The sequence below is a fragment of the Psychrobacter sp. UBA6291 genome, from assembly GCF_002439405.1.
GTDB lineage: Bacteria > Pseudomonadota > Gammaproteobacteria > Pseudomonadales > Moraxellaceae > Psychrobacter > Psychrobacter faecalis.
This window is the reverse complement of the sequence record NZ_DJUD01000025.1, coordinates 1-57,671: the sequence shown is the minus strand read 5'-3', so window position 1 is coordinate 57,671 and position 57,671 is coordinate 1. Positions and strand designations below refer to the sequence as shown.

The window sequence follows — 57,671 nt, the reverse complement described above, 5'->3', positions numbered from 1 at the left end:
GCGGATCATGCAGGAACGACATTACGTATGACTGCTGACCGCCGAATTCTCATTCGTAATACCTATAAGCATGTTCCGAAATATGGCAACAGTATTGGTGATGAAACGCGTCAATGGGTTCAGACTGACCATCGAAAAGCATTCCTAGCACGTTATCCTGAGCTAGCAGAAGTTCCTTTGACTCATACATGGGGAGGCGTTTATGCCATTTCACGTAACTTCACTAATTTTTTCGGCGAGCTAGAAAATGGAGTCTATGCAAGTGCTTGTGATAACGGCGTTGGCGCTGCATGGGGGACCATTTCCGGTACGTTGCTTGCTGATCTTGTAGTAGGTGCGGATTCTCAAAATTTAAACGATATTCAGTATGTTACTGGTATGCCAAGCTTGAATCCGCCAGAACCATTTTTAGGATTAGGCGTTAAGTTCCGTATTAACCTTGCGAAGTGGCAAAGTCGCAGCGAACTGTAGGAATTAGCAGGATTAAATTATGAGCGAAGTTAGACTAATAGATAGCAATAACCTTGATTTTAGTGTACGTGGTGACTCTCCAGGTATGGCTTACGTAGCTAGAGCTTTGACACCTGATGTATCACCAAATATAGGCATAGGCTTTGCTCGTTGGGAAGGCGCTGAAGTTTCATGGCAAGTACTTTATGATGAAGTGATTTTTGTTATAGAGGGGTGTTTTGAATTAACCGCTAATGGTCAAAAATACGAGGTTCGTCCTGGGCAGATGTTATGGATCCCTGAAGATACAAAACTTATTTATGGTGGTCATGCTTTGTTTGGCTATGTCGTACATCCTGGCAACTGGAAAGAGGTACATGGGATAGTCTAAAACATAAAAAGAACTTTCAAACCCTTTGAGTAGAAATGCCAAAGGGTTTTTTAATAATGAAAATAATTGGTAAGTAGAACAACAGATATCTTAATTCATTTGTGACTTTAATACTCTATATGCGAGAGTTTTCTAATTTACCTCTTTGGTCTTAGAAATGGTAAGCTAGATTATATAAAACTATAATTGTGCGTAACCTTTCTAAATAACCTAATGGATAAGGTTAGACAAAATAGTATCAGCTATTTTGAAGATGACAAATTAGGAATGTCGATGAAAATCAAGCCATTGCCTCCGATGAACAGCCTTATTGTTTTTGAGGTAGCAGCTCGCTATCAAAGCTTCACACAGGCCGCAGAAGAATTAAACGTCACACAAGGCGCTGTGAGCCGTCAAATACGCCAGTTAGAAGAGTATTTAGGTAAAGAGCTGTTTTTTCGCGCAAATCGAAAAATCTCTTTGACACCTACTGGCTTGCAGTATTACCAAAGTGTTTATAGCGCTCTTATTGATATTGCACAAGCAACAGGAGATATAAAAAAATGGCGAGGTGATCACCAAGTGACGATTGCAACAACACAGGCTATGGCTGCACTATGGCTATTACCCAAAGTTGCATCATTTCAGCAAAATGAAGGTATAGACTTAAGAATACTAGCTACTGATAATATCGTTGACTTACACAGTATGGATTGTGACATTGCACTATTTTATTGTCATACGCCGCCTTCGGGAATGAAAGCGACTGTATTATTTCCAGAAGAGGTTTTTCCTGTCTGCAGCTCAAATTATTTGGAACAGTTTAATGATGATAAATCACCAGAGAAAATCTTTTCCAAGACATTATTGTATCTTGATGAATCAAGAAAGGATTGGATGACTTGGTCAGAATGGTTTAACGCTGTGCAGTACCCTATAGTTATACCAAAAAATAAAGTAAATATTAATAATTATACGATGCTTCTTCAAGCAGCCATTAATGGTCAAGGAATTGCTCTGGCTTGGGGATCGCTCGTAGATGATTATATAAAGAGTGGCGTGTTAATTCGTCCAGTAGAAAAGGTGCTTCGCACTTCAGAAAACTTTTATATGTTAGAGCCTTTGGGAAGAAATAATATTTCACCTAGTGTCAGTAAGTTTCGAGAATGGTTACTGCTTCAACTCCCAGATACAGTAGGGGTAGAGACTGCAAGTTAACCAAAATTTATGTCGAGCTTAAAAAAATAAGCCGCGTAGTGCGGCTTATTTTTATAGGGTTAATGAATTCGAGCTGCTATCTTACTTTCAATCCATTGAGCAACTTCACTTTCAACCCATGCTACACGTCCCTTCGATAGTTTTACCTGAATAGGGAAGGTGGGATCATAACGATTTGATCTTTTATCGAGCATGTCGTAAATCGTTGTACTACTAAGCCCCGTATAATGTATTACTTGTTTTAGCGGAAGCATGCGCGGTATTTGCATCATACTAGTGTTTGATACGTTTTTTTGTGTGTTCGCGTTTAAATTTTCCATGATTTGCTCCTTATAAGTTAATGAGAGCGTTTCCTCTCATACAGTTAGGGAGTCCCATATTTTTTTACGGCACCCTATACGGTCCGTCCTCTAGTCTTGTTTGAAGCAATAAAAAAAGGAGCTGATTATTCAGCTCCTTTTTACGTCACCTATCTGTCTTGATAGGTTTAACTCACCGCTGTCACGCTTTGCCGTAGCCCTTGCTCAATGCTAGTCACGTTATGAGCGGCTAACCCATTCTGATAGCTACCCTGCTGATCACTACTGATGTCATCTGTCTCAATTGGATAAAACTCTTCGACCACATCAAGTAGATTATCGCTATCAACCTCAAAGCACGAATTCACATAGCCAAGCTTTGCTGCTGCCTCTAACGCCGCTTGATCAAAGCCGTGTTCGCTAAGCTCCGCATCAATTGTCTGCGCATCTTGCACTGCCTGCTTTAGTGTCACCCCATCACGCAGCGTTAAATCAACAAAGTAAATCGGCGTACGATAGCTTTGCGTGGTGCTTTTACCTCTTAGCGTTAATTGCAGGGGCAAACACGACAGCTTATTGCCTGACACCGCAGCAAAGTAGCTCAGCCTCGCTGCTAGCGTGCGAATACTATTAAAACCTGTGGTGCGAAAGATAAACGTGCCTAACTCGTCGTCTTCACTTAGATTAACGTACAAGCGACCATATGGCTTACAAGCACCGCCTTGCGCTAATGGGCAACGATCAGGTGATGGGCAAGGCAATGTTTCCACACCATTGCTTGTGCGGCGCTGACACTGCTCACCGTCACCGACGCATAGCGGTCTGCCTGTTTGTCTATCGAACAAGGTATATTCTGCTCGCAAATTAAGCTCAGGGTCGTTAAACAGCATACGTACCGGTATTTGTCTGAGCTTGCCGTCATTATTTGCGCGTAGCTTTTCATCGAGTGGATGATTGATCCAACCGTCTTTATTCTGCACTTGGCTGGTGATGGTGAATTGATCGTCCTTAGCAGGTAAGCGTTTGCCGTCCTTTTGAATGACACGTCCAATGCTGATACGGCCAAGTACGGGCGGGGTTATGGTGAGACCTTTAATCATGGTGATATTCCTTATAGGTTTAATAAATTGTGTTTGCCCATAGAAAAGCCCACCGATTAGGGTGGGCTGTTATGTGCTTACTTTAATTGATTGGCTTTGAGTAGTTGATGAATTTGCTGATGGTCAAGTGATTGATAGCTTAATCGTTTAAGATGACAAAGCGGCGACTACCGTGCTTGGTTTTGCTAAATTTAGCTAACAGCTCAGGATGCGCTTTGATAACGGCTTTGCTATCAAGACCGACACTGTCTTTCGAGCGTTTCCATGAAATAGCCCCTTTTTCAAACATAGCCACTTCATTATCGGCAATCAGTGTTTGCAGCTGATGCTTAACTTGATTATGACGCTGCTCTAACTCTTGCATGTAATCACGATAACTCAGTAACTGCTCAAATAGTTTGTTGGCTCCGTCGTCATCTCGCAGGTCGACCTTGCTTGACGGCTGAGGCGCTGGATAAAGCTGCTTTAATGCTCGAGCTGCGGATTCAGAATGATCAGGGGTTGGTGGCGTGTCGGTTTCCACGTATTGCCAGAACAGACGCTCATGCTCCATGATGGACTCAATCAAGCGCTCATCACGCTCAACCTTATAGATCTTTGCTTCATGACCACAAAGCAGCACGCAGATATGCGCAGCCGTTTTACCCGTGACGGCTAGCTGATGCTGTACTTGGCAAGTCACATACAGGGGCACACCATGCTTCCAAAGCTTGGCACCATGCTCCCCAGCGGTCTTGCACTCTAAGATCTGTACCTCATTACTACCAGTGATTGCGTAGTCTAGATTAGCCAACATAAAGTGATTGTCCGGATCAGGATGCTGCAAGATCGCGTTGACGCGCCTTACCTTATTGCCTGTATGTTCTTGGTAGTATTTAGCCACCATGGGCTCCAAGGTATTGCCCCAATACAGTGGCGAATACCCTTCAATGCTTTCATCAATATCTGAGCTCATGCGTCCTGTCTTAATCATCCATAGCTCAAGCATGGATAAGTACGGATGGATACCACAGGCGGCAGCAGCATCAGAGCTGCCAATGCCTTGCTTGCGAAATTGTAGCCAGTCTTCACGACTTAGGTTTTTGGTATTGACCAAACGTTTAGCAGAGATTACCTGACTAGCAGACGGCTTAATGGGTTTGTTTTCCACTTTAGACTTTGGCAACGCTTCGCTATTTTGCCGAGCATTTAATGAAGATTTACTCTTAACGGTGGCACGCTTAAGTCTTGGATGAGTGATTGTTGTATTGTTTAATGCGATCATGTTCATGATGAATTCCTTCATTAAATTTATTATTGGTTAAATAAACGGCATAAAAAAACCACGCTCAAAGGCGTGGTTGATTCATTGAGTAACTACAGTAATTAAGAGATTAAGCAATTAAGCGCAGCGCTTCATCTAAGCTTTTATCTTTGAGCTTCGCCCCTGCACCAAACCAAGCTGAGTCTAGACGATGATCCTGCGACATAGCACGGCGTTCATGATCTACAAACTCCGTCATCGCTGACAGTAAGCCATAGGCGGTGTCTTTAGCCGACGCTAAGTCCGCGCCGCGACCTTGACCATTAAACATATTCATCACTTGATTCATAGCGCGAGCATTCGGAACTGCTTCTTTCTCCTTCTTAGTCGTATTAAATAAAATGAGGCCATCGTCTTTGACATCGTTAAACACCCGGTTTAAGTAATTAGCGGCTTCTGCTTGCGTCACTCGTCTATTGGTTAACTGCTTCATCTCATAGTTAAAGTCATCCCACTGGCTAACGGATACGCCTAATTGCTGTTTGACTTTGTCGGCATCAAAGGTGGTGCTGTGCGGAACCTTGACTACGCCGCCGCTGCCATCAGCAAGACTGATGGCTAAGGTGTTATTACATACCACGCGAATATTGGTGAATTGTGCTGTGGTGGCAAGCGTGCCATCACAAGCGGTTGCAAGGAGCAGATAGCCATGACTGACATCACCGCCGCGTAGCGTTGCCGATTGACCGGTACGAGCAAGAGCCCAGAACTTACGACCGCCTTTTAAGACGCCTGCGGTTTCAAGCTCAAAATCTGCTTGTTCAGTCAGATCACGATAGAACTCTAAGATCTCATTCGGCTGTACTTCTTGATAGCGCTGACTGACCACTGATAATGGCTCTAAGTTATCACTGCGATAAAGCACCTTATTGGTATCAAAAGGCATGATGAGGTTTTGAGCTTTATCATTGGTTGCCATGTAGCTGACGTCTGAGGATTCAATGCGCCAATTCATACCCGCCTCACGTGCCCAGACTTCTATAGGCTGCTTGGGTGAAAGCTCGTTTCCAAGACCATGCCAAGGGGTTTCGCCAACGTATGCCATAGATTCGAGTAAATGTGCCATAAGAATATTCCCTTTTGTTGTTTAATAAAATAAGTGGTTTGACTGATTCAATGCTTTAAGGCATGAATCATTGAGTGATTAAATAAATGATTGCGTCAGAGACTAAAGCTATGCTGACAGGTACTGCATAAATAACGCGGCATGACAGCCGCTCTAATGAGTGGTGGCTGCATTAGCCTTTGTTGTGCCAGATTAATGACGGTGGCAATGGCGCTGCCTGCGACCATGCCAATCATAGGGTTGATCTTGTAGTACTTGCAGACGCTCACGCTAAGACTGACTAACAGCTTTGGTGACAGCACATGCTCTGAAATGCTTTGTATACTGGTATCTATATTTTCGATGACGTGAGAAGAGTGACAATTGGGACAGATAGGTTTCATAGGATCTCCTTGATAATGGCGCATAAAAAAGGCCTGCTATAAAGCAGACCTTGATGATACGTTTAGGGTTAGATTGATGAGGCAAAGATGACATCGATGCTCATCTCATGGGGATACTATATATCTGTGATTATTTTGATATGAGGTACGTTTTAGCTGTATTGACCATTAACCTGGCCTTTGGGCCTGCTTTGCCCAAAGGTATTCATATTCGGTAAAGATACTTTAAGACGTTGATAGCTGCCATCACGCTTATCAGGACGGGTTAAATACAAAGCGGCATTAACCGCATTCTCAACTTCTTGCAGGTTATTACGATGGATCATCCCGATACCAAGTATGCCGCGGCGTGCAAGACCTTCTTTATACTCTTTAGTATTTAAAATAAAGCAATAGCCAACGCCTTCAGTAATCGCTTGCCACTTTTGTCCAACTTGATCAGCCAAATAGTTGTCCTTGTAATGTTTTTCGCCATCAAAGATCAGCAGCAGATGACAGTGAAAGCCACCATTGTCTTCACCCTGTTCTAATGACAAAGCGTAACGCAATAAATGCGTAAAACAAGTATCGCCATTATGAATGGCGTCTCTTAATTTTTTCATATGAAAGTTAAAATCACGAATGGTAATGTGATTACTGATCTCTTGTATGTATTTTAAATCCACTCTCACAAACAACAATCTTGAATGATTTGAGATGAGGGTTCTGATATTAGGTTCTAAGTTTCTGCAGTTTTTATTACTCTGATAACGCCACGCGCTGTAGTCTTTTTTTATCGCCTTCTCATAACCTGACAGTAACCGAATAAACTGTACTGTCTTTTCATCATCCCAAAATACGTTGTAAGGATAATCGTTACCAATAATTTTATTGGTGCACTCTATAAATGCTTGGATTGGTTTTGAGTATCTGAATTCAAAATCAAGGCTGATTATGAACGAGTAATAAAACTCGTTCAATTGGCTTTTGATCTGTTGAAAATTAATGGTACCAAACAGTACGTCTCTAACAAGAATGTCGACTTTAGAGATTAATTGCGAGTGATTCACCGTTGAATAGATCATGGCTTGTTTTCCTATGAATATAAAGTTGAATGGGTGCTACATATATTCATAGGGTTGTATATTTTTTTACTCTTCAGTGCGGATAGCATCCGCCTTGGTTAAGTAGTGCTTAATATAACTTATATTATATTACCGTCCTTTTGCTGGTGTCAAAATACCAGTTTTATATAGGCAGCCTTGGGTGTACGAAAAATAAAAACCCGTAAATTACTGCACCTTGGAGAAGAGGGTGAAGATTGAGTTAGCTGATAGGAGTTGATAGTAGATTGCTGTCTGGGTCGAGTATTTTATTAGGGTGAAGTTAGCAAAAATATTCAAAGATAAGAGATTGCTATTAATATAATAGGGTATTAAGCTATTACATCCAGTAATCATATAGGCTGATGTGCAAAATTATTATGAAAATAATATTTAAATGTTGTCTAAATAGTATTTAAATCATATAGTAATAACACTTATATTTAATGAAAATATCACGCGTGATATTATAATGAGGAATAGTATAATGCCAATTTATCGCGACACTCCTACACCAAATATTATCAGTGATAACAAAAAATATTTTGATGAAAATATAAGGTCGTTATCAGAGAGACAGGTATCTTGGCTGCAAGCCTATCTTGCTGATAAAACAAAGGATGTTTCTTTTATGAGTATGGGGTCAACTAACTTGCATGAAGAGCTTATAAATAAGCTAGTAAAAATTGATGGTTTTAAACAAGTCCTATATGATGCTCGTTTAAAGATGTCAAATAGTTTAGTACCAGATAAATATTTCCAGTTAATTGAAGAGAGTTTGAGGGCTCAGATATTTATCTTGCAGGTTCTTTCTGATGAATATAATTATAATGTAGGAAAAATACAAACTGACCATATACTTAAACTAATCTATAATTTTTTCGATAGGAAGGAAAATGAAAATACGGCAGAAAATAAAATAATATTTTTAACCAATATACTATCAAGGTTTGAAGAAGTTTTTTTGAATAGTAATTATAATAAATGGCTAAATGATAATGAAGAAAGACAGCTAGAGTGGGCTGCTAATTATTTAGTTGAAAAGGAACTGATCGTAAATGTAAGTAATTTAGAAAACTCAAAGGTCGAGTTAAAAGCCATAGTATTGTCTTCTTTAGATCTCATTGATTATCCTAGTCGTATTGAAGTCGGAAATAGAAACTACTCATATAAAATCAGTGCAAATAAAGAAATTATAATCGATAAAATGAAACGGGCTTGGAGTCAACAAAAATTTCGTGACGCAGGTAAGACAAAAAAGCCGTATCACCTACCACTTACAAAAAATACCAAAGCTAGATTAAAGAAGATGGCACAGGTGCAAGGACTGTCAGAGACAGCCATGCTTGATATATTGATTAATCGATTCTATGAGCTCGATTATGTTGATGTTGATGGCAAAGACTTATATTAACCATTATCGATATACCCTTGCAGCTCATCAGCTGTGATACCTTGTTCTAATAGCGCTTTGATCAGATCTTGTTTATCAGCGTTTTGTAATGTGTTTGGTTGCTTACTTGCCAGTGACTGCTCAATTTGCTGCCTTGCTGTCTGAAAGTCCACGACCTCGCCTTTATCCCTGAGCAGATCTAAAAAATCTGCCCAGACCTGCATGATTTTACGACGCTCCTCTAAATGCTGCGCGTGGTTATAAACCGCGCGAATGCTGCTTTTTTTATCATGCGCCATCTGCTTTTCAATCGCGTCGCCCATATAGCCAAGCTCGTTTAGATTGGTAGAGGCTATGTGACGAAAGCCGTGACCTGTTTGTTTGCCAGCATAACCTAAGATATCAAGCGCATTATTGATGAACTCTTCACTATATGGCTGATGCATGCCTGTATGATAAAACACATACTCATATTGCCCCGTGATCGCTTTCATTTCCTCTAGCACTTTGAGCATTTGATCTGACAGTGGTACGACATGCTTACGCGCAATTTTAAGGTTATCAATATCAACACGCCATAAGCGATTGGCAAAATCGATATGACTCCACTTCATCATACGCAGCTCGATGGTACGACAGAATGAATAGGCTAAGAATTTCATACCTAATCGGGTTTGGTCGTGACCATGATAGCCTTCGATAGCTTGGAGTAGGGCAGGCAGCTCATTGATATCTACATGCTTCATGTGCTGACTTTTGGCTTTAGGATAGAGTGCTTTTAGATCATCGATTGGGTTTTGGTCGATGATGCGTTCGCGTTTGGCACGTCTTAAAACATTAGCAACCAGATCAATAGTGCGTCTAGTCACCTCACGTGGCGGCTCACCTTTTGTGTTCACACGCGTTTCGATCTCATCTGCCATCGATCGACAATCCTCAAAGCTTACATCTTTTAGTGCAATACCTTCAAAGTGGGGCAACACGTCTTTGTGCATCCGGTTATAGTCTTGCTGATAGGTACGCGGCTTAACGTTACGCTGACGCTCAGCGAGCCAGTCTAAGGCGTAGTCATTAAATTTCTGCGCGTGGATGTTAGCAAGCTTGTCTTGACGCTTTTTATTTTTTGGGTCGATACCATCAGCGAGAAGTGCTTTAATCTCAGTATTGGCTTGTCTGGCTTCAGCAAGCGACATGATGGGGTAAGTACCAAGTGTGAGCCGTGTCTGCTTACCATCAAAGCGATAGGCGCTTATCCATGTCTTTGTGCCTGTATTACGTACCAAAAGCTGTAGCCCTTGCTGATCACTATATTTGTCAGGACGTGAAGGGGTGCATTTTTCACTGGGTTTGAGCTTGCGTATCTTACTATCGCTTAACATGTTGGTCTATTCCCTATGGCTACAAGCTATATGAATCAAGAGATACAACAAAAACGTTGGTCTAAAGCTGAATCATAAAGCTTAAATGTTGGTCTTTTTGAGGTCTAATGAAATCATAGACCAACAGATAGACCAACACAAGCCATGGGATAGGTGGGTTATGTTCGGACAGGTTAGGAAAACACTAGACATAAAAAAAACGCTAGAAGCGTTATTTATAAAGGGTTTCGAGAGTATGTGGGAGTGTTTAGGACAAGGTGGGAAAGCTAGCATTTAATAAGATTGGCGGTGAAGGAGGGATTCGAACCCTCGATACGCTATGAACGTATACACACTTTCCAGGCGTGCGGTTTCAGCCACTCACCCACTTCACCGTTTTTTGCAAGACCAATATTTTTGGCTGCCTCAGTATAGCGGATAGCATTTAAAATGTCACCACTTGCGCGGCATCTTTCTTTATTGGTAAGTGCCTGCTAGGATAGCGCATACGTAATGGCAGGCATAGATGGTTGAAAGTGGCATGATAAGTTTTTTTAAAGATAAAGCACAGGTTAAAAATAACATCATAATGGCAGTATTCACTGTCTTAATAGGGATGTCGTCTGCACAAGCGGATGACCTGAGCCAGTGTAGCCAGTCGTTTTATGGTGGCGTCTATCCTGAATTTACCAATGCTAAGCTCAGTAATAACACCCAAGCGCTATGTATGGACGGTTTTGCCGTTATGTACTCGGGCGTATCACGCACCCCGCTGTGGTCAGCAGAATATCTTGACCGCAAGCGCTTGCAGCAAGCCAAAGAGATTGACCGTGAAGACAGCTTTCATGAAGAAAGCCGCTTGCCAAAATCCATGCGCGCCAAACTGTCTGATTATTCAGGCTCCGGTTATGATCGCGGGCATTTAGCGCCCAATGGCAATATGGCCAATCGCAGCCAGCAGTATGATAGTTTTAGCCTTGCTAACATCGCGCCGCAATCACCGCGTAATAATCGCTATATTTGGCGTAATATTGAGTCTGCCACGCGCTATCTAACCCAGCAATATGGCGAGGTTTACACCATTACGGGAGTGGCTTTTACCAGTAAAAAAACCAAACAACTGGCGGATCGTGTGCTGGTACCCAGTCATTTCTTTAAAGCGGTTTACATACCTGCAAGCAACCAAGCAGGCGTCTATTATGCGCCCAATGATGAATCAGAGCGTATAGAAGTGATTAGTCTCGATGAATTAACCGCCAAGATTGGCATCGATGTGTTACCGGTATTGGATGCCCAAACCAAAGCGCAAGCGTTTGATTTGCCATTAAAGGCAGGTGATAACTCAGATTTACCCGAAACTCCCCAAGAAGAACCGGTTTGGATGCTATTTGTCCTAGCAATCATTGACTGGCTCGTGGCACAATTACAGGCATAAGTGGTTTAAATGTAACTAAATCCCCACAGCATTGAAAGATTGGGTAATGCGCTGTTAAGGTAAAGGAGGACGAGATGATTGATCCGTTTGCAAATAATCACCAGAGTATGCAGATTGGTGATTTGGTTATTGAAAATCAAGAAGATAAAATCATTATTTATGGCGACATTAATCTGGTCTTTAACGAGGCGGGATATGAGCAAGCACAGCAGCTACACGAGCTCACTAGCAAAATTATGCTAGCATTTGAAAACCGCAGTCAATATAGTAATTACGATGATAAGTCAAAAGAAAAAGATGACCAATCGGATAAAATTATAGACAATCCGTTCCTGTAACTGTTTGATATGCTTTTGATTTTATAGTAATAATAAACTATAAAAAAATTACTAGGCAAAATCTAAAAATTGCTTATAATGGGTCAAGACATCGCTTATGTCGATCAAATCTTTTTTGTAAAGCTAAGCATTAATAAGATATTAATATCAGCTTTTAACTGAAACTTAGGATAGAGCTGCAAGCTTGCAATAAAAGATTGTTGATAAAAGGATAAGCGTAGGACATCAGAAACACAACGTTTCTAGTAATCATTGAATGAAGGGAGTCAATTTATGAAATTATTCGCAAAAACCACTTTAGCAGTTGCTGGTATCAGTTTAGCAAGCATGGCATTCGCCGCTGACCCATTACACAACACTACTTGGCAGACTTTTGATGAAGGCCAGCCAAAAGGCGTGGTTAAAATCACTGAGTCTAACGGCGTCCTAACGGGTAAGCTTATCAGCACGACTTCAGAAAAAGGTAAGAAGCATGTTGGCATGACGATTATCTCTGGTCTGAAAGCTGACGGTGGTGGTAAATACAGTGGCGGTACGATTACTGACCCTGAAAAAAATAAAGACTATCGCATGACTGCTAATCTAAGTGGCAGCACTTTAAAACTAAAAGGTTATATCGGTCCATTCTCACGTAGCCAAACGTGGAAAAAGAAATAAACTGCTATAATTCTGCCTTATAAAGTTTGGTTGTTAACGTGAACTAGACTTGATAGAAAGATAAAGTGTTAAAGCATAAACAATCCCGCATGACCGAAAGGTTATGCGGGATTTTTAATGATGGCGCTTTTATCAATGATGTTTTTTTAATGTAAAATTTATTAATACCGATTTTATCAATGCCAATTTTATTAATGATGGTCTTATTGTGGATAAAATAGTCCTCAATAAAACCATCGTAGATAGTAGGCTTACCTTATAAACTCTGGATAGGCTTCCATACCACATTCAGCAATGTCTGCTCCTTGATATTCTTCTTCTTCAGAGATACGCAGACCTATGACAAATTTAATGATGCTCCATACCATCAGACTACTGATAAACACCCAAGTAAAGATGGTCGCAGCACCAGCAATTTGACCGAGCAATGTAGCGGCTGGATTGGTCAGAGGGACAATTAGTAGACCGAATAAGCCTGCCACGCCATGCACCGAGATAGCGCCAACTGGATCATCAATTTTTATTTTATCTAATATTAAGATGGATAGTACAACGATGACGCCTGCCACCATTCCAAATAGCGTTGCCTGAAGCGCCGATGGCGTAGAGGGTTCAGCAGTGATAGCGACAAGACCTGCTAATGCACCATTTAAGAGCATGGTCAAATCTGCCTTACCAAAGATGATGCGCGCGATGATAAGGGCGCCGATGGCTCCACCGGCAGCAGCGGCATTGGTATTCAAAAACACCACCGCAACCGCATTGGCGCTGGCGATATCGCCAAGCTTGAGCACTGAGCCGCCGTTAAAGCCAAACCAGCCCATCCATAAAATAAGTGTACCAAGTGCGGCCAAGGGTAAATTGGCCCCAGGGATAGCACGTATCTCACCATTGGGACCGTATTTACCTCTACGCGCCCCTAACAGTAATACGCCCGATAGCGCGGCAGCGGCTCCTGCCATATGGACGATACCTGAGCCCGCAAAATCAGAAAATCCCAAATCGCCAAGGCTAAATAAACCAAACACGGCTTTACCGCCCCACGTCCAGCTGCCTTCTAATGGATAAATAACTCCGGTCATAACAACGGCAAACAGCAAAAAAGACCATAACTTCATGCGTTCAGCTACGGCACCTGAAACGATTGACATACAGGTGGCGACGAAAACCACTTGGAAGAAGAAATCAGAGGCGGCCGAATATACGGCATCGCCAGCAAAGCCATTTTCAGCTGAGGTCGCTAATGCATCTGCTACTAAAGTTTCAGTGCCAGCAATACCACTCAAAAACAGATTGCCATCATACATAATGGCATAACCGCATATCATATACATGGTACAGGCGGTGGCAAAGAGGGCGATATTTTTGGTGAGGATTTCGACGGTGTTTTTTGAGCGTACCAGTCCAGCTTCTAACATGGTGAAGCCGGCGGCCATCCACATGACTAGCGCGCCACAGATTAAAAAATAAAATGTATCTAGCGCGTACTGGAGCTCAAAGATTTGGTTTTGCATATTAATTCCCCCTTGAATAGATGCAATACAGTGATCGAGATAACCTATAAATCTGTGTTTATAAGTGGTCTAGCGCTTAATTATTCTTAACTACTAAATAGCGTCAGGACCTGTCTCACCCGTACGAATACGAATGACTTGTTCAAGATTGGTCACAAAGATCTTGCCGTCACCGATTTTGCCGGTACTGGCAATGCGCGTAATGGCTTCGATAGCAGGCTCGACCATCTCATCCATCACTGCCACTTCGACTTTTACTTTAGGTAAAAAGTCCACCACGTATTCAGCGCCGCGATAGAGCTCGGTATGACCTTTTTGACGACCAAAACCCTTGACCTCGGTGACGGTGACACCCTTTACACCGATGTCAGAAAGCGCTTCGCGCACATCATCGAGCTTAAATGGTTTTAAGATCGCAGTGATTAGCTTCATAAAAAAATCCTTATATAGATGATGTCGCAGGTTAATAGAGACCGTTTGCTGGCTCGTATTATTGTCAGGCTCATGGTAAATAGTTCAAGAATTGTGCCAAACCTACTCAAGGGGGTTGGTAGGGTTGCGCGCATTTGCTTAAAAATAACCATGATAATGACAAAAACTCTTGCCTATATCGCAACAATAACTATGCTTTTAGGGATATAAGTTGGAGTTATCAACCTTTAACGTTGGGAGAATAAACACTTTATTATAACCAACTTTTTAAGCCCTTGGGGAGGCTATCGCTTTATTTCATGTGACGATTTGATAAGAGGTTTGATAAGAAAAATGGGAAGAGATAGGAGAAAAGTAAGCGCGTAAGCATTGTAAAAACGTCGATTATTAAAAACGCCATTATGAATAATAGCGTTTAAAATCAAAAGTTTATACATAAAAAGAAGGTTTTAAGCTTTGGGGAAGAGTAAATACGGGGTTTTGGTACTGCCAAGTAGTTTTTTGGTTTCACTACCTTTTAGCAGCTCAAGCAGACGCGGTTGCCCAAAGGCGCCGGTCATCAGCAGCCCAATATCATTTTTGCTTTGATAGTAATTTAAGGCAGCGGTCACATCACGGCAGTCGAGCAAGGCTTTTTTACACTTGATACCCGCTTGTTTAAGGCGCGCATAGGCTTCCCGCAGTGCATCGCAGTTTTCTGAGTTTTCTTTAGCAACCATGACAATATGTACGGTCAACGCACGAATAAGCGGCGTTTTACACAGCCAATTGAGCAGCTTATGCGAAGTTGGACTGTTATCAAAAGCAAATAACGCCGTCGTTGGGGGCAAAAATGGTGCATGCGTCACCAAAATGGGGCAGTGGCTCAAACGTATCAGCTGACTCAAGGTTGATTTGCAAGTCACATGATGACCGATGACCATTAATTGTGCTTTGTCATCGACGTAATCAATACTGTCACTCAAGCTTTCATGGCGATGCAGAGTATAGGTTTTTAGCTTATGATGTTGCTGCTCACAATAAGTGCTGGCTTGATGCAGCAGCAATTTACCTTGGGCTTTTAGCTCGCTATTGCTCAAATGCTCTTGTGCGGTGAATTGGTCTAGCAAGACATTTTCATCGTCAATATTGAGACAACCAGAATAATCAACAGCAGCTTTTTGTTGCAAGCTTGGTACAGAATGCAGCAGACCAATGGGTGCCTGCAGACGAATAGAGGCCCACATACTGGCATCCAATACCGCTTGCACATGATTGGGACAGTCCAAGCAAGCAATCACACTATCTGGCTTCAAATTACTCATAAGGGCACCACATATCTCAATAATAAAATCAGGCTCACGGTTTAAAGGAGTGCCTTTAAGCCGCGAGCCTGATTTTATATACCAATATAATTGCTGAACAATAAAGACACTATTGCGCTCAGCTTGATAACAGCAATACCGTTTTGTTTAATCTAACAGTCCAATATCTCGGCGATCATGAATCGAAAAGCGATCGATAAGGGTACGGCTGGCGCTGTTGAGTCCAACCACTTTGACATCAACACCTTCGCGCTGCAAACGCATGACCAGTTTGTCCAAGGTATCGACGGCACTCACGTCCCAAAAGTGGGCATGGCTAACATCAATTTGTACGCTGTCCAACGCTTCTTTGGTATCAAAGCTCTGCAAAAACTGCGTCGTTGAGGCAAAGAAGACCTGTCCTTGCACGTAGTAATAACGGGTATTGCTACTGTCGTCATACTCACTAAAGACCGTTAAGAATTGCCCGATTTTATTGGCAAACGCCAATGCTGAAAGTAGCACACCAACGCCGACGCCGTACGCGAGATTATGGGTAAAAACAGTGGTTATCACGGTCGCCAGCATCACGATATTAAAGGACAGTGGGTGGGTTTTAAATTCTCGAATAGATTGCCAATTAAAGGTACCGATAGAAACCATAATCATCACCGCTACCAATGCTGCCATCGGAATTTGGCTGACCCACTCACTTAAAAATACCACCAAGATGAGTAGCACCACGCCAGCAATAAGCGTTGATAAACGCGTACGGCCGCCAGATTTGACGTTAATCATTGATTGTCCAATCATCGCGCAGCCTGCCATACCACCAAAGAAGCCTGATACGACGTTGGCCATACCCTGACCACGGCATTCGCGGTTTTTATCACTGGGCGTATCGGTCAATTCATCGACGATGGTCGCGGTCATCATAGATTCTAATAAACCTACGATGGCAAGCGCGATAGAATAAGGCGCGATAATGAGCAAGGTTTCAAAGTTAAGCGGAATGTCAGGTAATAAAAACACCGGTAAAGAATCGGGCAAATCGCCCATGCTACCGACGTTACGAATATCAAGATTCATATATATGGCAACCGCAGTCAAACCAACGATACAAATCAGCGGTGACGGAATCACGCGTCCGATTTTAGGAAGCAGCGGAAATAAGTAAATAATCGCAAGGCCTGCCGCCGTCATGATATAAACTGTCATGCCGACGCGCTCAGTCATCGGGTTCAGCTCAGGCAGCTGGGCGGCAAAGATTAAAATCGCCAGCGCATTAACAAAACCAATCACCACCGAGCGCGACACAAAGCGCATCAAGTTACCAAGTTTTAAAATACCCATGATGATTTGAATGACGCCGCACAGTAACGTAGCGGCAAGCAAGTACTGCAGCCCGTGCTCGGCGACCAAATCAACCATCACCAGTGCCATCGCGCCGGTCGCCGCCGAAATCATACCCGGACGTCCACCGACAAAACTGATGACCACGGCGATGCAAAATGAAGCATATAAACCGACTTTTGGGTCGACACCAGCGATAATAGAAAAGGCAATCGCTTCTGGAATCAAGGCTAGTGCGACCACTAAACCTGATAACGTATCACCGCGAATATTGGAAAACCACTCTTCACGCAAACTGCCAAAAAAAGATGTCATAAGTAAACTGTATAGGGTTAGAGGCAAAAAAAACAACCATTTATGATCGAGCAATAAAGCGTCACCCTAAAATGATTGTATCGAGACTAACGGTTATCGACCTTTATAGCGGTATCGCACAAACCGTTACCCTTAATCAGTAGGATAACAGCTCTTAAAAATATGAATAAGTGTTTGCCGTGAAATACGGTGGAAGAAGATACGTCTCTTGTCAGACAAAACGCCAAAATATGGGGCAGCGGTTGCCTGTCATATCCACCTCAGCATAAAAAACATAACTGCAGGACGATGACAATGGCGCGATAAAGGTGACAACATGCTAAACTAAAATGCTAAATTAAAGATTTGGTTAAAGAGCGCTTACTATCGTAGCGCTTCTTATTAAGGCGGCTATTATAGCATTAGCGGCGCAATATAAAAACAGGCGCATAATAACACAAAGCCTCAAAAAACCAGTACCGAAATTGCGGCAATGGCTTTATGATGCTCATCAGCCAAAGTGGCTTATTGACACAGGTTTAGACAGATTTAGGCAGACTTGCTCAAACTGGCTTAGAATGCTTGTAGCCCTGACGTTTAGCGTAAAGCCCACTATAAAAAGCCATTATCAATACTATTGATAAAGCCAAGATGCTTGATACAATTTTGTTCGTCCAATAGATAAAAGGAATAGATATGACCACTAACACCGCAACAGAAGCCTTACTTCATAAGGGCAGTGGTTTACAAGTCGTGGTCGGTTTGGGGCAGTCGGGGCTGTCGGTTGCGCAGTATTTGACCAAGCAAGGTTACCAAGTCGCTGTCACCGACAATCAAGTCAATCCCACTTTAGCAGACCAATTGCCTGCTGCTGTTGAGATTCGCCAGTTTGGCGCGATAGATGCCGATTTATTGCAGCGAGCGGCTCGCATTATCATCAGCCCAGGTATCTCCTTAAAAAACCCAGCGGTTGCTGCGGCGCGAGAGGCTAATATTCCCGTTGTCAGTGACATTCAGCTATTTTGTGAAGCGTGCCGTATACCGATTGTTGCGATTACAGGCTCTAACGCTAAAAGTACCGTCACCACCTTGGTTGGACAAATGGCCGCCGATGCTGGGGTCAATGTTGGCGTAGGCGGCAATATTGGCGTGCCAGCGCTGACGTTACTGTCCAATACCGAGATGGAGTTGGCAGTTCTCGAGCTATCAAGTTTCCAGTTAGAAACGGTGACCAATTTAGGCGCACAAGTGGCAACGGTACTTAACATGTCTCCTGACCACCTAGACCGCCATGGCGATATGCTCGGCTACCATCAAGCCAAGCATCGCATTTTTCAAGGCGCCAAGTCCGTAGTGATAAATCGCGAAGATGCCTTGACGCGGCCGCTAGTGGCGGATAATTTGCCACGCTTAAGCACGGGCATTCACGCCCCTGACAAGGGTCAATATGGACTGATTACCGACTCAGAAGGGCAGACGTATCTAGCCCGCGGGACCGAGCGTCTGCTATCGGCAGATAAACTACGTATCAAAGGCCGGCATAATTTACTCAATGCGCAAGCAGCTTTAGCACTTGGCGAGCTTGCCGGTTTACCGCTTGATAGTATGCTCGCCACCTTGCAGAATTTTACAGGACTTGAGCATCGCTGCGAATATGTGGCTACGGTCGATGGCATTGATTATTTTAATGATTCTAAGGGTACTAATATTGGCTCAACCATGGCGGCAGTCGAGGGCTTAGGAGCGGTATATGCGCCTAAAGACGGTAAACTGCTATTAATTTTAGGTGGCCAAGGTAAAGGTCAGCAATTTGGCGAATTAACGCCATTTATCAATCAATACGTCAGCCAAGTGCTGTTTATTGGCGAAGATAGCCAGCAGGTTGAGCAACATTTACGCGCCGCTGGTATCAACGACGATGATGTCTATATGCATCAATGTCAAACGCTAGAAGGCGCTTTTGCGACGATACAGCAAGTCACAAAAAGCAGTTTATCGCAGGTACAAGCGGTGCTTTTATCACCAGCTTGTGCCAGTTTCGATCAGTTTAGTGGTTTTGCCGAACGCGGCAAGTACTTTAGTCAGCTGGTCAACCAGTTAGACAAGGCTTCATAAAGCATCTTGACGTTTTATCATACGTTTTGACTTAAAGTAGTATCAGCGTTAGGTTTTAAGTAGTTTTACTGATGTTATAAAAATGGAAAGCGTTTTTTGATAAATGATTGTTTTGCTTATAAATTGCTGCTACTGTCAACTAGGTAATAAAGCGGACGACAAACGATTTGCAAACCATCGTTGCTATTCATGTTGCTAACCACTGTACCATTAATACTGACAAGCTAAACGATTAACAATCGGGGTTTGTCGCCGCTTTGCTGTCTGCTATTATCTATTGGATAAAATCAACTTCATTTTTTTAAACGGTGGCGTTTTATAACGCCGTGTTTTCTCGTTTGCTAGTGTATACAAAATTATGGCGCTCTCTTCTTTTTTTCGATCAAACTCTCAATCGCCGCGAGCTACTGGCTCAGATGGCGTTCTCTCCATGCCCTCAGCGCGCGCCATTTTATTAGCAAGCGTCGGCTGTATGTTGGTGCTCAGCTTATTGATGGTGGCTTCTGCTTCTATCCCGTTTGCCCTTAGTCGCGGCATGAGCGAGCTGCATTTCTTTTATAATCAGCTTTTATACATGGCGATTGGGCTGGTTATCGCTGGTATTTCTTATAAAGCAGTAACGCTAAAAAGGCTTTATAAAACCGAAACCCAGTTTATGCTCTTGGCCATCACGGGGTTATTGTTATTTGCCACTTTATTTAGTACGCCTATTAATGGCTCAAAGCGTTGGCTCACGCTCGGTGGTTTTAATTTTCAGGTCGCAGAGCTTGCCAAATTGGTGATGATTATCTTTGTCTCAGACTTCGTTGTACGGCGCTCATTTGAGGTACGTAACGGTTGGGATGGGTTTTTACGCATAGCCATCGTGGTTGGATTAATCACCGTTCTGTTGCTCGCGCAACCAGATTTTGGCTCGTTTGTGGTCATTATTGGAACGGTCTTTGCCATCTTTTATATTGCTGGCGCGCCTTATAAACAATTTATCGCGCTCGGCGCTGTGGCCGTTGGCGGTGCTGTATTAATGGTGGCGACCGTACAATACCGACTGGTACGGGTAATGTCGTTTTTGGACCCTTTTGATGATGTACAAGATACCGATTATCAGCTAGCCCGTAGCTTAATTGCCTTTGGTCGCGGTCAGTTTACTGGCGTCGGCTATGGCGAAAGCGTGCAAAAACTGTCGCATTTACCAGAGGCGCATACCGATTTTCTACTAGCCATTACTGGTGAGGAGTTGGGCTTCGTTGGGGTGACCATGATTCTCATCTTTGAGGCGCTGATTATCGGAAGTGCGATGCGCATCAGTTATAATGCCCTAAAACGCCGGCAAATGCGTATGAGCTATACCGCCTTTGGTATCGCGGTGGTGTTTATTGCGCAGACAATTATTAATGCGGCAATGAATATGGGTGCGATTCCGACCAAAGGGTTGACCATGCCGTTTTTCAGTTATGGCGGCTCATCGATGCTGATTAGCTTAGTAATGGTCGCAGTATTGCTAAGGATTTATAAAGAAAGCCCTGAGATTGAAAAGAGCCAGTGCCGTTATTACTAAGTCGTGTAATGATTAGAGTGTTTACGGCAATCCAGTTATTGATGATAAAGAAGCGTCGCTTATAGCGGCGTTTTTTGTTAAATGTCGCTTGTATTAAAAGTCTGCATATTTTGTAATGGCGAGTTGTCCCATTGCGCAATTGCTTGGGTAAGCATGTTTGTCGGCGTGTCTCTATCAACGGCAGGTTGCTGTAATAGCTGCAAAGCATGGGCAATTAGACGACTTGGGTCACGGGTATCAATTGGCTGGGCAAGGTTTTGTTTAGAGAGCTTTTGACCATCAGGACTGCATATTAATGGTAAATGGTACCAATGATCGATAGCTGTCAAATGCGCCGCATGCATGATGCTAATTTGCGCGGTGGTCATCGGTAAAATGTCCAAGCCACGCATAATATGCGTCACACCTTGCAAGCCATCATCGAGGCTAGCAGCCAAAATATAGTTAATCATGCCGTCTTGGCGACGCACCACCATATCTCCCAAGCTTTGCTGCGGATTGCTCCATTGCACACCTTGAATACCATCTTGAAAGCCAATACGGTAATCTGGTAGCTGTATACGCAGTTTGTTTTTTTCTTTATCAAGATTGGCATTTAGACAACAGCGCGGATAGCGTTGCCTGTTCAGTAGTTTTTCCTGTGCCTGCTCTGCGTCCATGCTTTCTCCCATCGCTTTTTTCTGCCAATAACGCTCAAGGCTTTTACGCGAGCATTGACAGCCGTAAGTCAGCGGATATAGGCTTGAAGATAAATAATCATTATAAATATCAAGGCGCTCAGATTGGTAGATGACATCGCCATCCCAGTGCAGCCCAAGCACTTCTAAATCAATCAAAATCTGCTCAGTAAACTGTCGATCACAGCGCTCGGTATCGGTGTCTTCGATACGCAGTAGCCATTTGCCACCAAGAGATTTGATCTGACAAAAGCTGGCAAGCGCGGTGGTTAAGGAACCAAGATGCAGCTCACCGGTTGGTGACGGCGCAAAACGGCCAATAGGTTGGGGCAGAGTAGGAGTAATAGGCGTGTTTGCCATAGAGGTAGCAGATGTTTTCAAAATAGACACTTAGCGAAAGTGGAAATAGATAGAATAAATAAATCGATGCCAAAAAGATATTTGCTAAATATGCGTATTTTGTTGGTGCCGTGTCAACCACTAAAAGCTATTTAATAAAAAATAACGCCGTAAAACGCAACGAGCGACCAATGAATGGTCGCTCGTATTTGTATTTAAATGATTAATGACTATTAAAATAACTGGATTTAAGCGCCTTGGTTTTGACGCTCTTTAATCTCAGATAGAGTTTTACAGTCAATGCACTGGGTCGCAGTTGGACGGGCTTCAAGACGACGCAGGCCAATCTCGACGCCACAAGTTTCACAAAATCCATAATCCTCGTTTTCAATTTCAGCGATAGATTTATCAATTTTGCGAATCAGCTTACGTTCACGATCACGCGTTCGCAAGGTTAGGGCAAACTCTTCTTCTTGAGTGGCGCGGTCATTGATATCAGGCATGGCACTGGACTCATCTTGGATATAAGTCTTGGTACGATCTGCTTCGCCAATCAATTGATGCTTCCAATCTAATAAAATGGCTTTAAAGTGCGCCAATTGTTCATCCGACATGTATTCTTCGTTTTCGGCAGGCGCATAAGGGGTGAACTTTACATCACTTGGATTTGGGTTTGGGGTCAGGGTGCTCATATGGGTATCCTACTTTTTCAAATTAATTCAATAAAACGACCTATCGACAGACAAGGCGTTATCAATTTACCAAACGCTATAAATGGTTTCTTTTATAAGCGTTTTACCACTTAGTGACACAAGTAACACAGCTGATCTAAACATACGGTTATTTCGATATGCTGCTAGCGATCTATCGATTATCAATGGTCAGGTATATTGTTATGAATCTTTTTATTTAAATGCTAGCCGTTAAATAAAGCTACAAATCACTGACTGTGGAAACTTAGCTTGTGGTCAATTTAGCCGTCCTAGCTATTATAATTTTGTCTAAATGTAGACCGTTCTCATTTTTTACATTATTTATGATATAACTTATTTATCATTTTTAGCTTTACGGTTAGGTTGCTAGTATTAGCAATCACGCTGTAGCTGTCTATAACCAGTAATTTTAGCTAGCCCTATAACATACACACTCTGGCGGTATTATACTAGCTAAATACTAGCCAAATTTCTGCCAATAAAACTGGTTGTCAAGTATCTAGTCTTTCAACCCAGCTTGCAACCTCTCCATTGTTGGCTAATTGCAACCAGCGATAGCCGGGCAGGGCGCTTTTATCATAAGCGAAATCATCTTCAAAAGGCTTAAACTGATAGCAAGTGGATGGCGTGCTATAAACCGTTACCCCATGCCGATAGCGGACTTGCTCTTGGTGGGTATGCCCGCTAATAATGACTTTAAGATGCTCAAATGTTGCCAGCCGTTGCCAAAAAATATCGGCGTTTTCCACCATATGCTGATCAATCCAATCTGAATCGACCGCTATCACATGATGGTGCAGCGCAATAAGCGCAGGCTTAGCGCATGTCTCTAGCTGCTCACAGAGCCAATCAATGTCGCTTAGCGCCACTTCTCCTTCTACCTTGCCTGTCATCGAAGAATCTATTAACAACAACTGCCAATGGTCGGTTTCGATAACATGACGGTTCAATAAGCGTCTGTCCGCGGGTCTGGCAATCAGTTCACGCTGAAAAAATGGCAGCTCGCTGTTGTTTTCATCGGTAACGTCATGGTTGCCGGCGATACAGGCAAAAGGAATCCCCGTTGCTTGTAGTACGTCAAAAATATGATCGTAAATCTCTGCTTGTACTTTATTGACCAAATCGCCTGTCACGAGAATCAAATCGCAGCGCCGCTCTGCGCTCAACGCTTGCTTGATAATCGCCTCAAAATTGTATTGGCAAACCGCTACTTCACTACTGGTTTCGTCAGCCGCCGCAGGCACGTGGGAGGATAAGTGCAAATCGGTAATTTGCAAAACATTGACTTGTCCGTCGGGCGTGCTGACTGCGCTGGCGGGGTAGCTAAGCATGGGGGTTAGTCCCTTATCAAGCAAAACGATAATAAATTAAAATATGATGAAACGAAAACGTTCGTTAAAAAAACATCTTAAATTGGTGTACCGAGTATTTATTAACTCAAAAATTCGCCAACTATCGCATTGATAGTATTCAGGAAAGTTTATAACATAATGGGCATTAAAGCTCTAGCAATATTGATGAAATAAAGTTCGACAAAGGCCAAGTAAATATCAAAATCACGACCTAAATGTAATGGCTGAGGTACGTGGTAATTTGGTGCTACATGTAAATAACGCTAACGGCGTGGGGACCAGAATTTTGCTAATATGGATTCCGACCCTGATTTTTTGCTTATTAGCTTTGAGATAATGAGCGCCACAAAAAATAAAATAGCCAGTACCAAAACGATAGCAAGTCCCGTTTGGATATCTAGCCAAATACTGCCCCAAACGCCAAGCGTGACGCCAAGCTGGGCAATGATTAAAGAGATAACAACCATTTGTTTTGGTGATGCCGACCACAAACGCGCTGTTAATGCTGGCAACACCAATAGGCCGCTGATTAATAAACTCCCAACCGCTTGCAAGGCAATAGCACAAAACCCAGCTAATACGCCCATAAAAAACAAGCGCTGGCGTGTTGGATTGATCCCTTGAATGCGTGCCAAAGCCTCATGAGTCGCAAGCTTGATTTGTGCGGGCCATATATAAATCAGTAATCCTAAGCCCAACAAAACACTTACTGCAATCAACGGCAAATCTGCCCAGTCAAGCTCGAGCAAATTGCCAAATAAAAAACCTAAAACATTGGCTTGCTGATCGGTAAGCTGCGTCAAGGTTAATAAACCTAAACACAGCAGCGATACCGCAACCACGGCCAGCACTGCATCGACCGGCAGACGCTCATCATCGATGAATACCAAGCCCAGTACGACTAAAATACTGACGATGCCAATGCCAATGCCCATCGGTAATTGCCACAAAACTGCCAACGCCACACCAAGTAACGTGCCATGTGCCAAGGCATCGGCAAAAAATGCCATGCGCCGCCATAAGACTAGGCAGCCTAAAGGCGCAGAAAGTAGCGCTAAAATGCTACCAGCAATCCAAGCAGGGGCGATGATGGCTAACCAAGCGGTCATAATAGATATCCGTAACGTTTTTATAAAAGGAACAAGGCAATTTTGCCTAAAAAGCTTGGTTTTTTAATTATATCTCGCTTGGGGCATGGTGCTCACAAGCGTGCGGTTGATGCACATAAGGCTGCTCATAATGATGGCCAAAAAGCTTCTGAAACTCCGAACTAATCGCAAGCTCGCTTGGTTGCCCTTCGCAGCAAATGTGCTTATTTAAACAAATGACACGCCTGCTACCTTTCATGACCCAATGCAAATCATGCGACACCACCAGCATGGCACAGCGCAAAAACTCCGGCAGCTCATCGATAAACTGATACAGCCAAACCTCGGTATCAGGGTCTAGTCCTTGCATCGGCTCATCTAAAATTAATAAATTGGGCTTGTCTAATAAGGCACGCGCCAATAATACTCGCTGGGTTTCACCGCCTGATAAATGCAGCATTTGCCGCGACAATAAATGCGTCAACGACAAATTATCAAAGATAAATTGCCGCTGCTCAGCCGTTAAGCGTTTTTTATCGGCTTGTGCCAATAAATCGCAAACGCGTAACGGTAAAATAGGCGGCACGGCAAAGCGCTGCGGCACATAGCCAAGTTGCAAGTTTTGGTGCGACGTTATCTGGCCACTGGTCGGTTCGATTAAACCTAAAATTAGTTTAACTAAAGTAGACTTGCCCGCGCCATTAGGTCCGATCAGACTGACCGTTTCATTAACAGCGATATCAATATCGATATGCGAGAGGATACGTTGCTGCCCGATATGGTAACTGATATTACTTAAGCTCAGCAGTTTAGCCGCGTTAGGCATGGTTTTATCACTTGTATTCATAGCAGAGGGCTTGGTTGGTAAAATTGCTAGGCTCATAGGATAGTACTGATGTATTAATGATAATTAAGAAATGACAGAATAATAATTTAGCATGAAAGCGTAAACCTAAAATTCAGGTCAAAAATATAAGCAAACCGTTATTTTACTGACACGCTTGGCAACGACCGCTCAATTCAATGACGCTACGCTCGACCGTAAAGCCAACGTCTTGCTCTGCAAAGCTCATCATTTCTTGTACTGGCAAACTGCTGCATTCTTGTACCCGCTCACACTGGGCACAGATTAAAAACGCCGCTGTATGTTGGGCGCGTGGGTGACAACAAGGCACATAAGCATTAATCGAGGTTAGCTGGTGAATCAAGCCCTCGCTCAATAAAAACTCCAAGCTGCGATAAACCGTCGGCGGCGCGACATTTTTTGGCGTTTGAGTATTTGCTTGATTGTTCGAGCTGTCGCTTTCTGCTTCAGGCTCGGCAAGGCGCATCTGCTGCAATTGAGTGATTAGATCATAAGCGCCCACTGGTTTATTGGCTTCTAGCACCAACTGGTAGATTTGCTGACGCAGCGGCGTAAAGCGCGCGCCGCTTGAGCGACATTGCTCTTTGGCTGCTAGTAAACGCTCATTGACATCGGACGCTGTAAAATCTTGCACATCATGGACATGAGCGCAAACAGATGAATGAGTAGACATGCAGCAAGCTCCTAAAGACGGTTTAGCGGTGTGATGAACAGTATTTTTAGTTAATGGATATTTTATAATGGTTTTTTATATTGTTATAGTATAACATACTAAAACGTAAAACAGAGAGGTCCTTTGCATTTATTCACAGGTCTGCTGTTTTATAACTAGAATAACGTTGCAAAATATTTATAACTATCTTTGTCATTTATCCTTGAACCTTAAAAGCCGCCATTATGATTCCATTATTTAAAAACTTTATGCATTTACCTCTGCGCTTACCGCGATTGCTCATAACTGGCGTGCTTATATTTGCCTCGTTCATGATGAGCGCGCAAGCAGCAACGGTGAGCGTCAGTAACTATCCGCTGTTTTTATTAAGCCAAGCGGTGACGGAAGGCGCGCCATCAGCCAAGCAATTATTGCAAGCAGGGGAGGTCGGACATCACGGCAGTATCAGTCCCGGCGATATCAAGGCCATTCAAAATAGTAAGTTTGTGGTTTGGTTTGGCGAGCCGCTAGAAAACAACCTAGCCACCACGCTCAATAGCGCGCCTAATGCGATTACGTTATTTAAGTTCGACGCCTTTAATCGTCATCCGCTGCGTGATGTTAAAGGCAAAGCCATTGCTGGTACGCTCGATCCGCATATTTGGCTCGATCCTGAAAACGCTAAAGCCATTACGCGAGCGCTTGCTGTCATTCACAGTCATGCCAATCCGCAATATAAAAAGCTCTATCATGCCAATGCGCAAAAATTTGCCCAGCGCATGAATAAAGCCGTGGCGTCAGCTCATGCAAACCACGCGCAAAAACCTTTGCCGTATTGGGCCTATCATGATGCTTATCAATATATGGAAGACAGCGCCAAGTTCCAATTAATTGGCAGCTTAAGTACTGACCATCATTTAGCGCCAAAAGCCAGTCAGTTGCGCTGGTTAAATGAGCAGCGCCCAGCAAAACAAATGTGCTTGGTTAGTCCAAGTCAGCCTGCTAAAGGTTTGCTTACAAAGTTACAGCCAGTTAAGAGTACCGTGCAAGCGGAAGACATGAGCAACAGTAAAGATTTTGTTAGCGGCTGGCAGACAATGGCACAGCAAATCCGTCAGTGTATTTCCTAAATATCGGTAACCCTAATAGCAAGCTGAGCTTTTAGGCTATTTGAAATGATGCAAGTTAAATTAACGGTAGAATAGATGGATTTAGAGGTTATTAGTGCTACTTTATTGACTCTGTAGAGAGATTTTCAGCGCTAAATAACTAAATGCTTGATAAAAGTCATATTTCACTTGCTTAAAATCTGCTTGCTCCCTATAATAAGTGGCGTTTTATTTTGGTTAAAAGATAACGTCTGTAGAGTGAGCCATTCACGGATAATATTGTCGCAACGGTGCGGCATTGTCCCCACGTTATAGAGCTATAGAAATATCAATGACCAAACCTGCCAAACGCACCCAAAGAGATAAGATTGCTATTTATCTAAAACGCCAAGCATGGATTTTATTTATCCTGATTGTGCTCGGTTGGATAGTAGATGTTACTTGGTTGGGTAATAACGGCAATACGCTTGTTATTGCAAAGAGCAACGCTATTGGGGCGCTACTCAGTTTTGCCACCCAAGCGGTCTTTGCTGGATTTATCTTTTGGTATACCGGATATCGCGCGCGCAGACACATTGTCAGCCAGCTATATCGTGGTCAAATGGTCAAATGGTTATTGACCGTATGTGGTTTTGCACTAATTTTTATTACCATACAACCTCTATCAGCGCCTGCGCTATTGGTCGGTTTTATGGTAATGCAGATTAGTCACAGTTGGATGTTGTGGCAGATACGCTAGATTTAGAACCTATTATAATTTTAATAGCTCAATAATACAGCACGTACATTTGTCATCCTGCGGTCCAGCTTCTCTAAGATTACTGTTATAAAGTCATCAACCAATGATTAAGTGACTGAAAACTGTTTTTACAATAAAAGTATGAATAAAGACGCTTAACTAGAGTTAAGCGTGAAAATCGCGATAAGTAACCCTCTCTCTAAGCAGAGTGTTCAAATACAATTAAATTATCGGCTTTGATGGATAGACGCAAAGCCATAGTAGCGAACGTTAACAGCGCTTAACGTATTCATACCGTAAATAAAAAAGTCATAATTGACTTTACACGATTACAACGCTGCATTAATATAGACAGCTAACTGTCTTGCTGCTGAGCACCGTATTGATTGTGATGAAAGTAAAGCAAGATAAGTAAACACATACTCAAAAATTTGCGTAGATATGCAAGGGCCATTAATGAATAATCGTGCGCCCTTTTTTGATAGCTAAAATTTATCCATGGCTATCAAATTGAGCCACCGCAATAAAAAAATTGGTTATTCCGCTTAATTATTTAAGAATAACAGAGTAGTTATAGAGCTATGGGTTGGATGTTATTGGTTACATGAGGGTTGTAAGTGTTTTTCTGGATTTGCTTAATGCAGATTGGTGACAACGCAAACGCCTCATCAGATGACAACCATATTTTTTGGTAGTTGATTAAATCGTTGATTAATAAGAAGCTTACATTATGGCATCCGAGCAAACATCATCAGAATATATCTCTCACCACTTAACGAATTGGACGTACGGCTATCTGCCGGGCGAAGGTTGGAAAGTTGCCTATACTGCTGAAGAAGCAGGGTTAATGGGTTTTAAAGCTATCCATCTTGACTCCATGTTATGGTCAATCGGTCTGGGTATTTTATTTTGTGCCATCTTTTGGATGGTTGCCAAAAAAGTTACTTCAGGCGTTCCCGGCAAAACTCAAGCAGCGGTTGAGATGATCGTTGAGTTTGTTGATAACAACGTTCGCGATTCTTATAGTGGTACGTCAAAATTGATTGCGCCGCTAGCGTTGACCATTTTTGTGTGGATTTTCTTGATGAACTTGATGGATTTATTGCCTATCGACTTCATTCCAAGTCTAGCAGGTCAAGTTGGCGCTGCGATGGGTCATGATCCACATCACGTGTTCTTCAAGATTGTACCAACGACTGACCCTAATATCACCCTAGGCATGTCATTTTCTGTCTTTGCGCTGATTATTTACTACAGTATTAAAGAAAAAGGGTTGGGTGGTTTTATCGGTGAGTTAATACTGCATCCGTTTAGCGCCAAAAACCCAATCATGCAAATCATTTTAATCCCCATCAACTTTATCTTAGAGTTTGTTACTTTGATTGCCAAACCCATTTCACTAGGTTTGCGTCTGTTCGGTAACATGTATGCTGGGGAGCTAATCTTCGTATTGATTGCCCTGATGCCGTTTTGGATTCAATGGGCGTTATCGGTGCCGTGGGCGATTTTCCACATCTTAATTATTACCCTTCAAGCGTTCGTATTTATGATGTTGACGATAGTTTATATGTCGCTTGCATCATCAACTGAACATTAATTATATACATTCAATAGGTAAATGAGGATACATCAATGGATCCAGTATTAGGTGGTTACACAGTTATCGCAGTAGCACTGCTTATCGGTCTTGGCGCACTTGGCACAGGCATTGGTTTTGCTATTCTAGGCGGCAAGTTCTTAGAAGGTGTTGCACGTCAACCAGAACTTGGTTCACAACTGCAAACTCGTATGTTCATCGTGGCAGGTCTACTTGATGCCGTACCGATGATTGGTGTTGGTATTGCTATGCTATTGTTGTTCGCTAACCCTCTAGCAGGTTAATCAGAAAGCTCAGTTGTAAATGTTTGGTGGTCAAAGTTTGTATATTAAACATAGCCAAAGTTTGGCTATCAAATATGATCAATGAAACTGATTTTTCATTAACAAAGAGGTGATCACGTGAATATCAATTCTACCCTCATCGGTCAAGCCATTGCTTTTGCAATATTTGTGATTTTTTGCATGAAATTCGTGTGGCCACCACTTATCGGTGCCATTAATGAGCGTCAGCGTAAAATCGCTGAAGGCTTAAACGCCGCAGAAAAAGCAAAAGCAGATTTAGCGACCGCGGAGCAAAATGTACAGCAGGAGCTTGATGTTGCAAAAACTAAAGCTGCTGCGCTAATTGAGCAAGCGAACAAGAGCGCCAATCAGCTTGTTGAAGATGCAAAATTGCAAGCCCAAGCGGAAGGCGAACGCATTCGTCAACAAGCGCAAGCCTCTATCGACCAAGAAATCAATCAAGCGCGCGAATCATTGCGTGCCCAAGTTGCTGAACTGGCTGTACTTGGTGCTGAAAAGATTTTGCAAGACAAAGTCGATGTGCAAAAACATGCCAGTATGTTAGACCAACTGGCGGCGAAGCTGTAATTGTGAGGATATCATGGCTGACTTATCAACCTTAGCACGACCGTACGCTAAAGCCGCGTTTGACTATGCCAATGAAAACGGGGTAGTAAATGAGTGGGAAAACTTCTTATTTATTGCCGCTACCGTTGTCAATGACAAGTCGTTCAGTACTTGGCTAGACAATCCAGCTGTTTCTGCTGAGCATAAGTCAGCTGCTTTGGTCGATCTTTATGATACGCAAGTAGCTAGCGCGAATGATTCTGCTTTTAAGCAGTTATTAGGTGAGACCCAAGGGGCTCGTCATGACCAAAACGCCAGCTATCCTAAAGTATCAGTAGCACTTAGTAACTTCGTTAAACAGTTATCAGAACAAGAGCGTCTGGCGCTGCTTCCTGAAGTTTATGAGCATTATCGCCGTCACAAGGCAATAAGCTTAAAGCAGCTTGACGCTTATGTGACCTCTGCTTATCCATTAACCGATGCTCAGCGTCAGACGCTGCAAACGCGTCTTGCTGACTCGCTCAATGCGAGCGTAGTGATTCACGAGTCGGTTGATCCAAATCTATTGGCGGGCGCTACGATTAAAGTCGGTGACAAAGTTATCGATGATTCGATGCGTGGCAAGTTACAACAGTTAAAAACACAGCTAACGGCCTAATGCCAATCATCCGTGCAGCTTAATAAAGCTTGCGTGATATAAGAGCATTTAAGTCAGTGGCGGGTTATCATAAATTAAAGGAAACAAGGCAATGCAACAATTGAATCCAGCGGAAATCAGTAATCTGATTAAGCAGCGTATTCAAGACCTTGATGCGGGTGCAACTGCAAAGAATGAAGGCACGATTGTCAAAGTATCTGACGGTATCGTGCAGATTCATGGTCTTGAAGATGCCATGTACGGCGAAATGATTGAGTTTGAAGGTGAAATCTACGGAATGGCGCTTAACTTAGAGCGTGATTCTGTTGGTGCAGTAGTATTAGGCGACTTCCTAAAACTACAAGAAGGTCAAAAAGCCTATTGTACTGGTCGCATTTTGGAAGTACCCGTAGGTCCTGAGTTGCTAGGCCGTGTTGTTGATGCTTTGGGTAACCCTATTGATGGCAAAGGTCCTATCGATGCCAAGATGACTGATAAAGTCGAAAAAATCGCCCCAGGCGTTATCGACCGTCAATCAGTTGATCAACCAGTCATGACTGGTTATAAAGCCGTTGATACCATGATTCCAATCGGTCGTGGTCAGCGTGAGCTTATCATTGGTGACCGTCAGACGGGTAAAACCGCCATGGCTATCGATGCGATCATTGCCCAAAAAGCCTCTGGTATTAAGTGTGTCTACGTGGCAATCGGTCAAAAACGTTCTACCATTGCTAACGTGGTACGTAAGCTTGAGCAAACTGGTGCGCTTGAATATACCACTGTGGTTGTCGCTTCAGCGTCAGAGCCAGCAGCACTTCAATATATCGCACCGTACTCAGGTTGTACGATGGGCGAATACTTCCGTGACCGCGGCGAAGATGCACTGATTGTATTTGATGATTTATCAAAACAAGCCGTTGCTTATCGTCAAATCTCACTATTGCTACGTCGTCCGCCAGGTCGTGAAGCCTATCCTGGTGACGTATTCTACTTACACTCACGTTTACTTGAGCGTGCATCACGCGTAAACGCGGCATACGTAGAAAAATTCACCAATGGTGAAGTGGTTGGTAAAACTGGTTCTTTAACCGCGCTACCTATCATTGAAACCCAAGCTGGTGACGTATCTGCCTTCGTACCAACCAACGTGATTTCAATCACTGATGGTCAGATTTTCTTAGAGTCTAGCCTATTTAACTCAGGTATCCGTCCGGCAGTCAACGCTGGTATCTCGGTATCGCGTGTTGGTGGTGCTGCTCAGACGAAGATTATTAAGAAACTGTCTGGTGGTATCCGTACTGCATTAGCTCAGTATCGTGAATTGGCAGCATTTGCTCAGTTTGCATCAGACCTTGATGATGCGACTCGCGAACAGCTTGATCATGGTGAGCGCGTGACTGAATTGATGAAGCAAAAACAATATCAGCCAATGTCTATCTCTGAGCAAGCGGCAGTTATTTATGCATCGAACGAAGGCTTCTTAGCAGACGTTCCTGTTGAAAAAATTGGTTCTTTTGAAGAAGCTTACTTACGCTATATGCATGATGAGCAGAGTGAATTGATGCGTGAGATTGATGGCACTGCGAATTATAATGATGATATCGCAGGTCGTTTAAAGTCATCTTTAGAGACCTTTAAACAAAATCACAGTTATTAATTTAACGGGTTAAACCTGAAGTGGTTAGCGCTCTGCTTTATAGCGCAAAAAGTGGCGCATTATTTAAGAAAATTTTTAAATCTAAAAGACTTTCCTTTAAGATAATCGCGCCGCTGTTTTAACCAATGAAGGTCTAAGATTGCGTCATGCCACAAGATGTAAAGACATTATTTCGATAAGTTCAGTGTTTTATATTAAACGATTGTTGCATACGCCCATGCTTTTTAACCCTCTTATATTGGAATCATTATGGCAAGCTTAAAAGAGATACGTGCCAAAGTCACCAGTATTAAAAGTACCCAAAAAATTACTCGCGCTATGCAAATGGTAGCCGCTAGTAAAATGCGCCGTGCCCAAGAGCGCATGGAAGTGGGTCGCCCGTATGCTGATAGTATGCGCCGGGTTATTTCGCATTTGGTGCATGCCTCATCAGATTACAAACACCCATATATGGTCTCGCGTCCGGTTGATAAAGTTGGCTATATTGTCATCACATCAGATCGCGGCCTAGCGGGTGGTTTGAATATTAACCTATTCAAAGCTTTATCTAAAAGCATTCAGCAGTATCAAGACCAGTCCGTACAAGCCGAGTTTGCCGTTATTGGTGCTAAAGGCGTGAGTTTCTTTAAAAACTTCGGTGGTAAAGTCACTTCAGCCGTTACTGACTATGGTGATAAACCGACGTTTGAGCAATTAAACGCGCCGGTGCAAGCGATGTTAGAAGACTATAGCAACGGTAAATTAGACCGTATTTATGTGGTCTATAACCAGTTTGTTAACGCTATGACCCAAAAGCCGATTGTCAACCAATTGGTACCTTTACCAGAGGGTTCATTTGGTGATGAAGAAAGTGGCATACAAACAGAGCTGAGCTGGGATTATATCTACGAGCCTGACATTAAAACCTTGATTGATGAATTACTTGGTCGCTATATCGAGTCGATTGTCTATCAAGCGGTAATGGAAAACATTGCCTCTGAGCAGTCTTCACGTATGGTTGCGATGAAAGCGGCAACAGATAATGCTGGTGACCTAATTAACGATTTACAGTTGGTTTATAATAAGCTGCGTCAAGCGGCGATTACCCGAGAAATCTCGGAAATCGTTGGCGGTGCTGCTGCTGTTTCATAATTGAAACCCTTTATAAAACCCACTATATACAGAAGTTCAAGGAGAACGCAATGAGTAGCGGTCGTATTGTACAGATTATTGGCGCGGTTCTTGACGTTGAGTTTGACCGTAACGAAGTTCCTCAAATTTTTGATGCCTTGCAAGTAGACGGCACTGAGACCACCCTAGAAGTCCAGCAACAGCTAGGTGACGGTATCGTACGTACTATTGCGATGGGTTCAACCGAAGGTTTAAAGCGTAACCTACCAGTGACTAACACGGGCGCACCTATTTCTGTACCAGTCGGTATGGGTACATTAGGTCGCATCATGGATGTTCTTGGTCGTCCTATCGATGAAGAAGGTCCAGTTGCTGCTGAAGAAAAATGGTCCATCCACCGTGAAGCCCCAAGCTATGCAGAACAGTCAAACAGTACTGAGCTGTTAGAGACAGGTATTAAAGTTATCGACTTACTTTGCCCGTTTGCTAAAGGTGGTAAAGTTGGTCTGTTTGGCGGTGCTGGTGTTGGTAAAACCGTCAACATGATGGAATTGATCAACAACATCGCCCTTAAACACGAAGGTCTATCCGTGTTTGCTGGTGTTGGTGAGCGTACCCGTGAAGGTAACGACTTCTATCACGAAATGCAAGAAGCTGGCGTTGTCAACGTTGAAGACTTTAGCAAATCTAAAGTCGCGATGGTATATGGCCAGATGAATGAGCCACCAGGTAACCGTTTACGTGTTGCATTGTCTGGTTTGACCATGGCTGAGTACTTCCGTGATACCAAAGATCCTGTCACTGGCAAAGGTCGTGACGTATTATTGTTCGTTGATAACATCTATCGTTATACGCTAGCGGGTACTGAAGTATCAGCACTGTTAGGCCGTATGCCATCAGCGGTTGGTTATCAGCCAACGCTCGCTGAAGAAATGGGTATGCTGCAAGAGCGTATTACTTCAACGCAATCAGGTTCAATTACTTCTGTACAAGCGGTATATGTACCTGCGGATGACTTGACGGATCCATCACCAGCAACGACGTTTGCTCACTTGGATGCGACAGTGGTACTAAGCCGTGATATCGCTTCACAAGGTATCTATCCAGCGGTTGATCCACTAGATTCAACCTCACGTCAGCTTGATCCATTGGTTATCGGTGAAGAGCATTACAACGTTGCTCGCGGCGTGCAGGAAGTTCTTCAGCGCTATAAAGAACTTAAAGACATCATCGCCATTCTAGGTATGGATGAGTTGTCAGAAGAAGATAAACTAGTCGTTTATCGTGCGCGTAAAATTCAGCGCTTCTTGTCACAGCCATTCCACGTAGCAGAAGTGTTCACCGGTGCTCCTGGTAAATATGTTGCATTACGCGATACCATTGCTAGCTTTAAAGCAATCATCGCGGGTGAGTACGATGATCTACCAGAGCAAGCTTTCTATATGGCAGGCGGCATTGACGAAGTTGTTGCTAAAGCAGAAAAAATGAAGTCTTCTGCAGCGTAAGTTGTATTGGTATGGGCTAACGAGTAGGTATAATATAACCTTTATATCTACTCCTCAGTAACGCATCGCAGTTTTTACTGTTTTTTGATCGCGCTTTGATGGTAAGGAATTAAGTATGGCAACGTTACAATGTCGCGTCGTAAGTGCTCGTGAAGAGTTGTATTCAGGCGAAATTAGCATGTTAATAGCTAGTGGTACCGAAGGCGAAATTGGTATATTGCCAGGTCACACCCCGCTTATTACTTTGCTAAAACCCGGTCCGATGCGCGTACAAACGCCTAACGGTGAAGAAGAAGTTATTTATGTATCTGGCGGTGTGTTAGAAGTACAACCAAAAATGGTCACTGTACTTGCTGATACTGCGATGCGTGCGCACAATCTTGACGAAAGTAAAATCGTTGAAGCACGTAAGAAAGCTGAGCAAATGCTGGTCAACCAATCTGATACCGTACAAACCAATGCAGCATTAGCGTCATTGGCTGAATCAGTCGCCCAGTTGCAGACTATTCGTAAATATAAAAACCGCGCCTAGCACATTGTTACGCTTTAGTTTTTGTTATAAACATAAAAACAGTCCATGAAGGGCTGTTTTTTTATGCTTGTTCTTCTAATAGTTAGCTTTCTAGTAGTTAGCGTTTAATATTTGCCATAGCTCAGACATTTACTATAGTGAGTGAAAAGTAATATCAATACAGTACGCACTGTTGATATCAGTTTTTCTTGCTTGCTGTGCCTGCGCAGACAGAGGCTACAAAAAATTGATATCAGCAATACCGACGCGTTTTAGGATATTTTGACTATATTTGAAAATCTCCTAGGTGATGCAATATTTATCAAAAACTAAACTGATTTTCATAAAATGATGGAAAAGTGACTAGCGGCAACGCTGATATATGGTTATATTAGAGAGTAGCAACCACATTTTTTATTTTAAAAGTCCAGCAGTTATTTGGCGTCATTCAATAACATTTAATGTTTGAGCTTTTAAAGCGTTGGTTCGATATAAGACCAGTAGAATGATTGAATAAAATTTATCCTATGCCTTTTAAAGTTAATAAGAGGTATAATTTTTGGACGCAAACTAACGTTTTAAATGACGTAGTTTATAGGTTTTGTTACTAACTATAAGCTATAGTATAGGAAGCTGTGTGTTTAATAGTATACTGTGCTACCAAGTTTGTAACCGTGTTACGGTCACTGCCTGTATTGGATTACAAATTGATTGAGTTACGGTGCTATTAATTTACCGCTCTTATTTTCACCGCTTTTAAATAAGATGTATTAGAGGATATAACAATGACAACGAATGAAGAAGACAACACCCCCCGAATCTTGATTGTTGAGGATGACGAGCGCTTAGCCATGTTGACCCAAGATTACTTGGTTAAAAATGGTTTAGAAGTGGCAATTGAAACCGATGGTAATCGCGCCATTCGCCGTATTGTCAATGAACAACCAGATTTGGTCGTACTTGATGTCATGCTTCCTGGTAGCGATGGCTTGACGGTATGTCGTGAAGTACGTCCACACTATCAAAATCCTATTTTGATGCTGACCGCGCGCACAGAAGATATGGATCAGGTTTTGGGTCTTGAAATGGGCGCTGATGACTATGTCGCTAAGCCTGCGCAGCCACGTGTATTGCTTGCCCGTATCCGTGCTTTACTACGCCGCTCAGAAAATGCGCCATCGGAAGATGTGCCGCAGCGTCTTGAGTTTGGTGAGTTGGTTATCGACAATGGCGGTCGCTCAGTGAACTTGGGTGACGAATTGGTTGATTTCACCAGTGCCGAATATGACTTATTATGGTTACTTGCGTCTAACGCTGGTCGTATCTTGTCACGCGAAGATATTTTTGAGCGTCTACGCGGTATCGAATATGACGGTCAAGATCGCTCAATCGACGTACGTATCTCACGTATTCGTCCAAAAATTGGTGATGATCCAGAAAATCCTAAACGCATCAAAACCGTGCGTAGTAAAGGTTATTTGTTCGTTAAAGAAGGCAATTAACAGCGAATTGTTAATGCAATTCTCTTTACTAAAATACTTTTTAATAAAAAACCAGCGTAAAGCTGGTTTTTTTATGGTCTAAATTTTAATTTTTAAACTTAAATGCTGCGTTATGTGGTTTAATTGAGCGATAATTATGGACGCTAGATTAATAGTATAGTGAGTGAAAAGTAATATCGATACATCATTCACTGCTGATATCAATTTTTCTTGCTTGCTGTGCCTGCGCAGACAGAGGCTACAAAAAATTGATATCAGCAATACCTTAGCGTTTTTAGGATATTTTGATTATATGAGATAAATTGCGCAGCAAGGATTTCTCTTCTTCCTCTATTAATAATTCTTTATTAGGTTGGTCACGGCACGTATGTCATTAGTTTCTTCTCTTAAACACAGTATCTTTGTTCGTATTTATGCTGGACTGCTCATTGTCTGTTTGTGTGTGGCATTATTTGCGCAATTGTTGATGGATACGATCAATAAAGAACGCGTCCAATCTTACCGCGAAAATATGGCTACGGGTGCTTTTCATATCGTTGCTGAAGGCATTGCCCATCAAGAAAGCGAATCGCAGCGTGAATATTGGCTGTCTGATGCCAGTAGTTTATTTGGCGCAGAATTTAACATTGTGCCTATTAACGAGGTCGATTTTAATGCCAGTGAGCTGCGCCGTTTTGAAAAAGGTAATACCGTCGTTCGCTATGTTGCCCAGCCTATTTATGCCGATGTTTATTACCGCTTACCGGATAACCAGAGCGTTTTAACCGCGCGTATCTCGCAAGTGACCGAGCAGCAAGTACGTGCTATCGCTGTATTTTTGCTCGATGATTTGTCTTATTATGCGACTTTATCCGATAAGCGTGCGCGTTTAGCTCAATTGGAAGAGAAGTTTTCTTTCCCATTAGAGTTTAGAGCGATCAATACTCTTAATTTAGACCCCGATCAAATGGCACGCTTGCGCCGCGATGAGGTCGTCATCTTATTACAAGATACCAATACCAGTAAAAGTAATTCGTCGATTAAAGTGGTCGTGCCGTCTGAAATCAATGATATGGCGATTTTAATCGGGCCGGTACCTTTGTTTAACTGGTTCCCGCTCAATCTGATTGTCAGTATGATTTTGATCAGTATGTTCTTAATCAGCTTAGGCGTGTATGCGCTTATTTTCCCGCTAGAGCGCAAGCTGCAACTGATTCAAGTGGGTGTTAACGAAGTCAGTAAAGGCAATCTTGATATCAAAGTACAAGTCATCGGACAAGATGAAATTGCGCGTCTATCGGCGACATTTAATGCGATGACGGCGCATATTAAGCGTCTGATTGAATCACAGCGCGAGCTGACGCGGGCAGTATCGCACGAACTGCGAACGCCGGTTGCACGTATTCGTTTCGCTGTCGATATGCTGGCAGATACCGATGATGAAGATTCGCGCTTTATGCAGCGTGATTATATTGATGAAGATATCGAAGCGTTAAATGGTTTGATTGATGAGATTCTAACGTACGCCAAACTTGAAGAAGGCTCACCAAAACTGGATTTAGAACCGGTCAATCTGCGCGAGTTACTGGAGCAAATTGAGCGTGAAACCAATGCTTTAGGCAAACCCATTAAGATAGTAACCAAGCTGCCAAATGCAAAAGTAACGGCAGTTGCGGATAGACGTTACCTGCACCGGGTGATTCAGAACTTAGCCGGGAATGCTTTACGTTATGCTGAGAGTACGATTATCATTAGTGCAGGAGTGAAAAAAGGTAATGCTTTTGTCAGCGTAGAAGATGATGGGCACGGTATCCCTGAAGCCGACCGTGAAAAAGTTTTTATTCCGTTTGCGCGCTTAGACGATAGTCGTACACGTGCATCAGGTGGTTATGGTTTGGGCTTGTCTATCGTATCGCGTATCGCTTTTTGGTTTAATGGCAATATGAAAGTAGACGAGAGCCGTGAGCTTGGCGGCGCACGCTTTGTCATGACTTGGCCGATTAAACCATTGACCCAAGTTCTTGCAGCCGATGAATTGACACAAGAAAAAAGTGAACGCGATTTCGATGCTTAATCTTTTATAATGACGGATAAATTGATATTGATGATTTATTAAAATGTTAAAATGATTAAAATGATTGAAATGAGCTTATTAATAGTAGAGGAGGGCAAGGGATGCCGTATTTGTTTGGTGGTTTAGTGGTATTGAACGCAGCAGCGCTTGGATATTATTTATTTTTGCAGCAGCCAACCAGCACTGAGACGCTAAAGGCTGCGCAGCAAGAAATAACCCAACCTTTAACTTTTAGTAATAGCGCCGAGTACATTCCTCCAGTGATTGGTACTAAAAAGTAGGGTTATTAAAGTCGCTAATAACGATCAGTTATTAGCAATTCTTTGATGTTGCCTGCTACTTTTATTTAACGACCATCTATTTTATTGGTCGTCTATATTGCTAGCAGCGTTAGTTATTTTGTCATTGTCAGAAGCCAATGGCGGCTCTCCGGCAACTTTAGAAATAAGTGGAATACGGACACAGACTTGTAGGCCGCCATCTGGGTGATTGATGGCCTCGACTGTCCCATGATGCAGGCGCGCGATACGGTCGACAATCGCCAGGCCTAAACCGCTACCCTGAGTAGTACGCGCTGACTCCCCGCGCTCAAACGGTTGCATAACACGCTCTAATTGGTCTTCTGCGACGCCCTCACCGCAGTCGCGCACACATATCAATAACTGCTCTTTTGCTTCTTTATTGACCTCATTTTCAGTCACTACATCGCTGTCTTCTACCACCGTTTTTTCTATGAATGTCGGCACCACAGTCGCGGATAAATAAATGGGCGGTTTGCCGTAACGCTTGGCGTTATTAACCAAGTTAATCACCAAGCGTTTGATAGACATTGGGCGCACGGGCACCATTTTTTGACATTCCGATTGATAAATAAATTCCAGCGGCGCAAATTGCACCATGATTTCATTAAATATGGTGTCCAAATTGGTCAGGCGCACTGGCTCATCGGAACCGTCTTTCATAAAGGAGATAAACTGCTCCAAAATCGCATCCATGTCTTCGATATCGTAAATCAAACCTTCACGGAAAAATTCATCAGGCAGCATCTCAGCGGTTAAACGCATACGGGTCAGCGGCGTGCGCAAGTCGTGCGAGATACCCGCCAGCATAATCGTCCGCTCTTTTTGTGCCTGATTGAGGGTAGTAAATAAGCGATTAAATGCCATATTAACTTGGCGAATCTCAGTAGGGCCATTGTGGGTCGGTAAGGTAGTAGCGTGACCCAAGCGAATATAGTTAGTCGCCGCACGCTGTAAATAGCGTAGCGGACGATTTAATTGCCGCGCTAATAAAATAATGGTCAGCAAGGTTAAAATTGGTAAGCCAACTAAAAATAATACTAATAAAGCGGGACTGTACTGTGAGTAATATACCACCGGCTCGCGAATCCAAAAGCTGGTATCGCGACTGTCTTGCACCCACAGCTGCGGCGTTGGTTTAAACTTAAAGTAGACCTCTACGGGACGACCCAATTGCGCACCAATTTCGCGCTGCAACACATCGGTAAAGACGCCAACAAACGCCTTATCTTCTATCACTGGAAAATCGCTAGGATTATTGACCACCACCACATGCGAATGCTGATAAATCCATTGCCGGACGGCCGGATCATTTTTCCAGTCTTTATTGACGCTGTTCATCAAACGCAATTCGCTGGTCAGATAGCGCGCATGATTTTTAAGCTCTGGCAAATACAGACTGCGCCAAAAAAATGAAATCGACACCCCGACGCTAATAATGACGATAAAAGCGACCATCAAGGTGGTGAGCCAACTGTTAGAGTAGGAGCGGGCGAGCCAACCTTTGCGCCGAGGCTGTGATTTTGCGGTGGTCATATATATCCAAAAAATTAATCAAAATATGGGTAAAGTGATTTTCTTTAAAATGGCAGGTAAAGCAGTGAAATAAGGTATTTTTATTGAATGTCTATATAAATTAAATATCTAGATAAAAAGTAACTCGCTGTATGCGCGCTTACAAGCTGATGTTTTATGGATTTCTATCACTGCTATTGTTGGTAGCATAGCATAATAAAATAGTAAGACAGGTTGCTTTACGATAGTCAATTTGCAAGAAGACTCAGACCTGAAATAGCATTCTGTCGCTATAAATTGACAAGATATTTTGAATTGTATTTTACATGCTTTGCCATTTAAGCTATTGTTAATAAATAATTAAATAAGCACGGTTTATGTTTTCAATAAAATAAGACTGTGCTATAATTATGCCCTTTTTGGTATACCTGCGAAAGAGAGAATTCACATGGTTGTTATTCGTTTAGCACGGGGCGGTGCCAAGAAACGCCCATTTTATCAAGTAGTTGTTGCTGATCAACGCCGCGCGCGTGACGGTCGCTACATTGAAAACATCGGCTTTTTTAACCCACTCGCTAAAGAGTCTGAAGAAGCAGTACGCCTAAACATGGAAGCGTACAATGCGTGGATCGCTAAAGGTGCACAACCTTCAGATCGCGTTGCTTCATTAGCAAAAGCTTATAACAAGTCTGCCGCTCAAACTGAAGCAACTGCTTAAGTTTGTACCGTCAATGAGGCGCTGATAGCTGGTCTATGGCAGTCTCAACAGACTTTAGAAAACATAGCGTAACTGGTCTGACCAGGGTGCGCCATTAACTGTTTATGACTTTTGATTGCGCTTAGCGCTGTTGATTGAATTGTATTTACCTTCGTTTTTTAGTCATTGCTGTATCTATCATTGTTGTTTTAGTCATCGTTAGGTTAGCCGTTATGTCATCTGTTCCAAACGCTAGTGCACTTATGAAAATCGGTCAGCTAAAAAAGCCTTATGGCATTAAAGGCTGGCTGTGGGTATTTAGTGACACGGATGATCGCACGGCAATCTTTGACATGCAGCCTTGGTGGATGAAAACTGCTACTGGCATGAAGCCTTTAACTGTAAAGGCGTGGCGCGAGCAAGGGACGGGCATTGTCGCTCAATTTGAGCAAGTCCCTGATCGTAACGTTGCAGAGACCATGAATGGCGTGACCATTTGGGTTGAGCAAAACGTTTTGCCAGAAACTGGTGAAGACGAATATTATTGGTCAGATTTGGTGGGCCTGCGCGTGATAAACGAGCAGGACGAAAACTTAGGCGAGATTACTGAAATGTTTGAAACCGGGGCCCATGACATCATGCGTGTCGCGGCAACGTCAGACAGTTTGGACGCCGAGGAGCGCCTAATACCTTGGCATAAGCAAACGGTGATTGAGGTCAATTTGGCTGAGAAAACCGTGCTTGTGGCATGGCAAAGTGATTATTAATCGTAATTTCTTTTGATTGATAAAAACGTCATTCACGCAGTGTTTATGCAAGTAGAGATCTGATGTATTTTGCCGTGATTAGTATTTTCCCTGAAATGTTTGCCACGATTCGTGAGTTTGGAATCACGGGACGGGCAGTCACTCAGGAGCAAGTCACGATTGAATGCATCAATCCACGTGATTATACCAAGGATAATTATCGCCGTATTGATGAGCGCCCGTATGGTGGAGGTCCTGGTATGGTGATGATGGCTGAGCCATTATCCCAAGCGATTGAGGATGCCCGCCTGCGCGCTAGTCAGCATGGCTGCCGTGTCGATAGTGCGCACTGTCCGGTGATATATATGTCACCACAAGGCAAAACGCTCAGCGAAAGTAGTGTGGTCAGTATGACTGAGTATGACGGCATGATTTTATTATGTGGTCGTTACGAAGGTATTGATGAGCGCTTACTGACGCAGTATGTCGATATGGAAATTTCACTTGGTGATTATGTGTTGACCGGTGGCGAGCTACCAGCAATGGTGCTCATGGATAGTGTGATACGTCGTCTGCCTGATATTATGGGTGATGATAAATCCGCTGAGCAAGACTCGTTTGTCGATGGTTTGCTTGATTGTCCGCACTATACCAAGCCGCATGAATTTGCTGGGTTGGCGGTCCCTGAAGTTCTACTTTCAGGTCATCATGGCAATATCGCTAAGTGGCGCTTTAGCCAGCAAGTCGAACGTACGCAAGCGCGGCGTCCAGATTTATGGCAAGCGTTTACGCCAACGGTCGAGCAAGCAAAGTGGCTCAAAGCATTGGCAAAAGCAGATAAAAAATAGCGTTAATAGCGGTTAATAAATAAACAGTTAAGCAATAAAATTTTGAGCAACAATAAAACGTGTCATAGCATCATGGCCGTTGGTCATAACCCATTTACGTTGTAGTTATTATTAATCCAAGATATTAATAATAGCTATGATTCATTATTACAAACAGGTGATATGCGTCAAGCCTCTATTATCTAATGTGAGGAGATAACTCTCATGAGCAACAAGCATCCATTGGTTCAGGTCATCGAAAATGCGCAATTGATTGAGCGCCCAAGCTTTGCACCCGGCGATACCGTTGTGGTTCAAGTAAAAGTACGTGAAGGTGAGCGTGAGCGTTTACAGGCTTTTGAAGGCGTTGTAATTGCTAAGCGTAACCGCGGTCTAAACTCAGCGTTTACCGTACGTAAAATCTCAAGCGGTGTTGGTGTAGAACGTGCATTCCAATTGCATTCACCAATCATTGATAGCATCGAAGTGAAACGCCGCGGTGCAGTTCGCCGTGCCAAACTATACTACTTACGTGAGCGTTCTGGTAAATCAGCCCGTATCCGCGAAAAACTTGGTGCTCGTCCAGCTGCAAACAAAAAAACTGACGCTGGCGTACCTAAAGCAGTTGATACTGCTCCTGGTATTTAAGAACCAGTTTGCTTTGCCGCGCTTAGTCGTCTGATTGGACGCTTGATGCTTGGCAAAGCAAAAGTAGATACAAGCCCTTATTCATAGGTTTATTTATAAATAAGCGGGCCATACCAAAAAAGACAAAACCCCAATCTGTGCTGATACCAGATTGGGGTTTTTGTTTCTGCCGCTTTTATTTAGGCTTTAATTGCTGATTTCATGCTGTTTTTATTAAAGATTTGCGCGACACGTTGGCTTTCAATGTTTTAGATTTCAATATTGTCCACGCGGCTGGTTTGGTCTTTAGATTTGCTGTACTTACGCAGTCTAATATAAAGAGTCTTAGTAACAGTAGCGACGACTTTTTGTTGCTCATCGACGATATCGACGCTGTATTCACGAAAAACGGGCTCGCCATCCTTTGCCAATTCTTGAATAGCGATTACTTCAGCACTGCTAACCTTGATACGCGCGGTGACTTTACTCTTACCCGGCGCGATAAATTCAATATGTGAGCTTTTATCCCATACTACGTAGCTGCTGCCCAATTGATGCATAAGCATCAGCATATAAAACGGATCTACCATCGAGTATAAGCTGCCCCCAAACTGGGTGCCGACGATGTTTTTGTTTAAATTATTTAAGCCCATGCTGACCACGCATAAACCTTGATCTAGGTTCATATGTTCAATCTTGATACCAGCGCCGATGTAGGGCGCATAAGTGTTGATACGCAGTTTAAGCAAGTAGGGCGTCAGTAATGGCATGATATTTTTTTTCGCGTTACGTTTAAGCATTTCAAGTCTTTTAGGCAGTAAATTCATCAATATTTCCTATTCCCTTTTTAGATATTGCTAGTCTGATGGTATGGGTTATTTTTATTGTATTAAGTTAAGTATGACTGCAAGGATTGTTGCTTATAAGGTAAGTTTTCAAGCAATGAGCCATAAAAAGACATTTATCATAGTGAAAAACCATGAGTCTCGCCAGTTTTAAAGCGTAACGAAACGGCAAGTGCGACGATAAAGCCATTATCTTGTTTGCATTCATTACCGTTTTCTAAGTATGACCGATTGAGTCATAAAAAATACTTTTCATAATGATACGGATAGTATCTTTTAATGGCGAAAGTCTCGCATTATCTTTAACGATGTCTTACAATAGCGGGATTTTGTTTTGGGCGGTTTAATATTTACTCGATATTAGGATAATAACGCCGCTCAAACCTCAGTTGACATAAGGAAATGTGATGAGTGGTACACAGCTTCCCACCTCAGGGCGCAACCCGCAGCAACCAATCTCTTCTGATAATGATGATTTGCAAGGCAGCTATGTAGAGTTACATAAGCCCAGCGCTAGCTTTAAAAATCGTAATGCCTACCTCAATCATGAACTGCAAATCATGCAACCAAAACGTTGGCGTGCTAATTTGCCGTTCCGCGATTATCGTTTTGAGTATGAGGATACGATTCCGGCAATGGCAGCGACCATCGGTAAAGTGGTGATGGTGGGTGCCATTGCTGCAACCTTTGCTGGTCCGCTTGGTTTGGGCGATGCTTTTGTGTTAGAAAACGTGCGTTATGAATTGCTTATCGTGGCGTTTTTTGTGATTTTATTCTCAGGCTTCCTACTACCGACTGCTAACCTTGCTGGTACGCACGGCCCACTGATTCCGCTGATTCCTATCGTTGTTGCCGCAGGCGGTCACCCGATGGCCTTTGGCCTGCTAATCGGTGCTTTTGGTTTGCTACTTGCCATTAGTAAAGGCGGCAGTCTGCTGGCGAACTTGACCAGTAAAGGCGTGTGCGGCGGCTTACTGCTATATTTAGGCTTTATCGGCACCATATCCCAAGTCAAAAACCTATTTGCTTGGGCGGAAGGAATTGGTATGTCGCATATCGCCTTTGTGGTGATTCTACTGACGATTATCTTATACGCGCTGTTAGAGAATTATCAAAAACGCTGGCTGGCGGTGCCACTCAGCTGCTTGTTAGGCGGTGGAGTTGCTTTTGCGATGGGCGCGCCTTTTACCTTTAAAACCGCACCCGGTCTACCAAATATGAATCCGATGTATTGGTGGGGCGAAAATACTGGTTGGATGTTAGGCTTGCCGACTGTCGAAAGCTTTATCGTGGTATTGCCCTTTGCAGTATTGGCAGTCGCTATGTGGTCACCAGACTTTTTAGGTCATCAAGTCTTTCAAAAAATAAGCTATCCAAAACGTACTGAGCGCGTGCTGATGGATATCGATGACACCATGACCAGTGCATCTATTCGTCAGGTAGCAGGCTCTGTGCTTGGCGGTGCCAACTTTGCGTCGTCATGGGGTACCTATATTGTACCAGCGGCAATTGCGAAGCGTCCTATTCCAGCCGGTGCGGTATTAACGGGATTGTTCTGTATTATTGCTGGTGTTTGGGGTTACCCCATGGATTTAGCCATTTGGGAACCAGTAATGTGCGTGGCGTTGATTGTTGGCGTCTTTATCCCGCTACTTGAAGCGGGCATGGAGATGACCCGCGAAGGTAAAACCACGCAGTCTGCGGCGATTGTCGTCTTTGCGTCAGCCTTGGTCAATCCAGCCTTTGGTTGGTCGATTACTCTGGTACTGGATAACTTAGGTTTAATTGGATCTAAAGAGCGCAGTGCCAGCTTAACAAAAATGAGTCGCTGGATTATTCCTGTGGTGACCTTTGTCATTTTAACCACAGTGATGGCTATCGTCGGCATGTTGCCCGGTATCCCAGCGCTTTTGCCAAACTTCCGTCACTAGATTTTTAACGTTTTCCATAAAAAGCCAGCCTCGATGCTGGCTTTTTTTATGACTTTAGTTAAGCCAATTTTTGGCTTGCAAAATGCCCGCCGTTGCCCCATAAATATGATATTACTTACGTTTTTACGGTGTGCTGTTTTTACTCTGTACTAACGTTAAAGCCCTAATTTAAGAGTCAAAAATCTATGGTCAATGTCTTCGCATCGAGTCCCGTCGACGATAAAAAAGCCCGCCTAAAGCATTTGATTCAGCGCCTGCCAAATCTGCCAGGGGTGTATAAAATGCTGGGTAAAAATGGCGATATTCTCTATGTTGGCAAAGCCAAATCGCTTAAAAGTCGCGTCAATAGCTACTTTGCTAAGACCATTGACCATCCAAAAACACGGGCACTGGTAGCACGAATTCATAATATCGAAACCATTATTACCCGTAGTGAGACCGAAGCGCTATTACTTGAGCAAAACCTGATTAAAGAGCATCGTCCGCCTTATAACGTGCTACTGCGTGATGACAAGTCTTACCTTTATGTGTTTATCTCTGCGGATAAGCCTTATCCAAGATTGGCTTATGGGCGCGGTAAGGGCAATCACCAAAAAGGTCGCTTTTTTGGGCCGTTTCCATCGGCTCATGCGGCGAAAGAGACGCTGGTGCTCATGCAAAAAATGTTTCAAATGCGCCAATGTACCAATACTTTTTTTAAACAGCGTAAGCGCCCGTGCCTTGAGTATCAGATTAAGCGTTGCCGTGCGCCCTGCGTTGGTTTGGTGTCGCCAGAAGAATACGCCGAGGACGTTAATAATACAATTCGCTTTTTAAAAGGCGATTCGAGTGATATTCATCAGACATTAATTAAAAAGATGGAGAGCGCAGCGGAAGCCTTAGACTTTGAAAAGGCAGTTTTTTATCGTGATCAGCTGTCTATGCTGCGCGAAGTACAAGCGAAGCAAGCCGTTTATACCGTAGAAGGTGAGGCGGATGTGATTGCGATTGCCAGTCAGGCGGGCATGACTTGCGTCAATGTGCTGACTGTGCGCGGCGGGCGCGTGCTTGGCGGTAAAAACTATTTTCCCGATATCGATAGCAGTGAGCCACTTGCCGATAATTTATCGGCGTTTATTACTTCGTTTTATTTTCAAGTAACCGATGATTTGCCAGCTGAAATTATACTCAGCCATGAGCTACCGGATCAAACAGCGGTCAATGAAGCACTGGTTACCCACTTTGGCAGTAAGACGGTCATTAAAACCAACGTCCGTGAGCACCGCGCTGAATGGTTAGATTTGGCCAAACTCAATGCCAATAACGCCCTAAAAACCAAGCTTGGCGATTATCTAGAATTGCATGCGCGCTTTGGCGCTTTAAAAGATGTCCTCGCCGATGTTACCGATCGAACCATTGACCGTATCGAGTGTTTTGATATCTCACATACCATGGGCGAGGCGACTATCGGTAGCTGCGTGGTCTTTGACCAAGGTGGCTCGCGTCGCCGTGATTATCGTCAGTATGCGATTCATGATATCCAAGGTGGTGATGATTATGCGGCGATGAAGCAAGTGCTGACGCGGCGTTATAAGAAGCAGCCATTGCCGGATCTATTGCTGATTGATGGTGGTAAAGGTCAACTTGGTATTGCTAAAGAAGTACTCACAGAGCTGGGTATTCTTAATGATACGTTGCTCATTAGTGTGGCAAAAGGTGAAGGGCGTAAAGCAGGCTTGGAAGTATTGCACTTTATCGATCATGAACCGCTTGATTTGCCGATGGATAGCAAAGCGCTGCATTTATTGATGCATATTCGCGATGAAGCGCATCGGTTTGCTATTACCGCACACCGTAAAAAGCGCGATAAACGCCGTTCCTCATCGGTGCTAGAAGTCATACCGGGGCTTGGCGAAAAGCGTCGCCGTGACCTGCTTAATCACTTTGGCGGTATGCAGCAATTGCTTGGCGCATCGCAGCAAGAGCTGGCTGGCGTGCAGGGGATTGGTCCGGTATTAGCGAGAACGATTTATAAAGTGCTGCATGAGTAGTTTAAGCAATATGGGCTAAATTTGAGTTTGTGCTCATAAAGCCCAACAATAAAAAAGCTGTCTTAGAATTATCTAGGACAGCTTTTTTTATTTTAATAAACTACAATTATTATTCGGCATTTTCTCTTTTATAAGTCACAAACCTAAAATCTAGCCCACTTTTTTCATCGTGTTTTTGCTCAGATTCTGCTGCGACTACAAAATCGTTTGGCAGCTCAGGGTAAAAGGCATCGCCATCTTTAATATCAGTATCGACATGCGTCAGCTCGATGCGGTCGGTATACATCATCGCCTCACTAAAAACCCGCTCGCCGCCAATCACCCAAATGGTATCAAGGTGCGCACCATGAGCAAGGCTGGCCGCTTGTGTCAGCGCATCGTCTAAATTATGCATCACATACGCTTTTTCACTACCGACCAAGCCATTTTGTTCAGCGTAGTCTAGTTGGGTCGTGATAATAAAGCTGATACGTTTTGGTAGCGGCTTACTGCCCATCGACTCAAAGGTTTTGCGACCCATGATGACGATACCTTGTATCGCGCCGTCACTTTGTTTGGTCGTCATGCTTTTAAAATGCTGCAAGTCAGCTGAGATATGCCACGGCAAATCATTCCCTTTGCCGATACAGCGATTGCGACTGATGGCCGCGATTTGGGCAACTTCGGTATTGGCATAGCTCATAACCTATCCTTTTTATGGTCTTTTAAAAGTAAAGCGATTAAGTTTAGACGGCAACCTTGGCTTTAATAGCTGGATGCGACTCATAACCTTCAACGCTGATATCGTCAAAGGTAAAGGCAAAAATATCCTTAATGTCAGGGTTTAGGGTTAAGGTTGGCAGCTCATACAGCGAGCGCGTCAACTGCAATTCAACTTGCTCACGATGGTTTTGGTAAATATGACAATCGCCGCCCGTCCAAACAAACTCACCAACATCTAAGCCGCATACTTGCGCCACCATATGAGTTAGTAAGGCATAGCTGGCGATATTAAACGGCACACCAAGGAATATTATAACCCCTAATTTATGCACAAGACGCCTAATAATATAGCTATGACAGTTATAATAGCATTGTGCACTTTTAATTCTGCACAATATGGATTATACATACAAGGTTATTATACCTGATTTTAAAATATCACTGCTAATAGAAGGTCTTGTTTATTTCTTTTAGTTGTACTAAAGCATATAAAACGTGATCGTTCCAATATTAAAACTCACCTTAAAGCACTATCAATCAACGCATCGGTAAGCTGAACTTGCGTCTCTTGAGATTGCTGTAACTTCTCTTTTAGCTGATCGCAAATGGTCATTAGTTCATCGAATTTTGCAACGATGCGATGTTGTTCAGCTAGAGGAGGTATAGGAATTAAAAATTTTGATATATTTCCCATGCTAAGATTAGCTCTTGCATTGTCAACTTGCTTGTCAAACATGTAACTAACGCATATAGCGCTATTAAAAAACATAAGTAAATAGTAACTACTCAAATAATTAGGAAATCCTCTAATCAAGCAAACTGCTTGATTTATGTTGGCAGATATATCTAAGTCATAAGTAGCTGTTCTTCCAATAGAGGCACCTACTATATTCATTAGAAAGTCACCTTTTTGGAGTATAGATCTAGACTCTATCTCATTAAATTTTTTCTCAACGTATTTCTTATTCTTAAATATTAACTTAAAACTACCGACATTCTCACTTGTAACGAAAAGAATATCTTTAGGGTCTTCGGTATACTGCACTCCTTGCCATTTAGGTGAAGAGCCCTTAGTAATTAAATTAGTGATATTTTGTAGTCTTTCCCAACCCCAGTCTTGTGGCAACTCAAAAGGTTTCTCTTTATCTGTGATAGCAGGTAAGGGCTTTTCTTTTTTTATAACTTTATCTTTAATCAGACGTTCTTTTTCTTCAGCAATCTTTTCTAACAAAACCGAAGCAGGTTCATCATTTGGATCCTGCTGGACTAACTTACCCATTACTGCCAATTGCAACACCGTTTGCTTTAGAGCTTCAATGCTTTGCTCAGTGGTAAATAGGCTATCGAAATGCTCAGCAATTCTCGCCCAGTTTTGTGCCAGCTCATCAGCATCAGAACTATCTGTCAAAGTGGCTAATAATACTTCTACAAGCGTAGCGTGAGCTTCGATACTGGCTTCGGTTTGCTGCTCTAGCTGATCACATAGCAGCATCAGCTCATCGACTTTAGCGACGATGCGGTGTTGTTCATTAGTAGGAGGTAAAGCAATTACTGTAGCGATTATCTTTTCCCTAGAGATGTTAGGTTGTGCTCCTCCTGCTCCCATACCAATAAATCTAGCTCTGTAGGCTTTCAATAGTATCAGTAAAAAAGTACTAGTTATGCCTGAAAAAGGAGTGCAAGCACATACTGCCTGATTTGTAGTACCAGCAACTTCCAGAATAGAAGCTTTACCAATGGTTGCACCATACATAGCAAGCAGAACATCGCCTGGTTTATTCTCTCTTAAAGAAGTTTCTTTTAAAGCTGATTCCGTAATGGTTTCTTGCGATTCTGAAATATAATCTTCAGACAATTCACCTGACTTAAACCAAGGGATTCCACCTCCATAGTACTTCGAATTACTGCGACTTGGAGTAGCACCAGCTCCCCATTCACCAATATCGTTTAATCTGCTCCAATACCAACCTTGAGGCGTTGAAAAATAATGTTCATCATCAGAAACTTCAGCCAACTTCTTAGGTTTTTTGATTTTTTTATCTTTAATCAACTGAACTTTTTCAACAGCAATTTTCTCTAATAAAACAGACGCAGGCTCATCATTAGTATCTTGTGGTACCAGCTTGCCACGTACTGCTAACTCCAAGATCAGCTCACGTAATTTACTAATTCCGTACAGCTCATACTTTTTGCTATTACCACGGCCACTAGTCGATTTAGCCAATATAGCGCTGGTCCAGAGATCGATATGTTCGGTAATTAGCTGCTCTGGTTTGTGTATGTCTTTACTCATCACTACGCTCGTCTTTACATTCATAGCTACTTGCCCTCTGTCGTGTTAGCAGACAGCGCAGCGCCCAGTACATCTTTTAATTGGCTGCGTAACGTATCGATACTCTGTTGTTGTTTGGCATAGTCAGCCAGTAGCTTATTAGGGTCATAATCAATGACTTCACCTTGATAAGGGTTTGAGATATCGAGATTATAATTACGCTCGATAACCTCTTCAATACTGACCTTCCAAGCGTGATTATTTTCGACACGACTGGCAAAACTATCAGACTCATCACCCCACCAATCAATCTCGGTTTGAAACTCTTCAAACTTCATTGGTTTGGTTTTGCTATAGTTTTTAACGCCTTCAGGATAAGGATGCTCATAGAACCAAATATCTTTGGTTGGCTGACCTTTGGTAAAGAAGAGAATATTGGTCTTAATCCCTGTATAAGGATTAAATACACCGTTTGGCAAGCGTACGATGGTATGCAGATTACATTCTTCCATTAGCATTTTCTTTAGCTTGGTTTTTACCCCTTCACCAAACAAAGTGCCATCAGGCAATACGACAGCAGCGCGACCTTTATCTGCTAAGACCTCGATGATTAGTTGTAAAAACAAATCTGCCGTTTCGCGTGTTTGGAACTCAGCAGGAAAGTTCTTTTCGATACCGTGCTCTTCAGTGCCGCCAAAAGGTGGGTTGGTTACGATGACATCAATATCACTGTCCCAGCTCGATAGCGGCTTATTTAGGGTGTTATCATGGCGTATCTGTACAGGTACTTCGATACCATGCAGCATCATATTGGTGGTACAGAGCAAATGTGGCAGTTGTTTCTTTTCAAACCCAAAAATCTGCTGCTGTAGCGCTTGATGGTCTTCAGCAGTTTCAACGTAGTTGTTTTTGACATGATCAAACGAGCAGGCTAAAAAACCGCCTGTACCGCAAGCGGGATCCATGATGCGCTCACCCAACTTTGGATCCACACGGTCAACGATGAAGCGTGTCACCGCACGAGGGGTATAGAACTCACCTGCATTGCCCGCGCTCTGTAAATCACGCAACAGTTGCTCATAGATATCACCAAACAGATGACGCTCATCTGAACGGTTAAAGTCCACTTCGTTAAGCTTATTAATCACTTGGCGTAGTAGCGTGCCGTTTTTCATGTAGTTGTAAGCATCGCTCAAACCTTGACGCACGACAAAGCCACGTGGGTTAGTATCTACTGGCGCGGTAAGGTTTTTTAGCTCAACGAATATTTCATCGTTGACGAAATCTAGTAACTCATCACCAGTGATACCTTCGGGATCAGCCGCCCAATTACGCCAAAGGTATTTCTCAGGGATGGGGGTCTTATAGTTTTCTTGTTCAAACTCAAGTGCTTCTTCTTGTGCATCAAATATCTTAAGAAACAACAACCATGACAATTGGCTTAGACGTTGGGCATCACCATCGACACCAGCATCTTGACGCATGATATCTTGAATAGACTTGATAACGGAACTGATTGACATGTTGTTTCTCTTTTTAATAAACGGTAGGTCTAAATATACGATAGGAATAAAACAAGCCTCAATAAGAGGCTTAGATTTATAGTTTATAGTTAATCTTTTTTAAACACTTAAGCTTGCTTAGGTGGCGGTACCCAATAGATCTCATCTTCAAGATCACTAATGGCTTGTTGATAGTCTTTTTTGCTACCAAAGCCTTCTCTGACAATTTCCATCGGACTACCTAGCTGATCGAGTGGTTTTACTTTGAGCACATTAAGACTTTCGATTTCTTCTACACCAGCATCAGCATATTTATCAAGCAAGGCGTTTAGTACTTTTTGAGCAGTATCTGAGTACTTGGTAAAGTAATTGCGCTTTTTGACTTCATTCGCACGTTCACGTCGGGTCAAGGGCGGTTGGTCATAAACCACATGACAAATCAGATCGAAAGGATCCATATCCGAGCCGATCTCTTCTTGCAATGCTTCCCAAATAATACCAGCGTTTGCCAGCTCATCAATAATGGTTTGTTTACGCTCAGTAGCGTTCCAACGCTTTATAAACTCATCCAAACTAGCAAACTGCTTGCTGAAGGTTTTGCGAGTATAGTCCTGAAAGGATTCGGTGACCAGTTTACCATCAGTATCATAGTACTGGATACGCTGAGCCATTACTTTTACAGATACGCCTTTCACATGGTATTTTTTAGCAGGCTCACTAACACCTATGTCATCACCCATACCAGCCCCTAAATCAAAGCCCCTATCATCACTCTGGGTTGTATAAGCTGGGTCGGTGCCATTGACAATATCTAGATCTGCGTCTGACTCACCATCTACCACTTCATCAAGCTCGTCGCTGCCTTCATTAATCTGCGATGGCGTCACAGTCATGATACGTTCAGGAACACCATCAAAGCGTTCATCTGCAAATAGCTCAGTCGCTTTTTTGAAGTCGAGAATCGTAAACCAAAGCTTACCGTATTTATCATTGATACGAGTGCCACGACCGATAATTTGCTTAAACTTGGTCATCGATTTGATATTTTGATCTAGCACGATTAGCTTACAGGTTTGGGCATCGACACCTGTAGTCATCAGCTCTGAAGTCGTCGCTATCACTGGATAGGGCTTTTTGGGGTTGATGAAATTATCAAGCTGCGCTTTGCCTAACTCATCATCACCCGTGATTTTCATAACATACTTTTCATTCTTTTTAACTTGCTCGGGATTGCAGTTAATCAGAGCACGGCGCATACGCTCCGCATGATCAATATCATTACAGAATACAATGGTTTTGGCCATTGGGTCAGTGCGCTGAAGATAGCTAGTGATGGTCTGTGCTACCAATTCCGTACGCTCATCAATTACTAAAGTACGATCAAAATCTTTTTGGTTATAGATACGGTCGTCAATCAATTCACCATGTTTATCTGTCTGTCCTTTGGTTGGACGCCAGCCTTGCATGTCAATATCGATATCAATTCGAACCACTTTATAAGGTGCTAAAAATCCATCTTCAATACCCTGTTTTAGGGTATAGGTATAGACAGGGTTCCCGAAATAATACGAATTAGAGACCTCGTCAGTCTCTTTAGGTGTCGCCGTTAAGCCTACTTGTGTGGCGCTATTAAAGTATTCCAGTATCTCACGCCAAGCACTGTCTTCAGCGGCACTACCTCTATGGCACTCGTCAATGACGATTAGGTCAAAGAAGTCTGGTGCGACCTGTTTAAAAGCCTTCTGATGCTCTTCTGGGCCTGTTAACGCCTGATATAAGCCAAGATGAATCTCAAAGGCTGGATCAACCGTACGGCCTTCTATTTTAGTCATCGCAGTGCCAAAAGGCTGAAAGTCATTCACCCGAGTTTGATCGACTAAAATATTGCGGTCAGCTAAAAACAAAATGCGCTTTTTTTCTCTAGCCTTCCACAGACGCCAAATGATTTGAAAGGCAGTGTAGGTTTTGCCCGTTCCTGTTGCCATCACGAGCAGGATACGATTCTGTCCGCGAGCAATGGCTTCTATGGTCTTATTGATAGCTTGGAGCTGGTAGTATCGCGGTGATTTGCCACTGCCATCATCGTGATAGTCTTGAGTGATGATAGGCAGCTGTGCTTGCGTATAGCCTTTCCACTGACAATACTTATCCCATAGCTCAGCTGGCGTTGGGAAGTCTGATAGTGAAATCTCTGTTTCGAGAGTAGGGCGTGTTGAACATTCACAAATAGTCTCTGTCAGTGCCATGGTTGAAGGTTCAACACGCCCTAGTGACTAGTGACTGTGCCCGATATGGTTATTCGCAGAGCTTTGCTGCTCTGATATGTCGCAGACCAATGCATCGCTATGGGCGCTGGTCTGCGGGTGTGACAAGCTTTCAACCTGAATGGTGGCGTGATGAATACCAAGCGCAAGCAACCCTTGCTCAAGATTGGCAATCAATACGCTGGCATCCGAGATTCTCATATCCCCATCGACCATCACATGGCAAGATAGCGCATTTAGCCCGCTGGTGATGCTCCAAATATGCAGGTCGTGGACTTGTTTTACTTGTGGATGGGCAAGCAGCTTGTCTTCCACATCTACCAGCGATATGCCTTCTGGCGTGCCCTCCATCAAGACATGTACCGAATCACGTACAACGCGGTAACCACTTACTAAGATAAGTACCGCGACGATCACCGACGCTGCGGCATCGGCCCAAACCCAGCCAAACCCCATCATCAGTAAAGCGGCGATGATCGCGGCGACAGAGCCCATCAAATCACTTAATACATGCAAGTAAGCGCTTTGCATATTGAGGTTGACAGGCTCTTTGGAATCATTGCTTTTATTTGCTTTTTCTTTATTTACTTTGTCTGCATTTGCTCCATGGCTGTGGGTGTGTCCATCGCTGCCGCTACTACCACGATGCATCAGCCAAGCGACCAAGATATTAACCAGCATACCGATGGTGGCGACGATTAGCATACCTTGGGTAGCAATCTCAGGCGGTGAGTTAAGGCGTTTGATCGCTTCATAAAAAATCATCAAGGCGATAATTACTAGCGTCGCACCATTGACGGTGGCCACGATAATCTCAAAGCGTTTATAGCCAAAGGTCTTTTGATGGGTGGCGGCTTTTTCGCCGATTTTAAATGCCATCAACGTCGCACCAAGGGCGATGGCGTCGCTGAGCATGTGTCCTGCATCAGAGAGTAACGCCAAGCTGCCTGTCAGTAAGCCACCAATCGCCTCGATAAACATATAGCCTGTGATGATCACAAAGCTAATCAGTAACGTACGCTGATAGCCTTTGGTATCTCTTGGTGCGGTGTTTTGCTCTAGGTGAGTGTCATGATCATGAGCGTCTTGATTGCCAGCAGTATAGTTACTATCGTTGTTTTTATAGACATCAATAGGCTCACTTGGAGGCAAATGCTTATTTTGCTTATGACTGGCATCTTCTTGACTCATAACGTTACTCAAATTTATTAAGACTTATGGTAAATAACTTCAAGGATTAATGATAAATCTAACATAGTCGAGTATTAGAAGCTGTAACGACGAGGTAAAAATGCAGCCAGTAAGCTATAGTCGATTCACTGCAAAAATGACATCGTGCTACTGGTATAAATTTTCCTTGCATGCTGTTATTACAGAGGCTGCGCAACATTCATTCCAGTAGCACTCTTCAATTTATCACCATGTTATTTTGAACTGACTAGGGCGTGTTGAACATTCA

52 protein-coding genes, 1 tRNA gene and 1 pseudogene (1 of these 54 running past the window's edge) are annotated in these 57,671 nt (G+C 43.1%); 28 read left to right on the top strand and 26 right to left on the bottom strand.

Annotation, left to right across the window (positions count from 1 at the left end; translation table 11 throughout):
- From B3R91_RS04500 to B3R91_RS04490, 3 genes are all read left to right on the top strand, one after another.
- Positions 1 to 471: the final stretch of an NAD(P)/FAD-dependent oxidoreductase gene (locus B3R91_RS04500; RefSeq protein WP_286796639.1), read on the top strand. It extends 846 nt beyond the left edge of the window; the window shows 471 of its 1,317 coding nt (coding positions 847–1,317); its start codon lies off the left edge, out of view; its stop codon occupies positions 469 to 471.
- A gap of 19 nt (positions 472 to 490) precedes the next feature.
- Complete coding sequence (locus tag B3R91_RS04495; protein ID WP_286796638.1) at positions 491 to 841, top strand: ethanolamine utilization protein EutQ; 351 nt, start codon at positions 491 to 493, stop codon at positions 839 to 841.
- Positions 842 to 1,114: 273 nt separating this feature from the next.
- A complete protein-coding gene (locus tag B3R91_RS04490) occupies positions 1,115 to 2,038 on the top strand; it encodes a LysR substrate-binding domain-containing protein (protein WP_286796637.1) in 924 nt (307 codons plus the stop codon).
- A gap of 59 nt (positions 2,039 to 2,097) precedes the next feature.
- Here B3R91_RS04490 and B3R91_RS04485 read toward each other — a convergent pair whose 3' ends face one another.
- The 6 genes from B3R91_RS04485 to B3R91_RS04460 form a co-directional block, all read right to left on the bottom strand.
- Positions 2,098 to 2,358: a helix-turn-helix transcriptional regulator gene (locus tag B3R91_RS04485; RefSeq protein WP_286796636.1), complete on the bottom strand. Its 261-nt coding sequence runs from the start codon at positions 2,356 to 2,358 to the stop codon at positions 2,098 to 2,100.
- A 167-nt stretch (positions 2,359 to 2,525) separates the two neighbouring features.
- Positions 2,526 to 3,437, bottom strand: a complete 912-nt coding sequence (locus B3R91_RS04480; RefSeq protein ID WP_286796635.1) for a hydrolase or metal-binding protein — start codon at positions 3,435 to 3,437, stop codon at positions 2,526 to 2,528.
- Positions 3,438 to 3,576: 139 nt separating this feature from the next.
- Entirely contained in the window at positions 3,577 to 4,707 is a 1,131-nt protein-coding gene (locus B3R91_RS04475) for a YqaJ viral recombinase family protein (RefSeq protein ID WP_286796634.1), read from the bottom strand.
- Positions 4,708 to 4,810: 103 nt separating this feature from the next.
- On the bottom strand, positions 4,811 to 5,806 hold the full coding sequence (locus B3R91_RS04470; protein WP_286796633.1) for a DUF932 domain-containing protein: 996 nt from the start codon (positions 5,804 to 5,806) through the stop codon (positions 4,811 to 4,813).
- A 95-nt stretch (positions 5,807 to 5,901) separates the two neighbouring features.
- Positions 5,902 to 6,189, bottom strand: coding sequence for a hypothetical protein (locus B3R91_RS04465; RefSeq protein WP_286796632.1), 288 nt, complete (start codon positions 6,187 to 6,189; stop codon positions 5,902 to 5,904).
- A gap of 152 nt (positions 6,190 to 6,341) precedes the next feature.
- On the bottom strand, positions 6,342 to 7,253 hold the full coding sequence (locus tag B3R91_RS04460; RefSeq protein WP_286796631.1) for a YagK/YfjJ domain-containing protein: 912 nt from the start codon (positions 7,251 to 7,253) through the stop codon (positions 6,342 to 6,344).
- Positions 7,254 to 7,758: 505 nt separating this feature from the next.
- Between B3R91_RS04460 and B3R91_RS04455 the strand changes: the two genes are divergently transcribed.
- Positions 7,759 to 8,685, top strand: a complete 927-nt coding sequence (locus B3R91_RS04455) for a hypothetical protein (protein ID WP_286796630.1) — start codon at positions 7,759 to 7,761, stop codon at positions 8,683 to 8,685.
- Here B3R91_RS04455 and B3R91_RS04450 read toward each other — a convergent pair.
- Positions 8,682 to 10,043, bottom strand: a complete 1,362-nt coding sequence (locus B3R91_RS04450) for a tyrosine-type recombinase/integrase (RefSeq protein ID WP_286796629.1) — start codon at positions 10,041 to 10,043, stop codon at positions 8,682 to 8,684. The genes B3R91_RS04455 and B3R91_RS04450 overlap by 4 nt on opposite strands.
- 283 nt (positions 10,044 to 10,326) lie before the next feature.
- A tRNA-Ser gene (locus B3R91_RS04445) sits at positions 10,327 to 10,417 on the bottom strand.
- 194 nt (positions 10,418 to 10,611) lie between these two features.
- Here B3R91_RS04445 and B3R91_RS04440 point away from each other — a divergent pair.
- The 3 genes from B3R91_RS04440 (at position 10,612) to B3R91_RS04430 (ending at position 12,452) form a co-directional block, all read left to right on the top strand.
- Positions 10,612 to 11,457: a DNA/RNA non-specific endonuclease gene (locus B3R91_RS04440; protein ID WP_286796628.1), complete on the top strand. Its 846-nt coding sequence runs from the start codon at positions 10,612 to 10,614 to the stop codon at positions 11,455 to 11,457.
- A gap of 74 nt (positions 11,458 to 11,531) precedes the next feature.
- Positions 11,532 to 11,795 carry a hypothetical protein gene (locus tag B3R91_RS04435; protein WP_201624951.1) on the top strand — a complete coding sequence of 88 codons (264 nt, stop codon included), beginning with the start codon at positions 11,532 to 11,534 and terminating at the stop codon, positions 11,793 to 11,795.
- A gap of 273 nt (positions 11,796 to 12,068) precedes the next feature.
- Complete coding sequence (locus B3R91_RS04430; protein WP_201545882.1) at positions 12,069 to 12,452, top strand: DUF2147 domain-containing protein; 384 nt, start codon at positions 12,069 to 12,071, stop codon at positions 12,450 to 12,452.
- A 251-nt stretch (positions 12,453 to 12,703) separates the two neighbouring features.
- Here B3R91_RS04430 and B3R91_RS04425 read toward each other — a convergent pair whose 3' ends face one another.
- From B3R91_RS04425 to B3R91_RS04410, 4 genes are all read right to left on the bottom strand, one after another.
- Positions 12,704 to 13,966, bottom strand: coding sequence for an ammonium transporter (locus B3R91_RS04425; RefSeq protein WP_286796627.1), 1,263 nt, complete (start codon positions 13,964 to 13,966; stop codon positions 12,704 to 12,706).
- A 93-nt stretch (positions 13,967 to 14,059) separates the two neighbouring features.
- Entirely contained in the window at positions 14,060 to 14,398 is a 339-nt protein-coding gene (locus B3R91_RS04420; RefSeq protein WP_011514651.1) for a P-II family nitrogen regulator, read from the bottom strand.
- A gap of 449 nt (positions 14,399 to 14,847) precedes the next feature.
- The gene (locus B3R91_RS04415) at positions 14,848 to 15,702 is read right to left on the bottom strand and encodes a universal stress protein (protein ID WP_201592001.1); all 855 of its coding nucleotides are present in this window, start codon (positions 15,700 to 15,702) and stop codon (positions 14,848 to 14,850) included.
- A gap of 147 nt (positions 15,703 to 15,849) precedes the next feature.
- Positions 15,850 to 17,349, bottom strand: a complete 1,500-nt coding sequence (locus B3R91_RS04410; protein WP_286796626.1) for a SulP family inorganic anion transporter — start codon at positions 17,347 to 17,349, stop codon at positions 15,850 to 15,852.
- 675 nt (positions 17,350 to 18,024) lie between these two features.
- Between B3R91_RS04410 and murD the strand changes: the two genes are divergently transcribed.
- Together murD and B3R91_RS04400 are read left to right on the top strand one after the other, a co-directional pair.
- Entirely contained in the window at positions 18,025 to 19,443 is a 1,419-nt protein-coding gene (gene murD / locus B3R91_RS04405; RefSeq protein WP_286796625.1) for a UDP-N-acetylmuramoyl-L-alanine--D-glutamate ligase, read from the top strand.
- 430 nt (positions 19,444 to 19,873) lie between these two features.
- Entirely contained in the window at positions 19,874 to 20,998 is a 1,125-nt protein-coding gene (locus B3R91_RS04400) for an FtsW/RodA/SpoVE family cell cycle protein (RefSeq protein ID WP_191690688.1), read from the top strand.
- Between the two features lie 77 nt (positions 20,999 to 21,075).
- Here B3R91_RS04400 and gluQRS read toward each other — a convergent pair whose 3' ends face one another.
- From gluQRS to B3R91_RS04370, 6 genes are all read right to left on the bottom strand, one after another.
- The gene (gluQRS, locus tag B3R91_RS04395) at positions 21,076 to 22,035 is read right to left on the bottom strand and encodes a tRNA glutamyl-Q(34) synthetase GluQRS (RefSeq protein WP_286796684.1); all 960 of its coding nucleotides are present in this window, start codon (positions 22,033 to 22,035) and stop codon (positions 21,076 to 21,078) included.
- Positions 22,036 to 22,262: 227 nt separating this feature from the next.
- On the bottom strand, positions 22,263 to 22,706 hold the full coding sequence (gene dksA / locus B3R91_RS04390) for an RNA polymerase-binding protein DksA (RefSeq protein WP_068404274.1): 444 nt from the start codon (positions 22,704 to 22,706) through the stop codon (positions 22,263 to 22,265).
- 512 nt (positions 22,707 to 23,218) lie between these two features.
- On the bottom strand, positions 23,219 to 24,058 hold the full coding sequence (locus B3R91_RS04385) for a metallophosphoesterase (RefSeq protein ID WP_286796624.1): 840 nt from the start codon (positions 24,056 to 24,058) through the stop codon (positions 23,219 to 23,221).
- 284 nt (positions 24,059 to 24,342) lie between these two features.
- Positions 24,343 to 25,188, bottom strand: a complete 846-nt coding sequence (locus tag B3R91_RS04380; protein ID WP_286796623.1) for a metal ABC transporter permease — start codon at positions 25,186 to 25,188, stop codon at positions 24,343 to 24,345.
- A 67-nt stretch (positions 25,189 to 25,255) separates the two neighbouring features.
- Complete coding sequence (locus B3R91_RS04375; RefSeq protein ID WP_191690763.1) at positions 25,256 to 25,993, bottom strand: metal ABC transporter ATP-binding protein; 738 nt, start codon at positions 25,991 to 25,993, stop codon at positions 25,256 to 25,258.
- A 163-nt stretch (positions 25,994 to 26,156) separates the two neighbouring features.
- Entirely contained in the window at positions 26,157 to 26,705 is a 549-nt protein-coding gene (locus B3R91_RS04370) for a transcriptional repressor (protein ID WP_201592013.1), read from the bottom strand.
- 224 nt (positions 26,706 to 26,929) lie between these two features.
- Here B3R91_RS04370 and B3R91_RS04365 point away from each other — a divergent pair, with 224 nt between their 5' ends.
- The 13 genes from B3R91_RS04365 (at position 26,930) to B3R91_RS04305 (ending at position 40,236) form a co-directional block, all read left to right on the top strand.
- Positions 26,930 to 27,814 (top strand): metal ABC transporter substrate-binding protein, encoded by an 885-nt coding sequence (locus tag B3R91_RS04365; RefSeq protein WP_286796622.1) that lies wholly within the window; start codon positions 26,930 to 26,932, stop codon positions 27,812 to 27,814.
- Positions 27,815 to 28,124: 310 nt separating this feature from the next.
- Positions 28,125 to 28,532 carry an ATP synthase subunit I gene (locus B3R91_RS04360; RefSeq protein WP_286796621.1) on the top strand — a complete coding sequence of 136 codons (408 nt, stop codon included), beginning with the start codon at positions 28,125 to 28,127 and terminating at the stop codon, positions 28,530 to 28,532.
- A 730-nt stretch (positions 28,533 to 29,262) separates the two neighbouring features.
- The gene (gene atpB, locus B3R91_RS04355; protein ID WP_286796620.1) at positions 29,263 to 30,129 is read left to right on the top strand and encodes a F0F1 ATP synthase subunit A; all 867 of its coding nucleotides are present in this window, start codon (positions 29,263 to 29,265) and stop codon (positions 30,127 to 30,129) included.
- A 35-nt stretch (positions 30,130 to 30,164) separates the two neighbouring features.
- Positions 30,165 to 30,413, top strand: coding sequence for a F0F1 ATP synthase subunit C (atpE, locus tag B3R91_RS04350; RefSeq protein WP_025651437.1), 249 nt, complete (start codon positions 30,165 to 30,167; stop codon positions 30,411 to 30,413).
- 117 nt (positions 30,414 to 30,530) lie between these two features.
- Positions 30,531 to 31,001, top strand: coding sequence for a F0F1 ATP synthase subunit B (locus tag B3R91_RS04345; protein ID WP_025651436.1), 471 nt, complete (start codon positions 30,531 to 30,533; stop codon positions 30,999 to 31,001).
- 13 nt (positions 31,002 to 31,014) lie between these two features.
- Entirely contained in the window at positions 31,015 to 31,638 is a 624-nt protein-coding gene (locus B3R91_RS04340; protein ID WP_200662732.1) for a F0F1 ATP synthase subunit delta, read from the top strand.
- Positions 31,639 to 31,729: 91 nt separating this feature from the next.
- Entirely contained in the window at positions 31,730 to 33,274 is a 1,545-nt protein-coding gene (atpA, locus tag B3R91_RS04335; protein WP_144297508.1) for a F0F1 ATP synthase subunit alpha, read from the top strand.
- A gap of 249 nt (positions 33,275 to 33,523) precedes the next feature.
- Positions 33,524 to 34,405: a F0F1 ATP synthase subunit gamma gene (gene atpG / locus B3R91_RS04330; RefSeq protein ID WP_068404256.1), complete on the top strand. Its 882-nt coding sequence runs from the start codon at positions 33,524 to 33,526 to the stop codon at positions 34,403 to 34,405.
- A 50-nt stretch (positions 34,406 to 34,455) separates the two neighbouring features.
- On the top strand, positions 34,456 to 35,889 hold the full coding sequence (gene atpD, locus B3R91_RS04325; RefSeq protein WP_200662733.1) for a F0F1 ATP synthase subunit beta: 1,434 nt from the start codon (positions 34,456 to 34,458) through the stop codon (positions 35,887 to 35,889).
- A gap of 115 nt (positions 35,890 to 36,004) precedes the next feature.
- Positions 36,005 to 36,421 (top strand): F0F1 ATP synthase subunit epsilon, encoded by a 417-nt coding sequence (locus tag B3R91_RS04320; RefSeq protein ID WP_191690707.1) that lies wholly within the window; start codon positions 36,005 to 36,007, stop codon positions 36,419 to 36,421.
- 764 nt (positions 36,422 to 37,185) lie between these two features.
- On the top strand, positions 37,186 to 37,902 hold the full coding sequence (locus B3R91_RS04315) for a response regulator (protein WP_021812806.1): 717 nt from the start codon (positions 37,186 to 37,188) through the stop codon (positions 37,900 to 37,902).
- Between the two features lie 367 nt (positions 37,903 to 38,269).
- Positions 38,270 to 39,955, top strand: a complete 1,686-nt coding sequence (locus B3R91_RS04310) for an ATP-binding protein (protein ID WP_286796619.1) — start codon at positions 38,270 to 38,272, stop codon at positions 39,953 to 39,955.
- 101 nt (positions 39,956 to 40,056) lie between these two features.
- A complete protein-coding gene (locus B3R91_RS04305) occupies positions 40,057 to 40,236 on the top strand; it encodes a hypothetical protein (protein ID WP_068404248.1) in 180 nt (59 codons plus the stop codon).
- Positions 40,237 to 40,317: 81 nt separating this feature from the next.
- Here the strand turns inward: B3R91_RS04305 and B3R91_RS04300 are convergent, their stop codons facing one another.
- Entirely contained in the window at positions 40,318 to 41,790 is a 1,473-nt protein-coding gene (locus tag B3R91_RS04300) for an ATP-binding protein (protein ID WP_286796618.1), read from the bottom strand.
- Between the two features lie 427 nt (positions 41,791 to 42,217).
- On the opposite strand from B3R91_RS04300, the gene rpsP reads away from it, so the two are divergent.
- From rpsP to rplS, 4 genes are all read left to right on the top strand, one after another.
- On the top strand, positions 42,218 to 42,487 hold the full coding sequence (gene rpsP / locus B3R91_RS04295; protein ID WP_021812802.1) for a 30S ribosomal protein S16: 270 nt from the start codon (positions 42,218 to 42,220) through the stop codon (positions 42,485 to 42,487).
- Positions 42,488 to 42,699: 212 nt separating this feature from the next.
- Positions 42,700 to 43,233, top strand: coding sequence for a ribosome maturation factor RimM (gene rimM, locus B3R91_RS04290; RefSeq protein WP_144297691.1), 534 nt, complete (start codon positions 42,700 to 42,702; stop codon positions 43,231 to 43,233).
- Positions 43,234 to 43,295: 62 nt separating this feature from the next.
- Positions 43,296 to 44,060 (top strand): tRNA (guanosine(37)-N1)-methyltransferase TrmD, encoded by a 765-nt coding sequence (gene trmD, locus B3R91_RS04285; RefSeq protein ID WP_286796617.1) that lies wholly within the window; start codon positions 43,296 to 43,298, stop codon positions 44,058 to 44,060.
- Positions 44,061 to 44,264: 204 nt separating this feature from the next.
- Positions 44,265 to 44,687, top strand: a complete 423-nt coding sequence (gene rplS, locus B3R91_RS04280) for a 50S ribosomal protein L19 (RefSeq protein WP_068403752.1) — start codon at positions 44,265 to 44,267, stop codon at positions 44,685 to 44,687.
- A 248-nt stretch (positions 44,688 to 44,935) separates the two neighbouring features.
- On the opposite strand, the gene B3R91_RS04275 is transcribed toward rplS, so the two are convergent.
- Positions 44,936 to 45,493 carry a DUF4442 domain-containing protein gene (locus B3R91_RS04275; protein WP_286796616.1) on the bottom strand — a complete coding sequence of 186 codons (558 nt, stop codon included), beginning with the start codon at positions 45,491 to 45,493 and terminating at the stop codon, positions 44,936 to 44,938.
- Positions 45,494 to 45,918: 425 nt separating this feature from the next.
- Between B3R91_RS04275 and B3R91_RS04270 the strand changes: the two genes are divergently transcribed.
- Together B3R91_RS04270 and uvrC are read left to right on the top strand one after the other, a co-directional pair.
- Positions 45,919 to 47,442 (top strand): DUF3360 family protein, encoded by a 1,524-nt coding sequence (locus B3R91_RS04270; protein WP_286796615.1) that lies wholly within the window; start codon positions 45,919 to 45,921, stop codon positions 47,440 to 47,442.
- A 185-nt stretch (positions 47,443 to 47,627) separates the two neighbouring features.
- Positions 47,628 to 49,472, top strand: coding sequence for an excinuclease ABC subunit UvrC (uvrC, locus tag B3R91_RS04265; protein WP_286796614.1), 1,845 nt, complete (start codon positions 47,628 to 47,630; stop codon positions 49,470 to 49,472).
- A gap of 109 nt (positions 49,473 to 49,581) precedes the next feature.
- Here uvrC and B3R91_RS04260 read toward each other — a convergent pair whose 3' ends face one another.
- The 6 genes and pseudogenes from B3R91_RS04260 to B3R91_RS04235 all read right to left on the bottom strand — a co-directional run bounded on the left by B3R91_RS04260 (position 49,582) and on the right by B3R91_RS04235 (position 57,403).
- Positions 49,582 to 50,154, bottom strand: a complete 573-nt coding sequence (locus B3R91_RS04260; RefSeq protein ID WP_286796613.1) for a dihydrofolate reductase — start codon at positions 50,152 to 50,154, stop codon at positions 49,582 to 49,584.
- Between the two features lie 43 nt (positions 50,155 to 50,197).
- Positions 50,198 to 50,485: pseudogene (gene thyA, locus B3R91_RS04255) on the bottom strand (thymidylate synthase); the annotation flags it as partial.
- A 206-nt stretch (positions 50,486 to 50,691) separates the two neighbouring features.
- Entirely contained in the window at positions 50,692 to 52,467 is a 1,776-nt protein-coding gene (locus tag B3R91_RS04250; protein WP_286796611.1) for a restriction endonuclease subunit S, read from the bottom strand.
- 26 nt (positions 52,468 to 52,493) lie between these two features.
- Entirely contained in the window at positions 52,494 to 53,969 is a 1,476-nt protein-coding gene (locus tag B3R91_RS04245; protein ID WP_286796610.1) for an N-6 DNA methylase, read from the bottom strand.
- A 107-nt stretch (positions 53,970 to 54,076) separates the two neighbouring features.
- Positions 54,077 to 56,194, bottom strand: coding sequence for an EcoAI/FtnUII family type I restriction enzme subunit R (hsdR, locus tag B3R91_RS04240; protein ID WP_286796609.1), 2,118 nt, complete (start codon positions 56,192 to 56,194; stop codon positions 54,077 to 54,079).
- Between the two features lie 27 nt (positions 56,195 to 56,221).
- Positions 56,222 to 57,403 carry a cation diffusion facilitator family transporter gene (locus B3R91_RS04235; protein ID WP_077448184.1) on the bottom strand — a complete coding sequence of 394 codons (1,182 nt, stop codon included), beginning with the start codon at positions 57,401 to 57,403 and terminating at the stop codon, positions 56,222 to 56,224.
- Between the last annotated feature and the right edge of the window lie 268 nt (positions 57,404 to 57,671).

Bases quoted from the DNA above. Each gene is read 5' to 3' on its own strand.
- B3R91_RS04495 (WP_286796638.1), top strand. From the start codon at position 491: ATGAGCGAAGTTAGACTAATAGATAGCAATAACCTTGATTTTAGTGTA.
- B3R91_RS04490 (WP_286796637.1), top strand. From the start codon at position 1,115: ATGAAAATCAAGCCATTGCCTCCGATGAACAGCCTTATTGTTTTTGAG.
- B3R91_RS04485 (WP_286796636.1), bottom strand. From the start codon at position 2,358: ATGGAAAATTTAAACGCGAACACACAAAAAAACGTATCAAACACTAGT.
- B3R91_RS04480 (WP_286796635.1), bottom strand. From the start codon at position 3,437: ATGATTAAAGGTCTCACCATAACCCCGCCCGTACTTGGCCGTATCAGC.
- B3R91_RS04475 (WP_286796634.1), bottom strand. From the start codon at position 4,707: ATGAACATGATCGCATTAAACAATACAACAATCACTCATCCAAGACTT.
- B3R91_RS04470 (WP_286796633.1), bottom strand. From the start codon at position 5,806: ATGGCACATTTACTCGAATCTATGGCATACGTTGGCGAAACCCCTTGG.
- B3R91_RS04465 (WP_286796632.1), bottom strand. From the start codon at position 6,189: ATGAAACCTATCTGTCCCAATTGTCACTCTTCTCACGTCATCGAAAAT.
- B3R91_RS04460 (WP_286796631.1), bottom strand. From the start codon at position 7,253: ATGATCTATTCAACGGTGAATCACTCGCAATTAATCTCTAAAGTCGAC.
- B3R91_RS04455 (WP_286796630.1), top strand. From the start codon at position 7,759: ATGCCAATTTATCGCGACACTCCTACACCAAATATTATCAGTGATAAC.
- B3R91_RS04450 (WP_286796629.1), bottom strand. From the start codon at position 10,043: ATGTTAAGCGATAGTAAGATACGCAAGCTCAAACCCAGTGAAAAATGC.
- B3R91_RS04440 (WP_286796628.1), top strand. From the start codon at position 10,612: ATGGCAGTATTCACTGTCTTAATAGGGATGTCGTCTGCACAAGCGGAT.
- B3R91_RS04435 (WP_201624951.1), top strand. From the start codon at position 11,532: ATGATTGATCCGTTTGCAAATAATCACCAGAGTATGCAGATTGGTGAT.
- B3R91_RS04430 (WP_201545882.1), top strand. From the start codon at position 12,069: ATGAAATTATTCGCAAAAACCACTTTAGCAGTTGCTGGTATCAGTTTA.
- B3R91_RS04425 (WP_286796627.1), bottom strand. From the start codon at position 13,966: ATGCAAAACCAAATCTTTGAGCTCCAGTACGCGCTAGATACATTTTAT.
- B3R91_RS04420 (WP_011514651.1), bottom strand. From the start codon at position 14,398: ATGAAGCTAATCACTGCGATCTTAAAACCATTTAAGCTCGATGATGTG.
- B3R91_RS04415 (WP_201592001.1), bottom strand. From the start codon at position 15,702: ATGAGTAATTTGAAGCCAGATAGTGTGATTGCTTGCTTGGACTGTCCC.
- B3R91_RS04410 (WP_286796626.1), bottom strand. From the start codon at position 17,349: ATGACATCTTTTTTTGGCAGTTTGCGTGAAGAGTGGTTTTCCAATATT.
- murD (WP_286796625.1), top strand. From the start codon at position 18,025: ATGACCACTAACACCGCAACAGAAGCCTTACTTCATAAGGGCAGTGGT.
- B3R91_RS04400 (WP_191690688.1), top strand. From the start codon at position 19,874: ATGCCCTCAGCGCGCGCCATTTTATTAGCAAGCGTCGGCTGTATGTTG.
- gluQRS (WP_286796684.1), bottom strand. From the start codon at position 22,035: ATGGCAAACACGCCTATTACTCCTACTCTGCCCCAACCTATTGGCCGT.
- dksA (WP_068404274.1), bottom strand. From the start codon at position 22,706: ATGAGCACCCTGACCCCAAACCCAAATCCAAGTGATGTAAAGTTCACC.
- B3R91_RS04385 (WP_286796624.1), bottom strand. From the start codon at position 24,058: ATGCTTAGCTACCCCGCCAGCGCAGTCAGCACGCCCGACGGACAAGTC.
- B3R91_RS04380 (WP_286796623.1), bottom strand. From the start codon at position 25,188: ATGACCGCTTGGTTAGCCATCATCGCCCCTGCTTGGATTGCTGGTAGC.
- B3R91_RS04375 (WP_191690763.1), bottom strand. From the start codon at position 25,993: ATGCCTAACGCGGCTAAACTGCTGAGCTTAAGTAATATCAGTTACCAT.
- B3R91_RS04370 (WP_201592013.1), bottom strand. From the start codon at position 26,705: ATGTCTACTCATTCATCTGTTTGCGCTCATGTCCATGATGTGCAAGAT.
- B3R91_RS04365 (WP_286796622.1), top strand. From the start codon at position 26,930: ATGATTCCATTATTTAAAAACTTTATGCATTTACCTCTGCGCTTACCG.
- B3R91_RS04360 (WP_286796621.1), top strand. From the start codon at position 28,125: ATGACCAAACCTGCCAAACGCACCCAAAGAGATAAGATTGCTATTTAT.
- atpB (WP_286796620.1), top strand. From the start codon at position 29,263: ATGGCATCCGAGCAAACATCATCAGAATATATCTCTCACCACTTAACG.
- atpE (WP_025651437.1), top strand. From the start codon at position 30,165: ATGGATCCAGTATTAGGTGGTTACACAGTTATCGCAGTAGCACTGCTT.
- B3R91_RS04340 (WP_200662732.1), top strand. From the start codon at position 31,015: ATGGCTGACTTATCAACCTTAGCACGACCGTACGCTAAAGCCGCGTTT.
- atpA (WP_144297508.1), top strand. From the start codon at position 31,730: ATGCAACAATTGAATCCAGCGGAAATCAGTAATCTGATTAAGCAGCGT.
- atpG (WP_068404256.1), top strand. From the start codon at position 33,524: ATGGCAAGCTTAAAAGAGATACGTGCCAAAGTCACCAGTATTAAAAGT.
- atpD (WP_200662733.1), top strand. From the start codon at position 34,456: ATGAGTAGCGGTCGTATTGTACAGATTATTGGCGCGGTTCTTGACGTT.
- B3R91_RS04320 (WP_191690707.1), top strand. From the start codon at position 36,005: ATGGCAACGTTACAATGTCGCGTCGTAAGTGCTCGTGAAGAGTTGTAT.
- B3R91_RS04315 (WP_021812806.1), top strand. From the start codon at position 37,186: ATGACAACGAATGAAGAAGACAACACCCCCCGAATCTTGATTGTTGAG.
- B3R91_RS04310 (WP_286796619.1), top strand. From the start codon at position 38,270: ATGTCATTAGTTTCTTCTCTTAAACACAGTATCTTTGTTCGTATTTAT.
- B3R91_RS04305 (WP_068404248.1), top strand. From the start codon at position 40,057: ATGCCGTATTTGTTTGGTGGTTTAGTGGTATTGAACGCAGCAGCGCTT.
- B3R91_RS04300 (WP_286796618.1), bottom strand. From the start codon at position 41,790: ATGACCACCGCAAAATCACAGCCTCGGCGCAAAGGTTGGCTCGCCCGC.
- rpsP (WP_021812802.1), top strand. From the start codon at position 42,218: ATGGTTGTTATTCGTTTAGCACGGGGCGGTGCCAAGAAACGCCCATTT.
- rimM (WP_144297691.1), top strand. From the start codon at position 42,700: ATGTCATCTGTTCCAAACGCTAGTGCACTTATGAAAATCGGTCAGCTA.
- trmD (WP_286796617.1), top strand. From the start codon at position 43,296: ATGTATTTTGCCGTGATTAGTATTTTCCCTGAAATGTTTGCCACGATT.
- rplS (WP_068403752.1), top strand. From the start codon at position 44,265: ATGAGCAACAAGCATCCATTGGTTCAGGTCATCGAAAATGCGCAATTG.
- B3R91_RS04275 (WP_286796616.1), bottom strand. From the start codon at position 45,493: ATGAATTTACTGCCTAAAAGACTTGAAATGCTTAAACGTAACGCGAAA.
- B3R91_RS04270 (WP_286796615.1), top strand. From the start codon at position 45,919: ATGAGTGGTACACAGCTTCCCACCTCAGGGCGCAACCCGCAGCAACCA.
- uvrC (WP_286796614.1), top strand. From the start codon at position 47,628: ATGGTCAATGTCTTCGCATCGAGTCCCGTCGACGATAAAAAAGCCCGC.
- B3R91_RS04260 (WP_286796613.1), bottom strand. From the start codon at position 50,154: ATGAGCTATGCCAATACCGAAGTTGCCCAAATCGCGGCCATCAGTCGC.
- B3R91_RS04250 (WP_286796611.1), bottom strand. From the start codon at position 52,467: ATGAGTAAAGACATACACAAACCAGAGCAGCTAATTACCGAACATATC.
- B3R91_RS04245 (WP_286796610.1), bottom strand. From the start codon at position 53,969: ATGTCAATCAGTTCCGTTATCAAGTCTATTCAAGATATCATGCGTCAA.
- hsdR (WP_286796609.1), bottom strand. From the start codon at position 56,194: ATGGCACTGACAGAGACTATTTGTGAATGTTCAACACGCCCTACTCTC.
- B3R91_RS04235 (WP_077448184.1), bottom strand. From the start codon at position 57,403: ATGAGTCAAGAAGATGCCAGTCATAAGCAAAATAAGCATTTGCCTCCA.